The 57671-nt window shown below is 70.3% G+C and carries 45 protein-coding genes and 1 pseudogene (1 of these 46 running past the window's edge); 26 read left to right on the top strand and 20 right to left on the bottom strand.

What is annotated here, in order from left to right:
• Positions 1-2637 carry the 5' portion of a Na+/H+ antiporter subunit A gene (locus tag ACSEEN_RS07570; protein ID WP_440712817.1) on the bottom strand. It extends 255 nt beyond the left edge of the window, so 2637 of the gene's 2892 nt are visible here — the first part of the coding sequence; it begins with the start codon at positions 2635-2637; its stop codon lies beyond the left edge, outside the window.
• Between the two features lie 76 nt (positions 2638-2713).
• Here ACSEEN_RS07570 and ACSEEN_RS07565 point away from each other — a divergent pair, with 76 nt between their 5' ends.
• Together ACSEEN_RS07565 and ACSEEN_RS07560 are read left to right on the top strand one after the other, a co-directional pair.
• Positions 2714-3130, top strand: a complete 417-nt coding sequence (locus ACSEEN_RS07565) for a hypothetical protein (protein WP_247865323.1) — start codon at positions 2714-2716, stop codon at positions 3128-3130.
• A gap of 293 nt (positions 3131-3423) precedes the next feature.
• A complete protein-coding gene (locus tag ACSEEN_RS07560; protein WP_440712816.1) occupies positions 3424-3975 on the top strand; it encodes a hypothetical protein in 552 nt (183 codons plus the stop codon).
• Positions 3976-4128: 153 nt separating this feature from the next.
• Here the strand turns inward: ACSEEN_RS07560 and ACSEEN_RS07555 are convergent, their stop codons facing one another.
• The 5 genes from ACSEEN_RS07555 to ACSEEN_RS07535 form a co-directional block, all read right to left on the bottom strand.
• On the bottom strand, positions 4129-5118 hold the full coding sequence (locus tag ACSEEN_RS07555) for a CDP-alcohol phosphatidyltransferase family protein (RefSeq protein WP_440712815.1): 990 nt from the start codon (positions 5116-5118) through the stop codon (positions 4129-4131).
• Positions 5115-5825 (bottom strand): phosphatidylserine decarboxylase, encoded by a 711-nt coding sequence (locus ACSEEN_RS07550; protein WP_247865320.1) that lies wholly within the window; start codon positions 5823-5825, stop codon positions 5115-5117. The genes ACSEEN_RS07555 and ACSEEN_RS07550 overlap by 4 nt, the downstream gene beginning before the upstream one ends.
• Before the next feature lie 7 nt (positions 5826-5832).
• Entirely contained in the window at positions 5833-6291 is a 459-nt protein-coding gene (locus ACSEEN_RS07545) for an SRPBCC family protein (protein ID WP_247865319.1), read from the bottom strand.
• A 567-nt stretch (positions 6292-6858) separates the two neighbouring features.
• Positions 6859-7977, bottom strand: coding sequence for an acyl-CoA dehydrogenase family protein (locus tag ACSEEN_RS07540; RefSeq protein WP_440712814.1), 1119 nt, complete (start codon positions 7975-7977; stop codon positions 6859-6861).
• A gap of 13 nt (positions 7978-7990) precedes the next feature.
• Entirely contained in the window at positions 7991-9262 is a 1272-nt protein-coding gene (locus ACSEEN_RS07535) for an acyl-CoA dehydrogenase family protein (RefSeq protein WP_298440864.1), read from the bottom strand.
• A 109-nt stretch (positions 9263-9371) separates the two neighbouring features.
• On the opposite strand from ACSEEN_RS07535, the gene ACSEEN_RS07530 reads away from it, so the two are divergent.
• Entirely contained in the window at positions 9372-10781 is a 1410-nt protein-coding gene (locus tag ACSEEN_RS07530; protein ID WP_247865316.1) for an amidase, read from the top strand.
• A gap of 261 nt (positions 10782-11042) precedes the next feature.
• Here the strand turns inward: ACSEEN_RS07530 and ACSEEN_RS07525 are convergent, their stop codons facing one another.
• The 3 genes and pseudogenes from ACSEEN_RS07525 to ACSEEN_RS07515 form a co-directional block, all read right to left on the bottom strand.
• Entirely contained in the window at positions 11043-12671 is a 1629-nt protein-coding gene (locus ACSEEN_RS07525) for a monocarboxylic acid transporter (RefSeq protein ID WP_247868109.1), read from the bottom strand.
• 56 nt (positions 12672-12727) lie between these two features.
• On the bottom strand, positions 12728-13171 hold the full coding sequence (locus ACSEEN_RS07520; RefSeq protein ID WP_440712813.1) for a DUF485 domain-containing protein: 444 nt from the start codon (positions 13169-13171) through the stop codon (positions 12728-12730).
• Between the two features lie 469 nt (positions 13172-13640).
• Positions 13641-14066, bottom strand: a pseudogene (locus ACSEEN_RS07515) (DivIVA domain-containing protein); the annotation flags it as partial.
• A 288-nt stretch (positions 14067-14354) separates the two neighbouring features.
• On the opposite strand from ACSEEN_RS07515, the gene ACSEEN_RS07510 reads away from it, so the two are divergent.
• Positions 14355-15281, top strand: a complete 927-nt coding sequence (locus tag ACSEEN_RS07510) for a hypothetical protein (RefSeq protein ID WP_440712812.1) — start codon at positions 14355-14357, stop codon at positions 15279-15281.
• A 214-nt stretch (positions 15282-15495) separates the two neighbouring features.
• Positions 15496-17043: a hypothetical protein gene (locus ACSEEN_RS07505; RefSeq protein ID WP_440712811.1), complete on the top strand. Its 1548-nt coding sequence runs from the start codon at positions 15496-15498 to the stop codon at positions 17041-17043.
• 10 nt (positions 17044-17053) lie between these two features.
• Here ACSEEN_RS07505 and ACSEEN_RS07500 read toward each other — a convergent pair whose 3' ends face one another.
• The 4 genes from ACSEEN_RS07500 to ACSEEN_RS07485 are packed head-to-tail and all read right to left on the bottom strand — an operon-like array spanning position 17054 to position 21205.
• On the bottom strand, positions 17054-18787 hold the full coding sequence (locus tag ACSEEN_RS07500) for a sodium/solute symporter (protein WP_371307264.1): 1734 nt from the start codon (positions 18785-18787) through the stop codon (positions 17054-17056).
• The gene (locus ACSEEN_RS07495; RefSeq protein ID WP_247865310.1) at positions 18784-19164 is read right to left on the bottom strand and encodes a hypothetical protein; all 381 of its coding nucleotides are present in this window, start codon (positions 19162-19164) and stop codon (positions 18784-18786) included. The genes ACSEEN_RS07500 and ACSEEN_RS07495 overlap by 4 nt, the downstream gene beginning before the upstream one ends.
• Positions 19165-19166: 2 nt before the next feature.
• On the bottom strand, positions 19167-19973 hold the full coding sequence (locus ACSEEN_RS07490) for a LytR/AlgR family response regulator transcription factor (protein ID WP_440712810.1): 807 nt from the start codon (positions 19971-19973) through the stop codon (positions 19167-19169).
• Positions 19970-21205: a sensor histidine kinase gene (locus ACSEEN_RS07485; protein WP_247865308.1), complete on the bottom strand. Its 1236-nt coding sequence runs from the start codon at positions 21203-21205 to the stop codon at positions 19970-19972. Before ACSEEN_RS07485 ends, ACSEEN_RS07490 begins: the two co-directional genes overlap by 4 nt.
• Positions 21206-21467: 262 nt before the next feature.
• On the opposite strand from ACSEEN_RS07485, the gene ACSEEN_RS07480 reads away from it, so the two are divergent.
• From ACSEEN_RS07480 to ACSEEN_RS07440, 9 genes are all read left to right on the top strand, one after another.
• Positions 21468-21743: an excalibur calcium-binding domain-containing protein gene (locus tag ACSEEN_RS07480; RefSeq protein WP_440712809.1), complete on the top strand. Its 276-nt coding sequence runs from the start codon at positions 21468-21470 to the stop codon at positions 21741-21743.
• Between the two features lie 310 nt (positions 21744-22053).
• Positions 22054-23469, top strand: a complete 1416-nt coding sequence (locus ACSEEN_RS07475; RefSeq protein WP_440712808.1) for an LLM class flavin-dependent oxidoreductase — start codon at positions 22054-22056, stop codon at positions 23467-23469.
• Positions 23469-24890 carry an NtaA/DmoA family FMN-dependent monooxygenase gene (locus ACSEEN_RS07470; protein WP_440712807.1) on the top strand — a complete coding sequence of 474 codons (1422 nt, stop codon included), beginning with the start codon at positions 23469-23471 and terminating at the stop codon, positions 24888-24890. The genes ACSEEN_RS07475 and ACSEEN_RS07470 overlap by 1 nt, the downstream gene beginning before the upstream one ends.
• A gap of 66 nt (positions 24891-24956) precedes the next feature.
• Positions 24957-26579, top strand: coding sequence for an ABC transporter substrate-binding protein (locus ACSEEN_RS07465; protein ID WP_440712806.1), 1623 nt, complete (start codon positions 24957-24959; stop codon positions 26577-26579).
• Between the two features lie 21 nt (positions 26580-26600).
• Positions 26601-27593: an ABC transporter permease gene (locus ACSEEN_RS07460; RefSeq protein ID WP_247865304.1), complete on the top strand. Its 993-nt coding sequence runs from the start codon at positions 26601-26603 to the stop codon at positions 27591-27593.
• Positions 27590-28468: an ABC transporter permease gene (locus ACSEEN_RS07455; RefSeq protein ID WP_247865303.1), complete on the top strand. Its 879-nt coding sequence runs from the start codon at positions 27590-27592 to the stop codon at positions 28466-28468. Before ACSEEN_RS07460 ends, ACSEEN_RS07455 begins: the two co-directional genes overlap by 4 nt.
• Entirely contained in the window at positions 28465-30228 is a 1764-nt protein-coding gene (locus tag ACSEEN_RS07450; protein ID WP_440712805.1) for a dipeptide ABC transporter ATP-binding protein, read from the top strand. The genes ACSEEN_RS07455 and ACSEEN_RS07450 overlap by 4 nt, the downstream gene beginning before the upstream one ends.
• On the top strand, positions 30225-31478 hold the full coding sequence (locus ACSEEN_RS07445; RefSeq protein WP_440712804.1) for an acyl-CoA dehydrogenase family protein: 1254 nt from the start codon (positions 30225-30227) through the stop codon (positions 31476-31478). Before ACSEEN_RS07450 ends, ACSEEN_RS07445 begins: the two co-directional genes overlap by 4 nt.
• Complete coding sequence (locus ACSEEN_RS07440) at positions 31475-32860, top strand: NtaA/DmoA family FMN-dependent monooxygenase (RefSeq protein WP_440712803.1); 1386 nt, start codon at positions 31475-31477, stop codon at positions 32858-32860. The genes ACSEEN_RS07445 and ACSEEN_RS07440 overlap by 4 nt, the downstream gene beginning before the upstream one ends.
• A 129-nt stretch (positions 32861-32989) precedes the next feature.
• Here the strand turns inward: ACSEEN_RS07440 and ACSEEN_RS07435 are convergent, their stop codons facing one another.
• Positions 32990-34657, bottom strand: a complete 1668-nt coding sequence (locus ACSEEN_RS07435; protein WP_440712802.1) for a class I adenylate-forming enzyme family protein — start codon at positions 34655-34657, stop codon at positions 32990-32992.
• 44 nt (positions 34658-34701) lie between these two features.
• On the opposite strand from ACSEEN_RS07435, the gene ACSEEN_RS07430 reads away from it, so the two are divergent.
• The 4 genes from ACSEEN_RS07430 (at position 34702) to groL (ending at position 40263) form a co-directional block, all read left to right on the top strand.
• The gene (locus ACSEEN_RS07430) at positions 34702-35550 is read left to right on the top strand and encodes a TetR family transcriptional regulator (RefSeq protein WP_440712801.1); all 849 of its coding nucleotides are present in this window, start codon (positions 34702-34704) and stop codon (positions 35548-35550) included.
• A 162-nt stretch (positions 35551-35712) separates the two neighbouring features.
• Positions 35713-36669 carry a cyclase family protein gene (locus ACSEEN_RS07425; RefSeq protein ID WP_298441245.1) on the top strand — a complete coding sequence of 319 codons (957 nt, stop codon included), beginning with the start codon at positions 35713-35715 and terminating at the stop codon, positions 36667-36669.
• A gap of 41 nt (positions 36670-36710) precedes the next feature.
• Entirely contained in the window at positions 36711-38330 is a 1620-nt protein-coding gene (locus ACSEEN_RS07420) for a class I adenylate-forming enzyme family protein (RefSeq protein WP_440712870.1), read from the top strand.
• A gap of 307 nt (positions 38331-38637) precedes the next feature.
• The gene (groL, locus tag ACSEEN_RS07415; protein WP_371307254.1) at positions 38638-40263 is read left to right on the top strand and encodes a chaperonin GroEL; all 1626 of its coding nucleotides are present in this window, start codon (positions 38638-38640) and stop codon (positions 40261-40263) included.
• A 150-nt stretch (positions 40264-40413) separates the two neighbouring features.
• On the opposite strand, the gene soxR is transcribed toward groL, so the two are convergent.
• Positions 40414-40875 carry a redox-sensitive transcriptional activator SoxR gene (gene soxR / locus ACSEEN_RS07410; RefSeq protein ID WP_247865295.1) on the bottom strand — a complete coding sequence of 154 codons (462 nt, stop codon included), beginning with the start codon at positions 40873-40875 and terminating at the stop codon, positions 40414-40416.
• Positions 40876-40943: 68 nt separating this feature from the next.
• Between soxR and ACSEEN_RS07405 the strand changes: the two genes are divergently transcribed.
• The 6 genes from ACSEEN_RS07405 to ACSEEN_RS07380 all read left to right on the top strand — a co-directional run bounded on the left by ACSEEN_RS07405 (position 40944) and on the right by ACSEEN_RS07380 (position 46915).
• Positions 40944-42821, top strand: coding sequence for an ABC transporter ATP-binding protein (locus ACSEEN_RS07405; RefSeq protein ID WP_440712800.1), 1878 nt, complete (start codon positions 40944-40946; stop codon positions 42819-42821).
• A 64-nt stretch (positions 42822-42885) separates the two neighbouring features.
• A complete protein-coding gene (locus ACSEEN_RS07400; protein WP_440712799.1) occupies positions 42886-43701 on the top strand; it encodes a tyrosine-protein phosphatase in 816 nt (271 codons plus the stop codon).
• Between the two features lie 54 nt (positions 43702-43755).
• Positions 43756-44565 (top strand): tyrosine-protein phosphatase, encoded by an 810-nt coding sequence (locus tag ACSEEN_RS07395; RefSeq protein ID WP_440712798.1) that lies wholly within the window; start codon positions 43756-43758, stop codon positions 44563-44565.
• A gap of 43 nt (positions 44566-44608) precedes the next feature.
• Positions 44609-45052 carry an SRPBCC family protein gene (locus ACSEEN_RS07390; RefSeq protein ID WP_247865291.1) on the top strand — a complete coding sequence of 148 codons (444 nt, stop codon included), beginning with the start codon at positions 44609-44611 and terminating at the stop codon, positions 45050-45052.
• 87 nt (positions 45053-45139) lie between these two features.
• Positions 45140-46093, top strand: coding sequence for a polyphosphate kinase 2 (gene ppk2, locus ACSEEN_RS07385; RefSeq protein ID WP_440712797.1), 954 nt, complete (start codon positions 45140-45142; stop codon positions 46091-46093).
• Between the two features lie 9 nt (positions 46094-46102).
• Positions 46103-46915: a hypothetical protein gene (locus ACSEEN_RS07380; protein ID WP_440712796.1), complete on the top strand. Its 813-nt coding sequence runs from the start codon at positions 46103-46105 to the stop codon at positions 46913-46915.
• Between the two features lie 502 nt (positions 46916-47417).
• Here ACSEEN_RS07380 and ACSEEN_RS07375 read toward each other — a convergent pair.
• The 4 genes from ACSEEN_RS07375 to ACSEEN_RS07360 form a co-directional block, all read right to left on the bottom strand.
• Complete coding sequence (locus tag ACSEEN_RS07375; protein ID WP_440712795.1) at positions 47418-48065, bottom strand: (2Fe-2S)-binding protein; 648 nt, start codon at positions 48063-48065, stop codon at positions 47418-47420.
• Positions 48062-50137 (bottom strand): prolyl oligopeptidase family serine peptidase, encoded by a 2076-nt coding sequence (locus tag ACSEEN_RS07370; protein ID WP_440712794.1) that lies wholly within the window; start codon positions 50135-50137, stop codon positions 48062-48064. The genes ACSEEN_RS07375 and ACSEEN_RS07370 overlap by 4 nt, the downstream gene beginning before the upstream one ends.
• Positions 50138-50288: 151 nt before the next feature.
• Positions 50289-51530 (bottom strand): oxidoreductase, encoded by a 1242-nt coding sequence (locus tag ACSEEN_RS07365; protein ID WP_440712793.1) that lies wholly within the window; start codon positions 51528-51530, stop codon positions 50289-50291.
• Positions 51531-51599: 69 nt separating this feature from the next.
• A complete protein-coding gene (locus tag ACSEEN_RS07360; RefSeq protein ID WP_440712792.1) occupies positions 51600-53000 on the bottom strand; it encodes an MFS transporter in 1401 nt (466 codons plus the stop codon).
• Between the two features lie 323 nt (positions 53001-53323).
• Here ACSEEN_RS07360 and lpdA point away from each other — a divergent pair, with 323 nt between their 5' ends.
• A complete protein-coding gene (gene lpdA / locus ACSEEN_RS07355) occupies positions 53324-54709 on the top strand; it encodes a dihydrolipoyl dehydrogenase (protein WP_247865282.1) in 1386 nt (461 codons plus the stop codon).
• A gap of 105 nt (positions 54710-54814) precedes the next feature.
• On the opposite strand, the gene ACSEEN_RS07350 is transcribed toward lpdA, so the two are convergent.
• Complete coding sequence (locus ACSEEN_RS07350; protein ID WP_440712791.1) at positions 54815-56074, bottom strand: threonine/serine exporter family protein; 1260 nt, start codon at positions 56072-56074, stop codon at positions 54815-54817.
• A gap of 243 nt (positions 56075-56317) precedes the next feature.
• Between ACSEEN_RS07350 and ACSEEN_RS07345 the strand changes: the two genes are divergently transcribed.
• Positions 56318-57550 carry a metal-dependent hydrolase family protein gene (locus ACSEEN_RS07345; RefSeq protein WP_298444971.1) on the top strand — a complete coding sequence of 411 codons (1233 nt, stop codon included), beginning with the start codon at positions 56318-56320 and terminating at the stop codon, positions 57548-57550.
• Positions 57551-57671 lie beyond the last annotated feature (121 nt).

Raw genomic sequence — 57671 nt, 5'->3', positions numbered from 1 at the left:
CGAGACCAGCAGGCCCGCGCCGAGGATGGTGCCGGCTTCGACGGGCAGCGCCTCACCGAGCTCGTAGCGGCCGCCCGCCAGATAGCGGAGCACCAGCGCCAGGCCCATCACCAGGCCGCCGGCGAAACCGCCGCCGGGGGCGTTGTGCCCGGCGAAGAAGAAGTACATCGACAGCACCACGAGGGTCGGGAAGACCAGCCGCGTGGTGGCTTCCAGGACCATCGAGCGGTGCGCGGGATTGCCGAGCTCGCTGCCGCGGAGCCAGGTGGTCCGGTCCGGGATCACATCGTCGTCGTCGAGCCCGGCCTCGCTGCGCAGCACGTCGGTGATGCGCGGCGCGGCCCCGAACCGGCGGCTCCGGAAGACCATCGAGGCCACCCCGGTGGCCGCGACGATCAGCACCGAGACCTCACCGAGCGTGTCCCAGGCGCGGATGTCGACCAGCAGCACGTTCACCGTGTTGCCGCCGTGACCGAACTTGTAGGCGGCCTCGGCGAGGTCGACGGCGAGCGGCGTGGTGGACCGGGCGGCCGCGGCGAAGACGCCGATCAGCACCAGGGCGGCGCCGAAGGCCACCGCGATCAGGGCGCGCAGGGCGCGGAAGCCGGTCTTGTGACGCGGCTGCGGCTCGGACGCCAGCTTGCGCAACACCAGCACGAAGATCACCAGGGTCAGGCTCTCCACCAGGAACTGGGTGAGCGCCAGGTCGGGGGCGCCGTACATCGCGAAGAGCGCGCCGCACGCGTACCCGGTGATGCCGACGGTCAGCGCACCGGCCAGGCGGTTGCGCAGCAGGGTGGCCGCGGCCGCGGCGGTCACGATGACGAAGGCCACCACGATCTGCTCGGGATTGTCGAACCCGGTCAGATGCAGCGACGGCCGCGCACCGAGGAACAGCACCACCACCGGCAGCAGCACCGCGGTCGAGAGGATCACGCCCTGGGTGATCGGCAGGCTGCCGCGCTGGGTGTTCCGGGTGACCCACAGCGACAACCGGTCGGCGGCGCGCAGGATCGCGTCGTAGGCGTGGTCGGCGTTGAGCTTCGGCGGATGGTCGAACAGCTGGTCGCGGATCCGCCGCAGCACCAGGAACAGCACCGGCCCGGCCGCGTAGACCACCAGCGTCAGGATCACCGGCAGCCCGAAACCGTGCCACATCGCGAGATGTTCGATCGGGTGACCGTGGGCGGGCAGCTCGTGCGCGTACGGCTCCAGGTGGTGGCCGATCCACGGCGCGATGAACGCGGCGACCACGCCGAAGCAGGCCAGCAGGATCGGCGGAACCAGGAACATCACGGTCGGCGGGTGCAGCTGGGCGACGGCGCGCGTCGGCAGGCTGCGCACCTTGCGGCCGAAAGCGCCCCACAGGAACCGTGCGGTGTAGGCGAAGGTGATGATCGCGCCCACGACCACCGCGAGGTCGACGACGTGTGCCAGCCACGGCCGGTAGGCGCCGGTGTCCCAGAGCGCGGCGAATGCACCCTCCTTGCCGACGAAACCCAGGGTGAACGGCAGGCCGGCCATGCTGGCGCCGGCCACGGCGGCGGTCACCGCGAGCACCGGGAGGCGATGTCCGAGGCGGGCCAGCCGCCGGATGTCGCGGGTGCCGGTGGAGTGGTCGATCACGCCGACGACCATGAACAGGCTCGCCTTGAACAGCGCGTGCGCGATCACCATCGCGAGCCCGGCCATCGCGACGTTCGCGTCGCCCACGCCCACCAGCACCATCATCAGGCCGAGCTGGGAGACGGTGCCGAAGGCGAGGATCAGTTTCAGGTCGAGTTCGCGGAGGCTGCGCCAACCGCCCAGGATCATGGTCAGCAGACCGAGTCCGACGACGATCACCTGCCAGCTGACCTGCGTGTGGAATGCCGGGGCGAGTCGTGCGACGAGGTAGATGCCGGCCTTCACCATCGCCGCGGCGTGCAGGTAGGCGCTGACCGGGGTGGGCGCGGCCATGGCGCCGGGCAACCAGAAGTGGAACGGGACGATGGCCGATTTGGTCAGTGCGCCGACCAGGATCAGCGCTACCGCGATCGCCGAGTAGGCGCCGCCCGGCGGGTGCGCGAGGACTTCCGACAGCAGGTAGCCGCTGCGCTCGCCGAGCATGATGATGCCGACCAGCATGGCCAGGCCGCCGAAGGTCGTGACCAGCAACGCCTGGGTGGCGGCGCGGCGGGACGTCGCGCGGACGGCGTTGAAGCCGACCAGCATGAACGACAGCACCGTCGTCGCTTCCCAGAAGACGTACAGCACCAGCATGTTGTCGCTGCACACCAGGCCGAACATGGCCGCGGCGAAGGCCACCAGCTCGCCGCCGAAGACCTCGACGCGGCGCCGCATCTTCTCGAAGTAGTTGGCGCAGTACACCAGCACCAGCGCGCCGACGCCGAGGATCAGCGTGGAGAGCACCGCGGCGAGGGTGTCGAACCGCAGCACGATGTTCATGTGCAGGCTGGGCACCCAGTTGATGGTCTGGGTCTCCGGATGACCGCCCTCGGGCCAGTTCAGCAGGACCCAGATCAGGCCGCCGAGCGGCATCAGGGCCAGGACGTAGAAGCCGCGGGCCCCCAGGGCTCGCATGATGGGCGGCGCGGCCAGCGCACCGATGCCCAGCGCGAGCAGGACCTGGATCAAGAGCCACTCCGTCTCATCGGGGTTCGGGCGGGGTGTCAGAGGGCGGTGTTGCGGTGATTACTTTACCGTTCAGGGCATGGCGTCTTTGCGGAGAGTCCTGATGGCGGTCGTGCTGGTCCTGGTGGCACTGGCCGGGATCACCGCGTGCGGGCACGACGACAAGCCCGCTCACCAGGGCGTACCGCTCCCGAAGGACTTCCCGTCGAAGCAGGTTCCGCTGGTCGACGGGGTGGTGCAGAGCGCCACCAAGATCGACGATGTGTGGGAGGTGAAGGTCCAGGCGCCGGCCACCGAGGGCAACGCCTTCGACAAGGCGTCGAGCCTGCTGACCGACGACGGCTACGTCGAGTCGAGTCGTACCCAGACGTCCAGCGAGGTCTCGGTGCTCTACTCGAAGGAGGCCGACGGCAAGACGTACTGGGTGACGGTCGGCATCTCCGCCGCCGCCCAGGGCAAGGCGAGTCTGATCATGTACTCGGTGACCCGGCTCTAGGGGAGCCGGGCCGAATGCAGCCGGCTGAGCCCTTCGACTTCGCTCAGGAACCACCGATCGAGAATGCAGCCGGCTGAGCCGAAATGCAGCTGGCTGAGCCCTTCGGCTCCGCTCAGGAACCACCGATCGAGCCCGCAAGGGCGAGATCGTGTCGAAGTCAAACCCAGAACAAGCGGACGTTCTTGCAGTGAGACGGAACGTCGTTCACAGCGACCTGACAGGAACGCGGGGCACAGTGGGTTCCGACGTGCCGGACGATCGGTGCATACCCGAATACGAGAAGGACCAGCCGAATGACGACTCCCGAGAACCCCGGGCCCACCGACTCCGAGTCGACGGCGGCCCAGTCCGCCGACGCCCAGCCCGCCGAGGCGTTGCCGACCGAGCCCGAGCCCGCGGTGACCGAGTCCGCGGTGACCGAGCCGGTGGCCGCGCCCACCGCGCCTGTCGCCACCACGCCCGTCGCCGCCGCGCCGGCGCCTGCCGCGGCGGAGAAGCCGGACAACACCAAGCGGAACTGGATCATCGGCGGCGCGGTCGCCGCGGGCGTCGCTCTGTTCCTCATCGGGTTCGGCGCGGGCTACATCACCGGCGACCAGGTCGGCGATCACGGCGGCGACAAGCACGGTCGGCACATGATGATCGAGCGCGGTGAGCGCGGGGAATTCGGTGGTCAGGGCCGGTGGCGGAACCCCGGCGACATGCCGCGCGGGCAGTTCCCGGGCGGCCCCTACGGCCGCGGCGGCGGACAGTACCCGGGACAGACGGAGACCCCGGGCCAGACCGAGACCCCCGGCCAGACCCCCGCGCCCGGACAGACCCAGGCCCCGAGCCAGTCCAGCTGACGGCCCGGCGGGACGGCTCCGACGCGGCGCGGCTTGCGGCCGGCGGAGCCTGTCTGGCGCGTCGGCGGCCGCCGGTTCTCGAGATCGATCGTCGTAGCAGCGGCTCGTCGCACTGGCAGCGCTCGCGAGTGCTGCCGATGCGCGCGGCCGCTGCTACGACGTGTGCTCGTCCCGGCGCGGCGCCGCGACCGGGCGACGCAGGCCGAGTCGCGCCGACGACTTGCGGACCGGGATCACCCGGCGGCGGGTTCCCGCGGCGACCTCGGCGCGGCGGTCGTCGCGCCGTTGCAGGCGGCGATCGCGGGCCGCGACATCCCAGTACTCCGGCCGGGACGACACCCAGCGCTGCATCCGCCAGGCGAACGGGATGTGGAGCAGATAGGCGCCGACCAGCACGATCATCAGCACGTACGGGAAGGTGAACAGCAGCGCGGCGGCCGCGGCCACCAGGATCAGCGCCGGGGCCACCACCCGGGCGCGGAGCTTGGCGGACTTGAAGCTGAGCGTCGGCACGCGGCTGACCGCGAGCAGCCCGACGAAGACCAGCCAGCAGCCGACGGCGACCGGGCCACACCACCAACCGTCGCCGAACTGTTCGCGCAGGCCGACCGGCAGCAGCACCATCAGTGCGGCGGCCGGCGCGGGCACGCCGACGAAGAAGTCCTTGGTGTAGGCGGGCGCGTCGTCGTCGTCGAGCAGCGTGTTGAAGCGGGCGAGCCGCAGCACGATCGCCGAGCAGTAGATGAGCACCAGCGCCCACGACACGCTCCGGGCGACGTCGGACGTGTTGTTCAGAAGGATCGCGTAGACCATGATCGCGGGCACGACGCCGAAGTTGATGGCGTCGGCGAGCGAGTCGAGTTCGGCGCCGATCTTGCTGCTCGCGTCCATCATGCGGGCCACGCGGCCGTCGAGTCCGTCGAGCACGGCAGCGCTGACCAGCAGAATCAGGGCCAAATCGACTCGATGGGCGTTGGCGAAACGCATCGCGGTGAGGCCCGCGCAGATCGCCAGGATGGTCATGGCGGACGGCACCAGCAGGGCGCCGGAACGGACCGAGCGCTGCCGCGCCGACGACCGGCGGGTCGCGCCGCGGCCGGCGATCCGCCGCCGGCCGCGTCCGGTGCCGTCTGGGAGGGTCATCGCGGCAACTTCGCGAGGACGGTTTCCGCCCCGATGGTGTGCTGACCTACGGCGACCTTCGCGGCGGTACCCGCCGGGAAGTACACGTCGACCCGGGAACCGAACCGGATCAGGCCGTAGGTCTCGCCGAGCGTCACCGTGTCGCCGGGTGCGGCGTCGCACACGATGCGCCGTGCGATCAGGCCGGCGATCTGCACCACCCCCAGCCGCTCGCCCTCCCCGGTGCGCAGCCGCAGGCAGGTCCGCTCGTTGCGATCGCTGGCCTCCGGGAGGTCCGCGGACAGGAACTCGCCGGGCGTGTGCTGCACGGATTCGACGAGGCCGGAGATCGGGATCCGCTGAACGTGCACGTCGAACACCGACAGGAAGGTGCTGATCCGGGGCAGCGGCTCGTCGCCGAGACCGAGTTCGGCGGGCGGAACGGCGGTGTCGACCAGCGCGACGGTGCCGTCGGCGGGTGCCACCACGGCCCCCGGTGTGGTCGGCGGCACCCGCGACGGGTGGCGGAAGAAGAACGCGCTGGCCCCCGCCAGGGCCAGTGCCGGGCGGGCGATCCACGGGCGTTTGCGGCCCAGCAGGGCGACCGCCGATGCGCCGGCCACGAAGGGCAGACCGCCGGGGTGGATCGGCGGCACCGTCTCACCGATCAGGTCGAGCAGGTGCGCCGGCCCGGTGCGGTCACCGGGCTGTGCGGGGCGTCGTGCCACGTCGGGCTCAGTTCTCGACGGCGCGCTTGACCTTGCCGAGGGTCTCGCGCATGCCCGTCTGCAGTTCGGCCTCGAAGCCGTCGTTCCCGCCGAACGCCTTGTCGACCAGGAAGCCCGACAGCGCGGTGGTCTTGCCGTCGGCCGCCTTGCGCGACTCGGTCAGGGTGACGCCGCCTTCGCGCTCGGTGATCGTGTAGCTCCACACCGTGCGGTTCTCGGTGATCTTCCAGCCGATCGCCTTGTTCGGCTCGAAGATGACGACCTTCGCGGAGGTCGGCCAGAACAGCGGGCCGCGGCGGTTCAGGTTGAACGTCCGGGTCCCGGCCTTCACCGGGCCGCCGAGGACGAGCATCTTCTTGCACTGCGGGCTCCACTCGCCCATGCGGGCCAGGTCGGAGACGACGGCCCAGACCTGCTCGGGGGTGCCGTCGATGTCGATGGACTCTTCGATGAGTTCTGCGGGCATTTCCGGTGCTCCTCGTGTCGGTCCCGCAACCGGCGGCGGGATCTCGTGAGAATGACCCTATTCGACGCCGGTCGTGGCGGGGAACAGGCCCGGGTCCGGGGGGCAACGTTAGCGGGATCGATGTGGCCGGGGGTGCGGGTGAGCACATTGCGTTGCGGTGAGGTCTTCGCCGGGCACACGACTCGGCCGACTGGACCGTCTCCGCCCCGGACCACTCATCGGTCACCTTCGCCGCGGCCGGCCCGGCGACCTTCCCGGGCCCGGGCCGCATGACCTGACGCGGTTCGGCGCGGGGTGCCGCACGACGACGGCACCCTGACGGTCCACGATCCAGATATGCACGCGTGATCCGTCACAGCGCCGTCGTCATGCAGCGCGATCCCGCCGGCTGACCCGCCCGGGCCCTGGGGGCGATGGGCGGTCGAAACCACGCCCGCCGTACCGCCACCCGACCTCGGCCTTGACGGTATTGCGCGCGATTCCGGGGGGTGACTTCGACACGGTCTCGCCCTGGCGGGCTCGACCGGCTCAGCCGGCTGTGTGTGGGCGGCTCAGCCGATGGTGGGGTCAGCCGACCATCACCATCGGCCAGTCGCGCAGCCGCGACGACAGGATCGACAGGTGCGAGTCGGCGTCACCCAGGGTGTGGCCGATCGCGGTGAGGCGGCTGACGTAGTGGGCCACCGGGTATTCGGCGGTCATGCCGATACCGCCGTGCATCTGGATGGCCTCCTGGCCGACCAGCCGGCCCGACCGGCAGATCTGCAGCTTGGTGCGGGAGGCGGTGATCTCGTCGGCGCTGTCCTCGGCGAGTGCCGCGGTCAGGTACGCGCTCATGCTCGACGCCAGTTCCAGCGCCACGTACATGTCGGCGGCGCGGTGCGTGAGCGCCTGGAACGCGGCCAGCGGGACGCCGAACTGCTTGCGCTGCTTCAGGTATTCGGTGGTCAGGTTCAGCGACTTGGTCATCGCCCCGACCGCCTCGGCGCACAGCGCGTTCTGCTGCGCGACCTGCACCCCGGAGATCAGGGCGGAAGCGTCACCGGACGGCAGCGGGGTGGCGGCCGCACCGGTGAAGGTCACCTGCGCGCCGCGGCGGTCGTCGTGCGTCCGGTAGCCGATACGCGCCACGCCCGCCTGATCGGCCTCCACCAGGTACAGGCCGACCCTGCCGTCGGCGTCGCGCGCGGACACCACGAACACGTCCGCGCAGTCCCCGGCGGCGACCAGCGTCTTGGTCCCGTCGATCACTCCGCCTGCAAACGCGGTACCGACCGCGTACGACGGCCAGCGGTCACCCTGCTCGTGATGCGCAAAGGCGGCGAGTCGTTCGCCGCTCGCCAGCGCGCCCAGCACGGCGCTCTTGGTCTCGCCGTCGGCGTCGGAGCGCTCGACCAGCAGCCCGGGCACGACGACGCTGTCCAGGAAGGGCTCCGGCGCCAGCGCGGCTCCGAACTCGCCCATCACCACGGCCAGTTCCTCGGGGCCGGCGCCCATGCCGTCGTACTGCTCGTCGAAGACCAGCCCCAGGATGCCGATCTCGGCGAGTGAGCTCCACACGTCGCGGCTCCAGCCCAGCGGGGTGTCGGTGACGGCGCGCAGCGTCTCGATGTCGTAGGTGCGGGTCAGCAGCTCGCGCACGGTGTCGCGGAGCATGACCTGCTCGTCGGAGAGCGTGAATTCCATGATGTTTCCCTGCCTACAGACCGAGGACGGCCTTGTCGATGATCTGCCGCTGCACCTCGGACGACCCGCCGTAGATGGTGACCTTGCGGTAGTTGAGGTACGTGGGCGCGGTGTGGGCCGCCCAGTCGGGGCTCAGCAGACCCGCCAGCGCCTCCTGCCCGCTGAGCTCGTCCCGCCCGTTGAGCTCGTCCTGCCCGTTGAGCTCGTCCTGCCCGTTGAGCTCCGTCGAAACGTGATCGTCGATCGGCGTGACGGGCAGCGAGTCGGCCCCGGCCAGGTCGTTGAGCAGTTCGAGCGCTTCCTGCTGCAACTGCGAGCCGCGGAGCTTCAGCACCGACGACGCCGGGTTCGGCTTGCCGTCCGACGACGCCGCGACGACGCGCAGCTGCACCATCTCCAGCGCCAGCAGGTCGTTCTCCAGGCCGGCGAGGCGCGCGGCGAACAGCGGATCGTCGAGCATCACGCCGCCGCCGGGCGCGGGGATCTCGGCGGCCAGCCGCTTGGCGCGGGCCAGCTTGGTCTTGGTCCAGCCGACCCGGGCGATTCCGGAGCGCTCGTTCCCGAGCAGGAACTTCGCGATGGTCCAGCCCTGGTTCTCCTCGCCGATCAGGTTCTCGGCGGGCACGCGGACGTCGTTGAAGAAGACCTCGTTGACCTCGTAGCTGCCGTCGATCAGCTTGATCGGGCGCAGTTCGACGCCGGGGGTGTCCATCGGGAAGACGATGAAGCTGATGCCGGCCTGCTTCTTCACATCCGGATCGGTGCGGACCAGGCAGAAGATCCAGTCGGCGAACTGGCCGAGCGTGGTCCAGGTCTTCTGGCCGTTGATCACGTATTCGTCGCCGTCGCGGACCGCGCGGGTCTTGAGCGAGGCCAGGTCGCTGCCGGCCTCGGGCTCGGAGAAGCCCTGGCACCACCAGATGTCGAGGTTCGCGGTCTTCGGCAGGAACTTCTCCTTCTGTTCCTGGTTGCCGAAGTGCGCGATCACCGGGCCGACCATGCCGGCGTTGAACGGCAGCAGGTCGGGCACGAAGTTGAGTGCCATCTCCTCGCGCCAGATGTGGTGCTGCACCGGCGTCCAGTCCTGGCCGCCCCACTCGGCGGGCCAGTGCGGCACGGCGTAGCCGGCCTTGTTCAGCGCCCGGGTGGTGGTGACCACGTCGTCGGGGTAGTTCGGCTCGCCGGCCTCGTTGCGGCGGCGGACGTCCTCGGGGATAGCGGTGGTGAAGTAGTTCCGGAGTTCGGCGCGGAACGCCTCCTCCTCCGGTGTGTAGTGCAGCTGCATGCCTTTCTGTCTACAGCATGGCGCCGGACCGATGTCCGGGATGCCCCTGGCGCGGCACCCGCGGGGGGAAAGCATCCAGAGATCTGGAAACGAGATATTGTCAGATCACATGAAACGTGTTCACGCCTTCACCGACGACGTCCTGGGCGACCTGGACGCGGTCGGCGTCGCCCGCGCCGTCGAGGCCGGCGAGTTCAGCGCGCGCGAGGCGACGGACGCCGCGGTCGACCGGATCGACCGGGTGAACCCGCAGCTGGCGGCGGTCGCCTACGACGATCGGGAACGCGCGCGGGTGCGTGCGGCCGAGAACGGATTCTCCGGTGCGTTCGCCGGGGTGCCGACGTTGATCAAGAACAACACCGACTACGCCGGCCTGCCGACGCGGCAGGGCAGCGCCGCCGTCGCCGACCGTCCGGCGGCGGCCAATGAGCCGTTCACCGAGGAGTTCCTCGGCGCCGGGGTGAACGTCGTGGGCGCGTCGACGATGCCGGCCTTCGGGCTCACCGCCACCACCGAGTTCGCCGACCGCGAGCCCACCCGCAACCCGTGGGACACCGACTACTCGTGCGGCGCGAGTTCGGGCGGTGCGGCCGCGCTGGTCGCGGCCGGCGCGGTACCGATCGCCCACGCCAACGACGGCGGCGGCTCGATCCGCATTCCCGCGGCCGCGTGCGGTCTGGTCGGCCTCAAGCCGACGCGCGGCCGGACCGCGGGCTCGCCGGCTTCGGCGAAGGCCCCCATCGACCTGGTCTGCAACGGCATCGTGTCGCGCTCGGTGCGCGACACCGCGTACTTCCTGGCCGATCTGGAACGACAGCGCCGACTCGACACCCTCGATCCGGTCGGCCTGGTCGAAGGACCGAGCACCGCGCGGCTGCGCGTCGCGCTGATGGCCGAGCCGATCACCGGCGTCCCGCTCGACGCGGACACCCGCCGGGCGGTCGACGACGTCGTCGCCCTGCTCACCGGCCTCGGCCACCACGTCGAGGAGGCGCCGCTGCCGGTGGACCCGTCGTTCGTCGGGCAGTTCACCGACTACTGGGGGACGCTGGCGCTCTCCTTCGACCGCTTCGGCGGCCAGGTGGTCGGACCCGGATTCGACAGGAACCGGCTCGATCCGTTCACCAAGGGGCTCGCCCGGATGGCGCTGCGACGCTTCTACCGGATCCCGGCGTCGATCGTCGGTCTGCGGCGGGCCGTCGCGAAGTTCCGGAACGCGTTCGGGTCGTACGACGTGATCCTGACCCCGACCCTCGGACACACCACCCCGGAGATCGGCTACCTGGATCCGGCCGGCCGGTTCGACGAGGTCTTCGAGCGGCTCATCCAGTACGTGGCCTTCACCCCCGCCGACAACGCGTGCGGCACCCCGGCGATCTCGCTGCCGCTCGGGCAGGCGTCGAACGGTCTGCCGATCGGTATCCACTTCTCCGCCGATCGCGGCGCCGAGCGGACGCTGCTGTCGCTGGCCTTCGAGTTGGAGGCCGCCGCGCCGTTCGCGCGGATCCAGGACGCCTGACTCGGGCGCGTTTCGACACGGACAGGCCCGGGGGCCTGCCCGGCTCAACGGGCTGTGGGAGCGGCCAGGCTCAACGGGCGGTGGGTTCGTCCGGCTCAACAGGGGATGGCCGGTGGCGCTTGACGCCGCGTGCCGCGGGTCCTCCTCCGTGTCGCAGGTCGTGCCGGACGTGCGACATGAGAATGAGCCCGCGACACGGACATCGGCCCGGTGGATCCGAAGGGATCCACCGGGCCGTCGTCGTTCCGCCGTCGGGCCGGGTCAGTGCGCGTGCGCCTTCTCGGCGCCGACACCGGTGAGCGAGCGGACCTCCATCTCCGCGCGCCGGGCCACGTCGGGCTTCTCCCGCGAGGTCAGCGTGCCGATGATGCCGAGCAGGAACGCCGCCGGGATCGACACCAGTCCGGGGTTGGCCAGCGGGAACCAGGCGAAGTCCATGTCGGGGAGCATCGACGTCGGCTTGCCGGAGACGGCCGGGCTGAACACGATCAGCACCAGCGTGATCGCCAGGCCGCCGTACATGCTGAACAGCGCGCCGCGGGTGTTGAAGCGGCGCCAGAACAGCGAGTAGAGGATGGTCGGCAGGTTGGCCGAGGCGGCGACCGCGAAGGCCAGCGCCACCAGGAACGCGATGTTCTGGTCCTTGGCGAGGATGCCCAGCACGATGCCGATCACGCCGAGCACGACGACGGTGATCCGCGAGACCCGGACCTGCTCCTCCTCGGAGGCGCCGTTCTTCTTGATCACGCTGGCATAGATGTCGTGCGCGAACGACGCCGACGCGGTGATCGCCAGGCCCGCCACCACGGCCAGGATGGTCGCGAACGCCACGCCCGCGATCAGGCCGAGCAGGATCTCGCCGCCCAGTTCCAGGGCCAGCAGCGGAGCCGCCGAGTTCACGCCGCCGGGTGCGGCGAGGATCTTCTCCGGGCCGACCAGCGCCGCGGCGCCGTAGCCGAGGACCAGGGTGAACAGGTAGAAGGCGCCGATCAGGCCGATCGCCCAGACCACCGACTTGCGGGCCTCCTTGGCGGTGGGGACCGTGTAGAAGCGCATCAGCACGTGCGGCAGGCCGGCGGTGCCGAGCACCAGCGCCATACCGAGCGAGATCATGTTGACCTTCGAGGTCAGCGTGCCGCCGTACTGGGCGCCCGGAGCCAGCACGTTGTGCGGCTCGCCGTTGGCCGAGGTCAGCATGGACTGGCCCTTCGCGGTCAGCCCGCCGCCGTGGACCGCGTTGTTCACCGCGTCCTGCGCCATGCCCAGCAGATGGGAGAAGTTGAACATGACGTCCTTCTGCAGCAGCACCCACAGCGTCATCACGATCACGCCGGTGATCAGCAGGACGGCCTTGATGATCTGCACCCAGGTGGTGCCCTTCATGCCGCCGATCAGCACGTAGGTGATCATCAGGATGCCGACCACGGTGATCACCACGGCCTGGCCGAGGTCGCTCTTGACGTTGAGCAGCAGCGCGACCAGGGCGCCGGCGCCGGCCATCTGGGCCAGCAGGTAGAAGATCGACACGGTCAGCGTGTTGATCGATGCCGCCAGCCGGACCGGACGCTGCTTGAGCCGGAAGCTGAGGACGTCGGCCATGGTGAACTTGCCGGTGTTGCGCAGCAGCTCGGCGACCAGCAGCAGCGCCACCAGCCAGGCCACCAGGAAGCCGATCGAGTACAGGAAGCCGTCGTACCCGTAGATCGCGATGGCCCCGGCGATGCCGAGGAAGCTCGCGGCCGAGAGATAGTCGCCGGCGATGGCGATGCCGTTCTGGGTACCGGAGAAGCCGCCGTTGCCGGTGAAGAACTCCGAGGCGCTGGACGTGCCGGCGTTGCTGACCTTGATCACCACGAGCAGCGTGATCACCACGAAGCCCACGAAGATCATGATGTTGAGGGTCGAGTTGCCGGTGTCGACGTCGGCGGCGCTGGTGAGGATGGTGTTCACGACTGCGCCCCCTGTACCGCGGTGTCCTTGGTGCCGGCCTCGATCGCCGCGGCCTCCCGGGCGTAGGTGCCGTCGGCGAAGCCGTCACGCACCACCTGCGCCTGGGGGTCGAGGCGGTGATTGGCGAAGTAGATGTACGCGCCGGTGATCCCGAAGGTGGTGACGAACTGCAGCAGGCCGAAGATCAGGCCGACGTTGATGTTGCCCCACACCCGGGTGCCCATGAAGCCCGTCGCGAACACGCCCATCACCAGATACAGCGCGTACCAGGACAGGAAGAACGCGGTCATCGGGAAGACGAAGCGCCGCAGGGTGCGGCGCAACCGCTGGAACTCCGGACTCTGCTGGGCGGCGATGAACTCCTCCGCCGGTGGTGCCGACGACTGCGGCGGGTGCTCTTGCGCGGTAGACACTGCGACCTCCTTGCTGAAATGCCGCATCTGCGGCCTTGACGGCAAGACTCGTCGAGAGCTGGCTCACGTCCAAGGTGAATTGTGACCGGAGCGACGAGCACGGTGGACCCTGCGATGAGCGGTCACCGGGCTCCGGTGAACGGTGACGCCGGTCACCGGAGCGAAACGGCACCGGGCGGGGTCCGCGCGTGCCCCGAGGCCGGCGGCTGACCCGCGATCCGTCCGGCCACCCGCGGTCCGTCGGGCCACCTGGAGCCCGTTCGTCCACCGGGAATAGAGCGTGTGGCCCGGCGGAGATCGAGTGGTGGAACCCCGGATCAGGCCCGGCGCAGGAGCAGTTCGAGATCGGTGGCGCAACGGGCGAGAAAGGCGTCGATCTCCTCGCTCCGGTAGCCGGTCCGGCCGAACGACGACGGGGCGAACCGGGCTCGGTGACCGCCGCGGGGGTCAGCCAGGCCACCGCCGGATCGGCGGGATCGCGGAATCTGGCGGCGACCGCGTCCAGAAAGGTGTCGACCTGGGCCTGGTCATACCCGCGGCCACCGAATCGCGTTGTGGAGAAGGTGGCGCCGACGATCTCCTCCGCGGTGAGCCGGGAGCCCGGCCGTGCGACGGGCGGCCCCGCGGTGACCGCACCGCCCGTGAGCCGGGCGAGCTGAACGGCGCACAGCTCGAGGAACGCGTCCACCTCACCCTCGTGATAGCCGCGCATGCCGATCGGCGGACGGGCGAAGGTGCGCGCTCGGACCGCCGCGGGCGTCAGCCAGCCCAGCGCGGGGTCCGCCGGATTCGCGAATTTCGCTTCGAGCGCGTCCAGGAACTCGTCGACGTCATCCTCCCCGTAGCCGCGGCGTCCCATCGGCGGCTTCGAGAAGGCGGCGGAGCGGATGTCGTCGGCGGTGAACTGGGCGTCGTGGGGCACGGGTCGATTGTGGCCGATCGGGAGCGGCCGTTCACGCGGCCCGGCCGATCGTCAGGTCGTGTTGCGAAGATCCCTTTGCGGGCCTCGCAGACGGCTTTCGCAACACGACCTACGCGTTTCCGCAGGTCGGCATCGAAGAAGATTCTGGACCAGAATCTTCTTCGAGTCTCTGAACTGCGGTGATGCGAATTCTGCGGGCAGACGGTGCCGGTTCCGCTCATACCGTGATCGGCGGGCGCCGGGAAGGGCCCGAACACGATTCACCGGATACGGGAGTAGGGACGAGAAGTGCGGGAACTGACCGAAACGAGACGAGTGGTGCCGGTCGTCGCGGTGCTGGGGACGATCCTGGCCGTCGTGCTCCTCGCGATCGTGGTGACCTCCCCGGCCGGGGCGGAGACGCCGGCCGAACGCTGCAAGCGTGAAACGGCGGCTTACGACAACGCCTGGAAGAACGCCTGGTCACAGGCCAACCCGGGCAAGAGTCCCAGCGACGCACCCCCGCCGCCGGTGCTCTACACATGCCACGGCGACGACGGGCCGCCGCCCACCCTGGACACCACCCCGCCGGAGACCTCGCCGCCGGTCACGACGAGTGCCACCCCGGAACCGTCGGCGCCGAGCACCGCCGAAAGTCCCGCGACGACCACGCCGGCGCCGACCTCGAGCCGTCTGCTCGAGCACCCCGGACCCGGCCAGCCGACCATCGACGCGGGCGGGAAGAAGACGGCCGCGCTGCGCGACGGGTTCAAGGTCGACGCGGCGGACGACGGCAACGACGGCAACGGCGGGATCACCTCGGACTCGAGTTCGTACCCCGACAAGCTGTCCGGGATCACGATCTACGCGAACGCGTGGGCGTGTGCCCTGTACTGGAAGCATTGCAGCTTCGCCACGTCCGCCAAGACCTACCGCGACGGCCAGCGCTTCGCGGTGAACATGATCAGGAACATCGCCACCGCGAAGACCCACGGGATCAGCGCATCGGTGGAGATCAGCGGGGGCAAGGGCAACGGCGGCACCGTCGGGCTCACGGCGCAGGGGTCTGACAAGAACGTCAAGACGCTGACCTGGGAGAACATCAGGAGCTACATCTCGGACGTGGCGGGAACCGCCGACTGTGGCATGTTCTCCACCTACTTCAGCGTCACCTCCGAGGGCTGGTTCGAACACGATGGCGCGAAAGGCTATGTGAGTGCCGGTGTCCGGAACTAGGCCGTGTCTCTCAAATCTTCTCCGTAGGCATCGGTGGATCCGCTGGGCGGCTGGCAAGGCGGAGGAGGGAGGCATAGCGGCGCTATGCCGACCGACGACAACGCCGCCAGGCGCTGCGCGGGCCGCCGAGGACCGGAAAGAGATTTGGGAGACATGGCCTAGAACGCGCAGACCGCTCGCGGCGCTGGCAGCCGTCGTCGTCGCCGGTGCCCTCGTGCTCTCCGCCTGCGGGGACTCCGGCTCCGCGCGGCGCGCCGACCCGTGGGACGGGCTCGCCGCCGCGTACCCGAGTCTGGCCGGGGGAGACGGCCTCGTCGTCCCGTCGATGGAACCCGACACGTCGCCCGAGGCGACGCTGTATCAGACCGCGTACGGACGGGCCGCGCTCCGGAACGCGGGGCGCGACCTGGCGCCGGTCGCCCCGGCGAAGCTGATGTGGACCCTTGGCCGGGAGGCGGCGACGGACCCGATCTGGTCGGGCTTCCAGGTCTGCCTGGCGTCGCCGGACACCGGCACCGCGGCGCTGCTCAGCGAGGCCGGGAAGAAGCTGCACGTCGACCTGGCGGCGCTGGCCGCCGCCTCGGTCGGCGCGCGCGACTCGGACGCGGGATACAGCGCCCAGGTGCTGGCGTGCCTGGGGCCGGACGTGCTCGCACCGCACCGCGCGGCGGTGGAGAGGATCGCCGCCGATCCCGCCGTCACGAGCTACCAGCGGTACCTCGCCGTCCAGGCGCTCGCCGGAACGGGGACCGCGGTGCCGGTCGACGGCCGGTCGCTGCCGGAACTGCCCGCCCGGGTCGACTGCGGTGATCCGGCGTCGGCCTCGAATTGGATGGCGGTGCACCAGCTGCATCGCCTCGCCGACCCCGGCTTCTCGCACCCCGGCCCGCTCGTCGACTGCGCCGCCGGGCTCGCCGGCCGCCTCAACGCGCAGTCGGCGCTCGCGGCCGCGGTGGTCGCCGATCGCCGGCCGGCCGAGCTCCAGAAACTCTCCACCCCGGTGATCGACCCGCTCGCCCAGCAGATGACCGCCGACGGCCTGCTGGTGGCGCCGCCGCCGGGCGGCTTGCGGTGGACCTTCTCGTACGCCGCGGCCCTGAAGCGGGGCGGCGCCCGGATCCCGGCCGCGCTGACAGCGGTGGTGGCGGACCAGATATCCGCCGCGAACACGGCGCACCCGGACGGGACCCGGAACGCGCTGCTCGTCGGTCTGTGCGCGGTGGACGACGGCCTGACGTGTCCCGCGTCCGTCGTCGACTCGGGCCGCGCCTGGGTCGCCGACATCGACTTCGCGGACCTCGACGTCAACGTGTACACGTGGATCGAGACGCTCGACCTCGCACGAGTGCTGGGCATCACCCCGAAGTCACGGCCGTCGGCGGAGGCCGCCGGCGCCTTCGCCGGGCGGTATTCGACGGAGCTGAAGCAGGCGCCGGGGCTGATCGAGGCGCTCATCACCGCCGCCGCCGGAGCGGGCATGACCGACGTCGTCCGGAGTCTGGCACCGCTGACCGATCCCCGGCGAACCTTCACCGACGGACTGGCCGGCCGGTCGCTGACCGCGGCCGGCAGCGCCTACACCGCGGCGAAAGCGCTCGGGATCGATACCGCGGGCTGGCTCGACGGCCTGCCCGCCGCGCTGAAGGGGTTCGCCGTCAACGACGTCACCGGCTATCCCTACAGCGACACGTCCGGGTCGCCGGTGGCGAACTCGAGCGCGAGCATCGCGGCGGCCACGCTGAGCGCCGCGGCGAACGGCTGAGGCAGGGCGGTCAGTCGCCGACGGGCGTGCGTTCCAGGCCCAGGCCGAAGCGCTCCGGGACGTGCATGCGGGCGAAGACCGTCGCGACATCGCCGCGCAGGGTGCGGCGGGTGGCGAGGGAGACGACGATCATCGTGCCGAACGAGAGGGGCACGGTGACGGCGGCGGGGAAGGTGACCACGGCCGCCGCCCAGCCGTCGCCGGACACCCGGAAGGCGCCGGCCAGCACTGCGGCGACCGAGGTCGCCGAGCCGACGGCGAGGCCGGTGACGGCCCCGGCCGCGGTGAGGCCGCGCCACCAGATGCCGAGCACCAGCAGCGGGCACAGGGTGGCGGCCGAGACGGCGAACACCAGGCCCACCGAGCGGGACAGCTCGAGGGTGCCCGCGGCGAGCGCCAGCCCGATCGGCACCAGGCCGCCGAGCAGCGCGCAGATCCGGAAGCTGCGGACCCCGGGCCGCAGCAGATCGGTCGACACCACGCCCGCGATGCTGATCAGCAGGCCCGACGACGTCGCGAGGAACGCGGCGATCGCGCCCGCGGCGACCAGGGCGACCAGCAGTTGCCCCGCCAGACCTCCGACGATCGCCGACGGCACCAGCAGGACCACGGCGTCGGCGGTGCCGGTGGCGAGCACCTGCGGGACGTAGACGCGGGCCAGCACGCCGAGCACCGTCGGGAACAGGTAGAACCCGGCCAGCAGGGCGATCACGGTCAGCGCCGTCCGGCGCGCGGCGGTGCCCGACCGGTTGGTGTAGAAGCGGACCAGCACATGCGGAAGGCCCAGGGCGCCGAGGAAGGTCGCCAGCATCAGCGACAGCACCTGGTACAGCGGGTGGCCGCCGCCGAGGCCGCCGCCGGACCGCCGCCACTGCGCGCCGGTCTGCGGCGCGTCGGACACCACCGGGGTCGCCGCGCCGGCCGCCAGCCGCAGGGTGGAGTCGTGGCCGACGACGACGGTTCCGGCGGGCAGCGGAGCGTCGCGGACGCGGCGGCCGTCGACGGTCCCGGTCGCGGTGACCCCGGCCGGATCGGTGACGGTCACCGAGACCTGCGTCGGGATCCGCACGGTGGTCTCGGCGACGACCCGGGCCGGCAGCGGGTCGCCGAGATCGGCCGGCTCCTGCGCGAAGTGGATGATCGCGACCAGGGCGGGGACGGCGATCGCGGTCAGCTTGAGCCAGTACTGCAGACCCTGCGCGAAAGTCACCGAGCGCATACCGCCGCTCACCACGTTGGCCACCAGGGCCGCCCCGACCAGGACCACGCCCACCCAGCCGGGCAGGCCCAGCAGGATGTTCAGGGTGAGCCCGGCGCCCTGCAGCTGCGGGATCAGGTAGAGGACGCAGACCGCGGCCACCACCAGCATCGAGGCGCGTCGTGCGCGGCGCGAGCCGAGCCGGAACTCGGCGAAGTCGGGCACCGTGTACGCGCCGGAACGACGCAGCGGCGCGGCCACGAACAGCAGCAGCGCCAGGTAGCCGGCGGTGAAGCCGATCGGATACCAGAGCGCGTCGGCGCCGTACTTGGCGACCAGTCCGGCCACGCCCAGAAACGACGCGGCCGACAGGTACTCGCCGGCGATCGCGGCGGCGTTCCAGCGTGCGCCGATACTGCGCGAGGCCACCAGGAAGTCCGATGTGGAGCGGGCGCCGCGGCCGCCGTACGCGCCGAGCGCCACCGTGCCGAAGGCCGCCAGGGCGACCGCCGCGATGATCAGGAGCGAGCCGGTACCGACGGTCACGGGCCGCGTTCCTCGTCGTCCATGAGTGCGATGAAGTCCCGTTCGGCCTGTTCGGCCAGCCGGATGTAGAGGCGGCCCGCGAGATACAGGATCGGGTACGGCGCCAGCGCGAGGACGATCCAGTTGACGCCGATGCCGAAGACGGTGGCCGAGGCGAAGTCGTCGACGGTGAAGCCGATCAGCGGGATCGCCAGGAACAGGGCCGCGACACCCAGCCCGATCCGCAGTGCCAGCCCGAGTTGCGCGCGGACCAGTCCGCGCACCAGATGTTCGCCCACCTCGGTCTGTTCGGCGACCTCGGCGCGGGTGCGCACCGGCCGGGCGCCACGCCGTTGCGAGAGCACCACGCGTTCGCGCCGCGGCGCATCGGGAGTCACGACTACGACCGGCCGGAACGGAAGGACCGCAACGGATCTCGCACCAGGCGGTCCTTGAGTTCCCGGACCTGCCTGCGGCTCACCGGCAGTTCCACCTCCGGCGCCGCGCCGTGTGCGCGGACCATCACCCGGGTGCCCGAACCCGCCGAGCGCAGGCCGCTCACCCGCGGCAGCGCCACCAGATACGACCGATGGACCCGTGCGAAACCGGCGCCGGCCCACTGCGTCTCGAGAGTGGAGAGGGTGACGCGCACCAGGTATTCGCCGGTGTCGGTGTGCAGCCGGGCGTAGTCGCCGACCGCCTCCACCCAGGAGACCGAATCCCGGGAGATCAGGGAGGTGACGCCGCCGCGTTCCACCGGGATCACCTCACCGGCCATCGGTGCGGGTTCCTCGGTGGGGGCGGCCTCCGCGCCGGATTCGGGAGCCTCGACCGGCGCCGGGCGGACCGCGAGCACCCGCTCGATCGCCTGCGAGAGGCGTTCGGCGCGAAGGGGTTTCAGCAGATAGTCGACGGCCCCGATGTCGAAGGCCTGCACCGCGCGGTCGTCGTGCGCGGTGACGAACACCAGGGCGGGCGGGGAGGCGTACCGGGCCAGCACCGCCGCCAGCTCCATGCCGCTCAGTCCAGGCATCGAGATGTCGAGGAACGCGGCGTCGACCGGCCGCTCGGCGAGCAGGCGCAGCGCCTGGGTGGCATCGGAGGCGGTCACCACCTCGGCGACGGCATCGTGCGACTCCAGGAGAAAGGTGAGCTCGTCGAGGGCCGGGGCCTCGTCGTCGACGGCCAGGACCGAGAGACCGGTCATCGTGGGCGTCCTTCCCCGGGAGTGTCGGCACGGATACCGGCCGCGAACTTCGGCACTCGCATGCTGACCTTGGTGCCCGCGCCGATGCCGGTATCGACGATCAAACCGTAGTCGTTGCCGAAGGCCGAGCGCAGTCGTTGATCCACATTCGTCAGCCCCACGTGCGCGCCGTCACTCTCGTCGCCGATCCGGTCCGACGGCGCCAGCGCGTCGATCGCGCCGCTGCGCAGCAGCTCCGGATCCATGCCGACGCCGTCGTCCTCGACACTGATCTCGCAGTCGGTGCCCAGCCCGCGCGCGGCGAGGGTGATGGTGCCGTCGCGGCGCCCGGCCAGCCCGTGCCGGACGGCGTTCTCCACCAGCGGTTGCAGCGCCAGGAACGGCACCACCACCGACAGCACCTCGGGATCGACGTGCAGGCGCACGTTGAGGCCGTCGCCGAAGCGGGCGCGTTCGAGGGTGAGGTAGCGGTCGATGTTGCGCAGCTCGTCGGCGAGCGTCGTGTACTGGCCGGCGGCCCGGAACGAGTAGCGGGTGAAATCGGCGAAGTCGAGGATCAGCTCGCGGGCCCGGACCGGATCGGTGCGCACGAACGACGCGATGGTGCCCAGGGCGTTGTAGATGAAGTGCGGGTCGATCTGCGCGCGCAGGGCCAGGACCTCCGCGCGATCCAGTCGTGCCCGGGAGGCATCGAGCTCGGCGAGTTGCAGCTGGGTGGCCGCGTAGTTGGCGACCTCGGTGAGCGCGCCGATCTGTCCCGGCCCCGGCGGATGCGTCGTCGCGACCACCAGGACCCCGGCGCTGATGTCGTCGGTGAGCAGCGGCGCGGCGATCAGCTGGCGCACCGGTCCGCCCGGTCCGCCCGGGTCGTCGGACAGCGCGCGACGCCGATCGGCCAGTGCCTGCGCGGCCAGCGCGGTAGCGGCCTGCACCACCCGCGGCGGCCAGATGTCGGGTTCGCCGTCGCGGCCGAGGAGGACGCCGTCGTCGCCGAAGAGTGCGACGCCCGCGGCACCGGTGAGCGCGCGGAGCGGCCCCGCCGCGCGGGTCGCCGATTCGGCGGTGAGCCCGTCCCGCAGCGGGTGGGCGGCGAGCGCCGCGGCGGCCAGCGTGTCGTGCACGGCGCGCTCGTGCGGGGTGGCCACCACGCGGCGGGTGCGCAGCGCGTAGACGAACAGCACCGCGGCCAGCGCGCCGCCGAGCACCACGATCGCGATCAGTTCTCCGGACATGTCGTCTGCCGAATCTACTGGTTCACCGGGGCGTGCGGGCGTGTTCACCGCCGGGTTCGCCGCCCGTCAGCCGTCACTGGTGCCATGGACGCATGGACTACTTGCTGACTCTGGGCGTCATGGTGGTGCCGGTGATCTTCTCGCTGTTCGACGGCGACGGCCAGAGTGTCGCGGATGCGTGAATAGCGACCGCTTCCGCGAAGGTCTGCCGATCCGTCGTTTGTTCGTACGACATGACCGGCCGGCCTCTATCATGCCGCGCATGACCAGAACTCTCTCCATGCTCGCCGGCACCGCCGTTCTCGGCGGGCTCCTGTCGCTCGCTCCGGTGTCGCCGGCCGCCGCCGCGCCGGTCGCGTACAAGAACTGCACCGCCCTCCACAAGAGCTTCCCGCACGGCGTCGCCCGGCCGGGCGCGCGGGACAAGGTGAGCGGCCGATCGAAGCCGGTGACCACCTTCCGCGTGAACAAGGCCGTGTACGACCGCAATGCCCGGCTCGACCGTGACAAGGACGGGATCGCCTGCGAGAAGAAGTGAACGACGACCGATGACGAAGGGGACCGCCAGGCCGGCGGTCCCCTTTCTTCGTCTGACCGCACGGTGGTGGCCCCGCCTTCGCGGGTCCGGAGCGCGCGTTGGCTGAACTCGCGGCGGCACGCCGTCGAGGGGCGACCGGAAGAGGGCGGGTCAGACCCGCCGTGGGCCGAATTGCCGATTCCGGAATAAGGTTTTGACCTGCGGTGATAGGGCGATTTGCGCGGTCTGGGCGCAACTGTGGGACGGATGTCCGCGTCTCCCTATCGTTCTGTGGACATCCCGTCGCAGAGCCTTGAGGAACCCCGGAGACATGAACGCACCGCGCCCCGACAAGCCGTTGCATTTCGCAGCTTTCGTCATGAACACGACCAGCCACATCGTGCAGGGGACCTGGCGCCGGCCCTCGGCACGACAGGCCGATTTCAACAGCCTCGATCACTGGGTGAATCTCGCCAGGACCCTGGAGCGGGGCAAGTTCGACGCGATCTTCTTCGCCGACGTCGTGGGCCTGTACGCGCCCTACCGCGGCGACGAGCGCAAGTACTTCGAGGCCGGGCTGCAGGTTCCCAGCAACGACCCGAGCGTGCTGGCCAGCGCTCTCGCGTACGCCACCGAGCACCTGGGCATCGCGTTCACCGCCAGCATCCTGCAGGAGCACCCGTTCAACTTCGCGCGGCGGATCTCCACGCTCGATCACGCGACGCAGGGACGGATCGCCTGGAACATCGTGACCAACTATCTGCCCAACGCGAGCCGCAATTTCGGGCTGGACGGCCTCACCGCGCATGACGAGCGCTACGCGTGGGCCGACGAGTACGTCGACGTCACGTACAAGCTCTGGGAGGGCAGCTGGGACGAGGACGCCCTGGTCCAGGACCGGGAGCGGGGGATCCACGCCGACTACGACAAGGTGCACCGCATCGATCACGTCGGCCCGCGGTACCGCGTCGAAGGACCGCACCTGGTGAGCCCGAGTCCGCAGCGCACCCCGCTGCTCTTCCAGGCCGGGGCCTCCGAGGCGGGCCGCACGTTCGCCGCGAAGAACGCCGAGGCGGTCTTCGTGCAGTCGCCGAATCCGGCCGCCGCACTGCGGGACACCACCGACATCCGGGAGCGGGCCGTGGCGGTGGGCCGTCGCGCCCACGACCTGAAGTTCTTCCAGGGCCTGTACGTGGTGCCGGCGTCGACCGAGGCCGAGGCCGAGCGCAAGGCCGCCGAACTCGACGAATGGATCGACTACGACGCTCAGCTGTCGCATCTGTCCGGGGCGCTCGGCATCGACTTCGGGCACGAGGACCTCGACACCCCGGTCGGCGAGATCCAGACCGAAGGCGTGCAGTCGATCGTCGGGTGGATCCGGGACGTGGTCACCGATCGTCCCGCCACGTTGCGCGACGTCGCCCACTACACGGCGACCAGCCTGCGGATCGTCGGCACACCGGAGCAGATCGCGGACGGCCTGGCGAACTGGCGGGCACACGGCGTCGACGGCATCAACCTGGTGAACTACGAGATCCCGACGTCGTACGAGGAGTTCGTCGACCACGTGATCCCGGTCTTGCAGGACCGCGGCCTGGCGCAGCGCGAATACCGCGAGGGGTCGTTGCGGCAGAAGCTGTTCGGCGCGGGTGACCGCCTTCCCGAGCGTCATCAGGCGGCCCGGTACCGTGGCGCGTTCGGCGCGGCACCGGAGACGGCCGCCGAGCTCGCCGAGGCGGGCGTCTGATGGGTGCGCCCGAGACTCCGGGACCGCCCAAGCGGCTCATCCTCAACCTGTTCGAGATGAATTGCGTCAGCCACATCACGCACGGTCTGTGGCGGCTGCCCGGGAACCGGCGCGAGAACGTCAACGACATCGAGTACTGGACGGGGCTGGCCCGACTGCTCGAAGACGGCGGTTTCGACGCGGTGTTCCTGGCCGACGTGCTGGGCACCTACGACGTGTTCCGCGGTTCGGCGGAGACCGCGATCGTGCGGGGCCTGCAGATCCCGAACAACGACCCGGCGTCGGTGGTGCCCGCGATGGCCGCGGTGACGCGGCACCTCGGCTTCGGCATCACCTTCTCCACCACCTACGAGCCCCCGTTCTCGTGGGCGCGGCGCGCGTCGACCCTCGACCACCTCACCAAGGGCCGCGTCGGCTGGAACATCGTGACGTCGTACCTGCCGAACGCGGCCCGCAACCTCGGCCGCGACGACGAGATCGACCACGACACCCGGTTCGAGATCGCCGACGAATACCTCGACGTCCTCTACAAGCTGTGGGAGGGCAGCTGGGACGACGACGCGATCGTCGCCGACCGCGAGAACAACGTGTTCGCCGATCCCGCGAAGATCCGGCCGATCGACCATGTCGGCCGGTACTTCCGGGTCGAGGGGCCGCAGCTGCCCAGCCCGAGCCGCCAGCGCACACCGGTCCTGTTCACCGCGACCGCCTCGCCCGCCGGCACCGGGTTCGCCGGGAAGCACGCCGAGGTGGTGTTCACCGGCGGGTCGTCCCCGGCGCAGCTCAAGGCCCTGATCGCCGCGCTGAAGGACGCCGCCGAGGCGGCCGGCCGCGACCGCGACGACCTGAAGGTCATCACCACCGCGGGCATCGTGGTGGCACCGACGCAGGCGCAGGCCCGCGCCAAACTCGCCGAATACCAGCGCTGGTCCGACCCGGAAGGCTACCTGGCGCACGCCGGGCTGACCTGGGATCCGACCGCGCTGCCGCCGGAACAGCGGCTCGACACCCTGCCGCTCGGCCGCCATCGCGGGCGCACCGAAGCGGGACCGGATACCACGGTCGGCGAGTTCCTCGCCGGTTTCGGCGACCTCGCCCGCCACCCGCTGTTCGCGGTGGGCGACCCCGAACAGGTCGCCGATGCCATCGAAGGCTGGCTCGACGATCTCGATCTGGACGGCATCAACCTGCTGCAGTACCACTCCTACGACACGGCGCGCGACTTCATCGAGCTGGTGGTGCCGGTGCTCCGGCGGCGCGGTCGTCTCCGCGAGTCGTACGACCCGTCCGAGACACTGCGCGACCGGATCTTCGGCCGCGGCCCCAGGCTGCCCGACAACCACCCGGCCGCCCGCTACCGCGGCGGCAAGCATCTGCCGCGCCGGGCGGGGATCGCCGATCCCCAGCCCGCCGCCTCCTGACCGCACCCGCGGTCGCCCTCAACCCACCCCGCTCGGCGTATCGAGCTCACCGACGAAAGCACGGTAATGAAGAAGTACCTCCGACCGACCCTCGCCCTCACCGCCGCCGGTGCCCTCCTGGCCGGAGTCACCGCCTGCGGTTCCGGCGAGTCCGGCAGCGGTGAGCGCATCCAGGGCGGCACCATCGAGTACGCGCACGTCCAGGAGCCGCCATGCATCTTCGGCGGCTGGATCCAGCAGGCGTACATCTCCCGGCAGGTACTCGACGGCCTGGTCACCCTCGCCGACGACGGCACCGTCAAGCCCTGGCTCGCGCAGTCGTGGGAGGTGTCGCCGGACGGGCGCACCTACACCTTCGCGCTCAAGCCGGGCGTCAAGTTCACCGACGGCACCCCGCTCGACGCCGCCGCCGTCGCCTACAACTTCGACCAGTTCGCTCACGGTGACCTCAACAGCACCGCCAAGGTCTCCATCTCGCCGTACTTCACGTCCGCGGAGGCCGTCGATCCGCAGCACGTCGCGATCCACCTGAGCGACCCGTACCCGGAGTTCCTGCGGCTGATCACCCAGGGCTACTTCGGCATCCAGTCGCCGACCGCCCTGAAGACGCGCAGTGCCGAGGAGAACTGCGAGAAGCCCATCGGGTCGGGTGCCTTCACCGTCGCGGAATGGAAGAAGGGGCAGCAGGTCACCTTCAAGCGGAACCCGGACTACACGTCCTGGCCGGCCACCGCCAAGCACCAGGGGCCGGCGCTCGTCGACGCGATCAACTGGAAGTTCGTCCCCGACGCCACCTCCCGGTACGCCTCGCTGACCACGGGCCAGTCGGACGCGATCTACGAGGTGCCGACCGTGCGCTGGAAGGATGCGCAGCAGCGGTTCAAGAACACGATCCGGTACATCACCCCGGGCAAGCCGGTCTCCTTCTCGGTCAACACGCAGCAGGGGCCGTTCACCGACAAGCGCGTCCGGCAGGCCTTCGGGTACGCGGCCGACCGGAAGTCCGCCGTGCAGGCCGGCTTCCACGGCGTCATCCCGTATGAGCCGAACGCGGCGGTCTCGCAGTCCACGCCCGCCTACCTCGGCGGCGACCCGTACCCGTACAACCCGGCCAAGGCGGCCGACCTGCTCCGGCAGGCCGGCTGGACCAAGGGTGACGGCGGCATCTACCGCAAGGACGGCAAGTCGCTGACCATCCGGGTGGTCTACGGTGCGGGCTCGTTCATCACCCCCGAGGGCGCGACGATCCTGCAGGCGCTCCAGGAGCAGTGGAAGCAGAACGGTTTCGACGTCGAACTGATCCCGGCGACGATGGCCGAACTCTGGGGCGGCAAATACAGCGATCCGGCCACGTACGACGCGCTGCCGTCGTACTGGACCAGCCCGAGCCCGGCGATCCTGTGGATCGTCTGGCGCGCCGGCACGCCCACCGATCCGAACGGCAACAACCGGTCGTTCTTCAACGACCCGCAGCTCACGTCGCTGATCAACGCCGCCAACACCAACCCCGACACCACGGCCGGCTTCGCCCAGTACCGGCAGGCCCAGCAGACCATCGCCGACGACGCCGCGGGCATCGGCCTGTACACGCAGAGTTCGCTGATCGCGTCGTCGAACCGGCTGCACGACTTCTGGGTCGAGAAGAGCCAGGGCGAGCCGGTGTTCTCCGACGCCTACCTCACGAAGTGACCGCACGGGAGACGCATCGAGATGACCACCTTCCTTCCCACCGGGGCCGCCGGGCGCCCGGTCTGGGTCACCGCACGGGCCGCACGACGGCTCATCGTCAAGATCGTGTCGGGCATCGCGGTCCTGATCGCCGCAGCGACGGTCGCCTGGGCCGCGCAGCTCGCGGTGCCCGGTGACCGGGCCACCGCGATCCTCAACATCCGCAGCGGCCGCGACGAGTCGTACACGGCAGGCCAGCTCGCGCCGGTCAACCGGCAGTTCGGCTTCGACCAGTCGCTGGTGCAGCAGTGGCTCCACTACATCGGCGGCTTCTTCACCGGCGACCTGGGGACGTCGTATTCGCAGTACAAGCCGGTCACCGAGATCATCGGCGCCCAGCTCGGCCCGAGCCTGGTGCTCACCCTGCTGGCGCTGGTGGTCGCGTGGCTCATCGCGGTGACGGGCAGTCTGCTCACCGTGAAGCGCGGCCGGTTCCTCGGCGGCCTGGGCTCGTCGATCGAGGCCTTCACGGCGAGCCTGCCGCAGTACTGGGTCGGCATGATCCTGCTGGTGCTGTTCGCCGTGCAGATTCCGCTGTTCCCGGTGATCGGCGGCAACGGGATCGCCGGCACGGTGCTGCCGGTCCTCACCCTGGCGATACCGCTGAGCGGCTTCCTCGGCCAGGTGATCCGCGACGAGTTCGACAAGGTGCTCGACCAGCCCTTCATCACCACCGCCCGCACCCGCGGACTCGGTGACACCGCGGTCCGGCTCGGGCACGGGCTCCGGCACGCGGTGATCCCGGCCATCAGCCTCTCCGGCTGGGCGCTCGGCGCGCTGATCTCCGGCGCGGTGATCGTGGAGAACATCTACGGCCGGCCGGGAATCGGGCAGGTGCTGGTCACCGCCGTCAACACCCGCGACGTCCCCACGGTGGCCGGTGTCGTCGTGGTGGTCGCCGCCATCTACATCGTCGCGAATCTGCTCGTCGATCTCGCGTACTCGCTCATCGACCCCAGGCTGCGTGCATCATGACCTCCCTCGCCCCGTCCGCCGGATCATCGCCGGTCCGCGATGCCCTCGACGCCTTCGCCGCCCGCCTGTCCGGACTCCGCCCGGGCCTGATCCTCGCCGGCCTGTTCGTCGCCCTCATCGCGGTGGCGGCCGTCTTCCCGGGCCTCCTCGCGCCGCACTCGGCGACGGCGATCGACCTGAACAACCCCCTCGCGTCGCCGTCGTGGCAGCACCTGTTCGGCACCGACGAGGCGGGTCGTGACGTGTTCTCCCGGGCGGTCTACGGCACCCGGCTGTCGCTCGGCATCGGGCTCGGTGCCACCGGCATCGCCATGGGCCTGGCGATCGTGTTCGGCTTCACCGCGGCCCTGGCCGGCGGTGTGGTCGACGCGATCATCACCCGGATCCTCGAGGTGTTCTTCGCCTTCCCGGCGCTACTGGCCGCGCTGCTGGTGGTCTCGATCTACGGGCCGTCGGCCACCACGTCGATCGTGGCCGTGGGCGTGAGCTCGATGCCCGGCTACGCGCGGATGGTGCGCGGGCAGGTCCTCAGCGTGCGCGGTGCGGGCTACATCGAGGCGGCGACCGCGCTCGGGCACTCGCGGGCGACCGTGATCCGGAGACACCTGTTCCCCAACGCGATGCGGCCGATGGTCGCCGTCGTCACCCTCGGCATCGGGCAGTCGATCGTCTGGGCGTCGTCGCTGGCCTTCCTCGGGCTCGGGGTGCGTCCGCCCAGCCCCGAATGGGGAGCGCTGCTCGACGCCGGCCGCAACTACATCACCACCAACTGGTGGCTGGAGATCCTGCCGGGCCTGGTCATCGTCCTCTTCGCGATCTCGGTCACCACCCTCGGCCGGGCCGCGCAACAACGACTGGAAGGAGCGGGCCGATGACCGCCATCGCCCTCGATTCACCCCGCACCACCGCGGCCCCCGCCCCCGGCGGGAACCCGCGACCACTGCTGACCGTCGAGAATCTGCGGATCGGCTTCGGCGCCACCGAGGTGGTGAAGGGCATCTCGTTCCAGGTGGCGCCCGGCCGGTGCCTCGCGATCGTCGGCGAATCCGGCTCCGGCAAGTCGGTGACGGCCCGCACTCTGGTCGGCCTGACCGGTGCGGGCGCGCGGGTCCGGGCCGATCGGCTCGAACTCGACGCCGGGGCCGCCGCCACCGTCGGGAGCGGTCCGATCGATCTCACCGCGCTGGCGGAGCGGTCGTGGCGGCGCATCCGGGGACGCGACATCGGCTTCGTCCTGCAGGACGCGCTGGTCTCACTCGACCAGTTGCGGCGCGTCGGCGACGAGGTGGCCGAGCCGCTCAAGGTGCACCGCTGGGGAAACCGCGCCGCGCGTCGTGCCAAGGCCGTCGAACTGCTCGCCTCGGTCGGGGTGCCCGAGCCCGAGGTCAAGGCGCGGCAACGGCCCTACGAGCTGTCCGGCGGTCTGCGGCAGCGGGCGCTCATCGCCTCCGCGATCGCCCTCGACCCGCCGCTGCTGATCGCCGACGAGCCGACCACCGCGCTCGACGTCACCGTGCAGGCCCAGATCCTCGACCTGCTCGCCGAATCCAAACGTGGTGGACAGGCGATCATCCTGATCAGCCACGACCTGTCTGTGGTCGACCGCATCGCCGACGACGTGGCGGTGATGAAGGACGGCGAGATCGTCGAGCAGGGGACCGTCGCCGACGTGCTGTACGCGCCGGCGCATCCCTACACGCGGGCGCTGCTCGACGCGGTGCCGTCGACGCATACCCGCGGCACCCGGCTGGTCAAACCGGCCGCGGGCGAACCGGCGGGAGCACTGCGCACCCGCGCGCCGATCGACCCCGATGACGTGGTGCTGGAGGCCAGGCACCTGTCCAAGGTCTATCGCGGACCGGACCGGGTGGACCGCACCGTCGTCGACGACGTGTCGTTCGCGCTGCGGCGCGGGGAGACGCTCGGCATCGTCGGCGAATCCGGGTCCGGCAAGACGACCACCGCGCGGATGGCCCTGGCGCTGGAGCGCGCCACCGCCGGCGAGGTGCTGCTCGACGGCGAGGCGTGGACCGGCCTGTCGGTGGGGGCGCGGCGTCCCCGGCGGCACCGGATCGGGGTCGTCTATCAGGACCCGCTCAGTTCGTTCGACCCGCGCTGGCCGGTCGGCCGCATCCTTCTCGACGCGCTCGCGACCGGCCCCCGGCCGCCGTCGGCCAAGGCGGAGGCGCGGCAGCGGGCGGTCCGGCTGCTCGAACAGGTGGGCCTGCGCGCCGAACACCTCGAGGCGGCGCCGCTGCGGCTGTCCGGCGGTCAGCGGCAGCGCGTCGCGATCGCCCGGGCGCTCGCCCCCGAACCCGAGGTGATCGTGTGCGACGAACCGGTGTCCGCGCTCGACGTCTCGATTCAGGCGCAGGTGCTCGATCTGCTCACCGACCTGCAGGACGAGCTCGGCGTCAGCTACCTCTTCATCTCCCACGATCTGGGCGTCATCCACCACATGAGCGATCGGATCCTGGTGATGAAGGGCGGTCGGGTCGTCGAATCCGGGACGGCCGACGACGTCTTCGAGCACCCGCGGCATCCCTACACGCGGTCGTTGCTGACCGCGCTCCCGCGGCTGGAAGGCCGCGGCGCCCTCCCTTCCACACCATCCCGAGAGGACCGGGTCCGATGACCACCGATGCACGACTGACCGAGCGCTTCGCTCCCGTCTTCGCCGAGATCGCCGCGGGCGCGCTCGACCGAGAAGCCGATCGGGTACTCCCCGCCGAAGCCGTGGAACTCCTGCGCGAATCGGGATTCACCCGGATCCGCGTCCCTGAACAGTACGGCGGGCTGGGCGCGACCGTGCCGCAGTTCGTCCGGCAGCTCATCGCACTCGCCGAGGCCGACTCCAATCTGCCGCAACTGCTGCGCGGTCACTTCGCGTTCGTCGAATCCCGCCTCTCGCATCCGGAGGCGGCGGTCCGTGAACGATGGCTGCGGGCCGTCGCGGCCGGCGAGATCATCGGCAACGCCCAGTCCGAGAACGGGAGTTCGTCGTTCTGGACCAACACCACCGCGGTGACCCCGGACGGCGACGGCTGGTCGCTCTCCGGCCGCAAGTTCTACTCCACCGGCAGCCTGTTCGCGGACTGGATCCACACCAGCGCCGCCGTGGATGCGGACCGTACCGCGAACGTCCTGGTCCCCTCCGGCGCGCCGGGCGTGGAACGGATCGACGACTGGGACGGCTTCGGGCAGCGCCTCACCGGCAGCGGCACCACGGTGTTCGACGGCGTTCCGGTGCCCGATGAGGACGTGGAGATCCACCCCAACGGGGAGTTCTCCGGCACGTATCTGCTGGCGGTGCTCCAGCTCAATCACCTCGCCACCCTCGCCGGAATCGGGCAGGCGGCGGTCCGCGATGCGGTGGCCTTCGTCCGGCAGCGGAGCCGCAACCTGATCAATCCGCGCTACCCGCGGCCCGCCGCAGATCCGCAGATCCAGCAGGTCGTCGGCCGGATCGCGAGTGCGTCGTTCGCGGCGACCGCCACCACCCTGGCCGCGGCGGACGCGGTCGGCGAGATCGCCGATGCCGTCGTCGCCGGGACCGCCACGGCGGAACTCTTCGACGCGGCCGATGTCGCGGTGTTCTCGGCACAGACGGCGGTCGCCGAACTCGTGCTCGGGGCGGCCACCGAGCTCTTCGAGGTGGGTGGCGCGTCCGCGGTCACCGACCGGTTCGGGCTCGACCGGCACTGGCGCAACGCGCGCACCCTGGCCTCGCACAACCCGGCGATCTACCGGCAGACGCTCGTCGGCGACTACCTGCTCAACGGGCGGCCGCCGAGTTCCTGGGCGGCCGATTCGTGGGCGGCGGTGCGGCAGAGCGAGGCCGTCGGCGCCGGTGTGCCGGCCACCGCGAAGGAGGGCGACCGATGACGCGGCGTCTGCTCTTCAACGCCTTCGTCATGAACACCACCAGCCATATTCATCACGGGCAGTGGCGTCGGCCGGATGCGCACCAGCACGACTTCAACGATGTCCGGCTGTGGATCGATCTGGCGAAGACCCTGGAGGATGCGAAGTTCGATTCGCTGTTCTTCGCCGATGTGTCGGGGCTGTACGGCGACTCCGATGCGGACTATTCGGTGTACGTGCGGGAGGGGCTGCAGATCCCCAGCAACGACCCCACGGTGCTGGTCGCGGCGCTGGCCACGCACACCTCCGACATCGGGCTGGCGGTGACGTCCAACGTCTTTCAGCAGCACCCGGCCAACTTCGCCCGGCAGATCGCCACGCTCGATCACATCTCCGGCGGTCGCATCGCCTGGAACATCGTGACCGGCACGCAGGACAACGGCTATCGGAACTTCGGGTTCCGTGCGCTGGAGGACCACGACGAGCGCTATCGCTGGGCCGATGAATACGTCGACGTCACCTACAAGCTGTGGGAGGGGTCGTGGGACGACGGGGCGCTCCGCCGCGACAAGGACGCCGGAATCCATGCCGATCCGGACAAGATTCACAAGATCTTCCATCGCGGCGAGCGCTACGAGGTCGAAGGTCCGTTTCTGCCGTCGCCGTCACCGCAGCGGACGCCGCTGCTGTTCCAGGCCGGCTCGTCCGGCCCGGGGCGCGCGTTCGCCGCGCGCAACGCCGAGGCCGTGTTCCTGATCGCGCCGTCCCCGGAGATCGCGAAGCAGCAGATCGACGAGACCCGGGCGCTGGCGGTGGCGGCGGGACGCCGCGCCGACGACATCACCTTCCATCAGGGGCTGAGCTTCGTCATCGGCGACACCGAGCAGGAGGCGCGGGAGAAATTCGAGGAGTATCAGCGGTTCGCCAGCAGCGACGGCTACGCCGCGCACATGGCGGTGGTCGGCCCGGACGGACGGGTCTACCCGGCGGACACCCCGATCGCCGAGACCGCGACGAACACCGCGCACGGATTCCTGGACCACCTGCGGGCGCACATCACCGATCGGGAACCGACCGTGGGCGACCTCTCGCTGCAACGCCTCCGCGACATGGTGGTCGTCGGTACCCCCGAGCAGATCGCCGACCGGCTGGAGCAGTGGCAGCGGGCGGGGGTCGACGGTATCAACGTCATCAACTGGGTGATCCCCGGCTCGTTCGAGGAGTTCGCGGCGAAGGTGATCCCGGTGCTGCGGGAACGTGGACTGGCCCAGACCGAATACGCGCCGGGCACGCTCCGGCGAAAGCTGTTCGGCGACGACCGGCTCAGCGACCGGCATCCGGCGTCGGCGTACCGCGGGGCGTTCGGAGCGCGAGACGCCGGCGAGTTGCCGGTGGCGAACTGACCTGAGCGGTGCGGGGGCCCGGTGTGGACCCCCGGCCGCTCGTGGACGGCGCCGCCCAGACCGTCGCGGATGCGTGAATAGTGACCGCTTCCGCGACGGTCTGCGCGACCGGGACCCGGGCTGCGGCGGTCAGCGCAGCGCGCGGCGCAGGATCTTGCCGGTCGCGGTGCGCGGCAGGGACGCGACCAGTTCCACCTCGCGCGGATACTTGTAGGCGGCGAGTCGTTCCCGGCAGTAGCCGATCACCTCGCCGGCGGTGAGTTCGGCGCCGGCGCGCGGCACCACGAAGGCCTTCACCGTCTCGCCGCGGTATTCGTCCGGGATACCGGTGACCGCGGCTTCGGCGATGTCCGGGTGCCCGGCCAGCACCCGTTCCACCTCCGACGGCCACACCTTGTAGCCGGCCGCGTTGATCTGGTCCTTCTTGCGATCGACCACGTAGAACCAGCCGGCCGAATCCATGAAGCCGACGTCGCCGGTGTGCAGGGCGCCGCCGGAGAAGGCGTCCGCGGTGGCGGCCGGGTCGTGCCAGTAGCCGGGGATCACCTGCGGACCCATCGTGACCAACTCACCGATCTCCCCGACGGGGAGATCGCGGCCGTCGTCGTCGACCACCCGGACCACGGTGTCGAACACCGGGACGCCCACCGACAGGACGCCCGACTCGGGGTCGACCGGTGCGGCGATCCCGGGCGGCACGGCGTGCGACGGCGAGGTGGTCTCGGTCTGGCCGTACACGTTGTGGATGTAGCCGCCGAGCCGCTGCGCGAGCCGATCGGCCAGCTCGGGGTCGACCGGCGCGCCGCCGGAGTACCGCAGACGGAGGGAAGCCAGATCGTCCGGGTCCACTCCCGGATCGTCGGCCAGCGCGATGTACGCGGTGATCACCGCCGCGCAGAACGCGGGCCGGTGGCGGCGACAGGCCTCGGCGATCACGCGCGGATGGAAACGATGCGTCAGCACCAGCGGTGCGGCGTTGATCATGGCCAGCGTCACGGCGCCGACGAGTCCGGTGACGTGGAAGACCGGCGCCAGTGCGAGGATCGGTTCACCCTCGATCAGGCCGGTCCAGTCCCGGTAGACCTGGGCGTTGAACGCCAGATTCGCGTGGGTCACCTGCGCGCCCTTGGGCGGCCCGGTGGTCCCCGAGGTGGTGGTGAGCACCGCGATGTCCGACGGCCCGACGCGCCGCTCCGCGAGAGCCTGCCGCGCGCGGGCGTCGGGCTCGTGCTCGGCGATCAGGCGCACCAGGTCGACGGTGTCGGCGGGCCGCTGCTCGGTGACGCCGTCGAACAGCCGCGGGTCGTGCTCGGTCTGGAAGTCGAGGGCGGAGGCGGTCACCACCACGCGCACGCCGGTGGTGCCGGGGGCCAGCACCGGACGGACCAGGTCCCGGTAGAGGTCGTCGAGGACGACGAGCGCGGACGGGCTGAACGCGGACAGGCTCCGGCGCAGTTCGTCGGGGGTGGACATCGGGCTGAGCGGTGCGGCGATGCCGCCGGCCTTCCACGCGGCGACCAGGCCGATCAGGAACGCGGGGTCGTTCTGCAGGCAGAGCGCGAGCCGATCGCCGGGCTCGAAACCTCGAGCCATGAGCAGTGCGGCGAGCGCCTCGGCGGCGTGATCGACCTGCGCCCAGGTGAGGCCGCCGTCGAAGTAGTGGAGCGCCGGCTCCCCGGGCTTGCGGGCGACGGTGTCGTCGAAGATCTCGAGCGCGGTCGCGAACGCCCGCCGGAGATGCGGCGGGCGGCCCGGGGGATAAACCTCGAGCCAGGGGCGTTCGTCGTACCCGCTCACGCGGCCAGTCTAAGCATCCGCATCCGTCCCGTAGGCTGTTCAGTGTGACTGAACAGGCCGACGTCGGTGTCGGGGCGACCGTCCGTGGGCTCCGCCGGGAGCGGGGCGTCACCCTGCGCGCGCTGGCGGCCCGGGTGGGGATCAGTCCGGGCACCCTGAGCGCGATCGAGAACGGCAAGGTCGCCGTCACGCTGGACCGGCTCGGGCAGCTCGCGGACGCGCTCGACGTGGTCCCGGCCGCCCTGATCGAGCCGCCGGCCGTCGCCGCACCCGTACCGTCCGAACCCCTCGACGGCGACTGGACGGAGTTCGCCGCGCTCGACCTGGACCCGGTCCTGGCGGCGGCCGTCGAGGTCTTCGCCGAGACCGGCTATCACGGCGCCACCATGCGGGTCGTGGCGGCGGCCGCCGATCTCAGCGTGGCCGGAATCTACCGGCATTACCGCGGTAAACAGCATCTTCTGGTCGCACTCGCCGATGCTCAGCTCGCCGACCTGGGCTGGCGCATCGAGGCCGCGGAGGCTTCCGCCGAGGCGCCCGCGGCGGCGTTCGCGGCGATGGTCCGTGCGCTCGTGCTGTGTCAGGTGCGGCGGCGAGATCTGGCCTTCATCGTCGAGACCGAACTGCGCAGCCTGCAGGAGCCGGACCGTTCGAGGATCGACGCCGCCCGCCGGGCCGTCGATCGGCGCTTCGCCGAGGCGGCACGTGCGGCGGTGCGGACCGGGCGGTTCGCGGTGGCCGATCCGGGGTCCGGAGCGCAGGCCGTGGTCTCCCTCTGCCGGGCGATTCCGTTCCGGTTCGCCGGGGGGCCGCTGCCCGACGGCCGCGCCCTCGCAGTGGAGTACGCCGGGCTCGCACTGTCCATGATGTCCGGGTCAGTTCAGCCTGACTGAACATCGCGTGATCGCCTGACTCGGCGCAAAAGCACTGTTCACAGCAATTTCCGTGAAGCCTTGACCCATGCGCCGATGTGTGTGATTCTCATCTCAGTCACCGAGTGAACGATCGTTCGCGTCGGCGACGTGAAACCCGAATCCGCACCGGAAGGCCCCGTGATGACCGAATCTCCTGCTCTCTCCGACCTGCTCGCCGACTCCCCGTCCAACTGGGGCAAGTGGGGTCCGGACGACGAGGTCGGCAGCCTCAACTACCTGACGCCCGAGCAGGTGCTGCGCGGCGTGTCGCTGATCAAGCGCGGCGCTCTGTTCACCCTGCAGCGCCTCATCGGCGACCCGAACGGTGACCCGGTGTGGCCCGGGCGTGAGCCGGCCACCCGCGAGATGGTCTGGGACGAGTCGGACTGGGACGAGGGTGGCGAGGGCCCGCAGTTCCCCGGTGGCCTGCACTACGCCGACGACAAGCTGGAGGCCTTCCTGCAGGGCTCCACGCAGTACGACGCGCTCGGTCACGTCTGGTACGACGGGCAGATCTGGAACGGCTACGACGCCCGCACCACCATCGGCGGTCTGGACAAGGCCAGCGTGGAGCCGATCGCCCAGCGCGGTGTCGCCGGGCGCGCCGTCCTGCTCGACCTCGCCCGCTGGCGCGGGGTGGACGCGATCGGCGCGCGTGAGCCCTTCAGCCACGAGGACCTGCTCGCCTGTGCCGCCGCGCAGGGCGTCGAGCTGCGTCCCCGGGACATCCTGATCATCCGCACCAACCACCTGGCGCTGTTCTTCAAGGACGCGGACGCGTTCTACGCCGATTTCTGCGAGCCAGGCCTGGTGTACTCGCCGGAACTGGTGCGGTGGTTCGCCGACATGGAGATCCCGAACCTGGTCACCGACACCATCGCCAACGAGGTCACCACCGATCCGGACAACGGCGTCGCGCTGGTGCTGCACAACGCCCTGATGCGCAACCTCGGCATCGCCTTCACCGAGATCTGCGACCTGGAGAAGCTGGCCGCCGACTGCGCCGAGGACGGCGTGTACGACTTCTTCTACGTCGCCGCTCCGCTGAAGATCCACAACGCCAGCGGCTCGCCGGTGAACCCGGTGGTGATCAAGTGACCTACGCGGATCGGCCCTGGCTGGCCCGCTATCGGCCGGGCATGCCCGCCGACATCGAGACCGAGTACCCGTCGGCGCTGGCGGTGTTCGACGCCGCCGTCGCCCAGTCTCCCGACGACGACTTCCTGCAGTACTTCGGGACGTCGCAGACCTTCGCCGACGTGGACCGGGCGTCGCGGGCGCTGGCCGCCGCGCTCGCCGGGCGGGGATTCGGCCGTGGCGACCGGCTCGCCCTCTTCGTGCAGAACAATCCCGCGTTCGTCATCGGCATGATCGCCGCATGGCGGCTGGGCGGTACTGCGGTCGCCATCAACCCGATGAACAAGGAACGCGAGCTCACCTACCTGCTGACGGACTCGGGCGCGACCGCCCTGCTCGCCCTGGACGACCTGTACGCCACGGTCGGTAAGCCGGTGATCGAGGGCTGCGGCACCGCCGTGACCACGGTGATCACCTGCTCGCCGCTCGACATGCAGGACCGCGACGACGAGCGGCTGTTCGGTGACTACCGGCGCGTGCGCACCGAGGGCGCCCTCGATCTCGCCGAGATCATCGCCGCCGGTGGCGGTGACGATCTGCCCGATCCGGACCTGGGGAGCGATGACGTGGCCGTGCTGGCCTACACCTCCGGCACCACCGGCGACCCGAAGGGGGCGATGAACACCCACGGGAACTTCGCCTTCAACGCGCAGACCTACCGCGACTGGACGGGTCTGGAGCCCGGCGAGGGGATCCTCGGGATCGCGCCGCTGTTCCACATCACCGGGCTGGTCGGGCACATCATGGCGGCCATGCTGATCCGTGCGCCGCTCGTGCTGGCGCACCGCTTCGATCCGGCCGTCATGCTCGACGCGATCCGCGAATACCGGCCGGTGTTCACCATCGGTGCGATCACCGCGTTCGGTGCCCTCGCCGCGGCGCCCGGGGCCGGCCCGGACGACTTCGCCAGTCTCCGGGTCCTCTATTCCGGTGGTGCGCCGATCGCGCCGGCGGTGGGCGACCGGCTGGAGCAGGTCTTCGGCACCTACATCCACAACATCTACGGCCTCACCGAGACCAATTCGCCGTCGCACGCCGTTCCCCTCGGGGTGCGGGCACCGGTGGACCCGGTGTCGGGTGCGCTCTCGGTCGGCGTGCCGGTGTTCAACACGGTGGTGCGGGTGGTCGGTGCGGACGGCACGGACGTCCCGGCCGGCGAGATCGGCGAGTTCGTCACCTCCGGGCCGCAGGTGGTGCCGGGGTACTGGAACAAGCCCGAGGCCACCGCGTCGTCGATTCCCGGCGGTGCGCTGCACACCGGCGACGTCGGGTTCATGGACTCCGACGGCTGGTACTACGTGGTCGACCGCAAGAAGGACATGATCAACGCGTCCGGCTACAAGGTGTGGCCCCGGGAGGTGGAGGACGTCCTCTACACGCATCCGGCGGTGCGCGAGGCCGCGGTGGTCGGCGTTCCCGACGAGTACCGCGGCGAGACGGTGAAGGCCTTCGTGTCACTGCAACCGGGCGCCACGGTGGATCCGGCGGAGATCATCGAGTTCTGCAAGGCGCAGATGGCGGCGTACAAGTACCCGCGGTCGGTCGAGATCGTCGAGGAACTGCCGAAGACGGTGACCGGCAAGATCCTGCGCAGGCAGCTGCGCGACGAGGCGGCCGGCTGACGCTCGGGCGTCGCTGATGAAACGGCGGACTTGTGGGTCGTGGCGACCCACAAGTCCGCCGTTCGCCGATGCGGTGGCGGGTGGGTGGCGCGCCGGTGTTCGCCGTCGACGAACCGGGGACGGGGAGGGCCGGGCCGACCTTGCACTCTCCCGGGGCGAGTGCTAAAAACGAGGTTGGCACTCACGGCATGTGACTGCCAGGTCGGGACGGTGAGGCCGGTCCAACAGACACCCCGGTCGTCCGTCGCGGGCACCGAGTCCGGCCCAGAGAACCTAGTGTCACCCCCTACCGGAGGATCACTTACCAATGGCAAAGCAGATTGCTTTCGACGAAGAGGCCCGTCGCGGACTCGAGCGGGGCCTGAACGTCCTCGCCGACACCGTCAAGGTCACCCTCGGCCCCAAGGGCCGCAATGTCGTCCTGGAGAAGAAGTGGGGCGCCCCCACCATCACCAACGACGGCGTCTCGATCGCCAAGGAGATCGAGCTCGAGGATCCCTACGAGAAGATCGGCGCCGAGCTCGTCAAGGAGGTCGCCAAGAAGACCGACGACGTCGCGGGCGACGGCACCACCACCGCCACCGTGCTGGCCCAGGCGCTGGTCCGCGAGGGCCTGCGCAACGTGGCCGCCGGCTCCAACCCGATGGGTCTGAAGCGCGGCATCGAGAAGGCCGTCGAGGCCGTCTCCACCTCGCTGCTCGACTCCGCCACGGAGATCGAGACCAAGGAGCAGATCGCCGCCACCGCCGGTATCTCGGCCGGTGACCAGTCGATCGGCGACCTGATCGCCGAGGCCATGGACAAGGTCGGCAACGAGGGTGTCATCACCGTCGAGGAGTCGAACACCTTCGGCCTGCAGCTGGAGCTCACCGAGGGCATGCGCTTCGACAAGGGCTACATCTCGGGCTACTTCGTCACCGACGTCGACCGCCAGGAGACCGTCCTGGAGGATCCGTACATCCTCACCTACTCGGGCAAGATCTCGACCGTGAAGGACCTGCTCCCGCTGCTGGAGAAGGTCATCCAGGCCGGCAAGTCGCTGCTCATCATCGCCGAGGACGTCGAGGGCGAGGCCCTGTCGACCCTGGTCGTGAACAAGCTGCGCGGCACCTTCAAGTCCGTCGCCGTCAAGGCCCCGGGCTTCGGTGACCGCCGCAAGGCCATGCTCGCCGACATCGCCATCCTCACCGGTGGCGAGGTGATCAGCGAAGAGGTCGGCCTCTCGCTGGAGACCGCCGAGCTGACCTCGCTGGGCACCGCCCGCAAGGTCGTCGTCACCAAGGACGAGACCACCATCGTCGACGGTGCCGGTGACGCCGAGCAGATCGCCGGCCGCGTGGCCCAGATCCGCAACGAGATCGAGAACAGCGACAGCGACTACGACCGCGAGAAGCTGCAGGAGCGCCTGGCCAAGCTGGCCGGCGGTGTCGCGGTGATCAAGGCCGGTGCCGCCACCGAGGTGGAGCTCAAGGAGCGCAAGCACCGCATCGAGGATGCCGTGCGCAACGCCAAGGCCGCCGTCGAAGAGGGCATCGTCGCCGGTGGCGGCGCGGCCCTGCTGCAGTCCGAGTCGGCCATCGACGGCCTGTCGCTCTCCGGCGACGAGGCCACCGGCGCGCAGATCGTCAAGGTCGCGCTCTCGGCTCCGGCCAAGCAGATCGCCGTCAACGCGGGCCTGGAGCCCGGCGTGGTCGCCGACAAGATCCGCAACTCGCCGAAGGGCACCGGCCTCAACGCCGCCACCGACGAGTACGAGGACCTGCTGGCCGCCGGCATCAACGACCCGGTGAAGGTCACCCGCTCGGCGCTGCAGAACGCGGCCTCGATCGCGGCTCTGTTCCTCACCACCGAGGCCGTCGTCGCCGACAAGCCGGAGAAGAACCCCGCCCCGGCCATGCCGGGCGGCGACGAGATGGGCGGCATGGGCTTCTGATCTGATCAGAACCCGCGCTCGCCGGTCGAGCGTAGTCGAGACCCACCGCACCGAAGGCCGGTCACCCGCACGGGTGACCGGCCTTCGCGTTGCCGTCGGTCGAGAGTGGGCCACCACGAAGCGGCTGGCATCGCACCTCGGATCGCCGAATCAGTCCAGACGAGGGAGGCGGCGGGGGCCGGGGCCGTCATGCCCGAGGACGTCGCCCGGATTGGTGTACGGGCACGCCGTCAACGACAGGCAGCCGCAACCGATGCAGCCGGCCAGGTTGTCGCGCAGGGCCACCAGTGCGTCGATCCGCCGGTCCAGGTCGGCGCGCCAGGTGCCGGCCAGGTGCGCCCAGTCGCGGCGGGTCGGCGGCCGGTCGTGCGGCAGGTCGTCGAGCGCCGCTTTGATCCGGGCCAGCGGGATGCCGAGCGTCTGCGAGGCGCGGATGAACGCGACGAGCCGCAGTGTGTCGCGCCGGTACTCCCGGCGGTTGCCCGCGGTCCGGCGGCTGGTGATCAGGCCGAACTGCTCGTAGTAGTGCAGGGTCGAGACGGCGACGCCCGCGCGGGCGGCCACCTGGCCGGGTTTCAGCCAGAGTTCACCGGCCGGGATCTCGCCGCTCACGGCCCTCCTTGACATCAAGTGCACTTGATGAAGTCCACTGTAGGCATGAACGGAAAGCGGGTGGCGCGATGAGCATGGAATCGGTGGCGTGGGACGTCATGTACAAGTCGATGACGTCGACGCAGGCGCCGTCTCGGGCCGATCGCCGGGCGACGGTACGCCGGATCCTGACCTTCGCGCGGCCGCACCGGCGCCGCATCGCGGTGTTCCTGGCGCTGTCGGTGGTGACCGCGGTGCTCACCGTGGTGACCCCGCTGCTGGCCGGGCGCGTGGTGAATCTGATCGCCGCCGCCGACCCGGCGGCCACGGCGACGATCGTCTGGCTGGCGGTGGCGATCGCGGTGATCGCCGTCGCCGAGGCCGGGGCCGGCATCGGCACCCGCTGGCTGTCAGCGAACCTCGGGGAAGGGCTCATCCTGGATCTGCGCCGGGCGGTGTTCGACCACGTCCAGCGCATGCCGGTCGCGTTCTTCACCCGGACCCGGACGGGTGCGCTGGTCAGTCGGCTGAACAACGACGTGATCGGCGCCCAGCGCGCTTTCAGCGACACCCTCTCCGGGGTGGTCTCGAACTTCGTCTCGCTGATCCTGACTCTCGGGGTGATGTTCGCGATCAGCTGGCAGATCACCCTGCTGGCGCTGGTGCTGCTCCCGGTCTTCGTGGTGCCGGCCCGCCGGATGGGCAAGCGGATGGCGGGGCTGGCCCGGGAGGCCGCCGAGTACGACGCGCGGATGTCGACGCAGATGACCGAGCGGTTCTCCGCCCCGGGTGCCACCCTGGTGAAGCTCTTCGGCCGCCCCGAAGCGGAGTCCGCGGAGTTCGCCGGCCGGGCCGACGCGGTCCGCGACATCGGCGTCCGCCAGGCGATGCTGCAGGCCTACTTCTACACCGCGCTGATGCTGGTCTCGGCGCTGGCGCTCGCCCTGATCTACGGGCTCGGCGGCGCCCTCGCGGTGCACCAGCATCTCTCGGCCGGTGCCGTCGTCTCGCTGGCGCTGCTGCTCACCCGGATGTACGCCCCGCTGACCGCCCTGGCGAACGCCCGGGTGGAGGTGATGAGCGCGCTCGTCAGTTTCGAGCGGGTCTTCGAGGTGCTCGACCTGACGCCGCTGATCGCGGACCGTCCCGGGGCCGTCGACGTGCCGGACCCCGAGCACGGCGTCAGCGTCCGCTTCGACGGCGTGTCGTTCGGCTACCCCGCGGCCGACAAGGTCTCCCTCGCGTCGCTGGAGGAGGTCGCGCAGCTCGACAGCCGCGGCGGCGAGCAGATCCTGCACGACATCGACCTCGACGTCCCGGCCGGGACCATGGTCGCACTGGTCGGCAGCTCCGGCGCGGGCAAGTCGACCATCGCCTCGCTCGCCACCCGCCTGTACGACGTCGACGCCGGCCGCGTGACCCTCAACGGTGTCGACGTGCGCGACCTGACCTCCGCCTCGGTGCACGCCGCGGTCGGACTGGTGACCCAGGACGGGCACCTCTTCCACGACACCGTGCGGGCGAACCTGGCGCTCGCCGCACCCGGCAGCACCGACGACGAACTCTGGTCCGCCCTCGCGCGGGCCCGGCTCGACGACCTGGTCCGGTCGTTGCCGAACGGGCTCGACACCGTCGTCGGCGAGCGCGGCTACCGGCTGTCCGGCGGCGAGCGGCAGCGCCTCACCATCGCGCGGCTGCTGCTGGCGCGGCCGTCGGTGGTGATCCTCGACGAGGCCACCGCGCACCTCGACTCGACGTCGGAGGCCGCGGTCTCGGCGGCCCTCGGCGAGGCGCTGGCCGGGCGGACCTCGCTGGTGATCGCGCATCGCCTGTCGACGGTGCGGGCCGCGGACGAGATCGTCGTGCTGGAAGCGGGCCGGATCGTCGAACGCGGCGACCACGCGACGCTGCTGGCCCTCGGCGGCCGGTACGCCGAGCTGTACCGGACCCAGTTCGCGACCACCTGATGCCGCCGGTGGTTTCGGTGACACGGACTGCGGTGCGGGCAGACGGCGAGATAGCCTGAACGGCGTGACCGCGACTCCTGGTGCCCCCAGTCCCTTTCCGAGCCTCCCGAACTTCCGCGATCTGGGCCACTGGCCGGCCGCCGACGGGAAGACCGTCAAGCCCGGCCTGGTATTCCGCAGTACCGAGTTCCTGAACACCAGTGACACCGACCGGGCGGGGGTCGAAGCGCTCGGGCTGCAGACGATCGTCGACCTGCGCACCGATCCGGAGAGCGCGCAGTGCCCGGACCCGTCGCTCCCGGGCGTGCGCGGACTGCACCTGAACATCCTGGAGGACGCCACCGGTTCGGCCCTCGGCGCGAACCTGGGCAAGGTGATGGACGACCCGGCGTCGTTGCACGCCGTCGTGAGCGAGTTCACCGTCGACAAGGCGAAGGCCGCGATGATCGAGACCTACGACGAGCTGATCAACTCCGCGAGCGCGCAGAAGTACTACCGCGAGTTCTATTCGACGATGCTCGCCGGTGAACTCACCCCGACGCTCTTCCACTGCACCACGGGGAAGGATCGCACCGGGTGGGCCGCGGCGTCGTTCCTGACGCTGATGGGCGTCCCCATCGAGGACGTCTACACCGACTATCTGCTCACCAACGACCGGCTGCTGCCCGCGCTGTCCCCGATCATCGCCAAATTCGAGGGAATGGGCGGGCAGGCCGACGCGATCAATGCGGTTCTCGGTGTCGAGAAGGACTACCTGGACGTCGCGTTCTCGCTGGTCGAGAAGGGCTGGGGCTCGTTCGACGGGTACGCCGAGAAGGTGCTCGGCCTCGACGCGTCCGCGATCGGCACGCTGCGCGAACGGTACCTGGCCGGTGCCTGACACGAGCCCGGCTCGCGGGGTGCGCCGGCCCGCCTCGTGCTCGGCGCGGCCCGCATGACGACGGCCGGCCTGCCCGCGCTCAGCCCCATCTCGGTTCTTCCGAATCTGCGCGACCTCGGCGGCTGGACCGGGGCCGGTGGGCGGCCCGTCCGCACGGGAAAGCTGTTCCGCTCCACCGATTTCCGGTCGGTGCCGGCCGGTGCTCGCGATGTCCTGGCGCCGCTGCGCCTGCGTACCGTCTACGACCTCCGGTCGGCGGCGGAGCGGCGCGCACTGCCCGACCCGGCGATCGACGGTGTGACCGGTGTTCCGCTCGACGTGCTTGCCGACCGCGCACAGGCGGTGCCCGGTGACCTCGGCCGGATCCTCGACGATCCGGAGGTGGTCCACCGGCTCACCGCGCAGATGGACGGTGCGGTCGCCGAGTTGATGGCCGACACCTACCGCGGCTTCGTCACCATGGGGAGCGCGAAGGCGTCGTACCGGCGCCTCTATCTCGGGCTGCTGGGTGAGGACCACGGTCCGGCGCTGTTCCACTGCACGACGGGCAAGGATCGCACCGGATGGGCCGCGGCGAGCTTCCTCTCCGTGATGGGCGTCGATCGCGACGCCGTGTACGCGGACTATCTGGAGACCAACAACCGGCTGCTGCCCGCGCTGGCGCCGCTGTTCGACAGGTTCGCGTCCCTCGGCGGTGACCCGGAACTCCTGAAGCCGCTGCTCGGCGTCGACCGCAGCTACCTCGACGCCGCGTTCGGCGAACTGGAGAAGACCTTCGGCGACGTGGCCACCTATTTCGCCGACGGACTGGGTATCGACGCCGACGCGCAAGCGCGTTTGCGTGACACCTTCCTCTCAGACTGAGACACCCGCCGAAAACCAGGTCCGGGAAAGGTAGGTTTACTCCATGGCTGTCTCGATATCCAACGAATTCGACATCAACGCCCCCGCGTCCGTGGTGATGGAGGTCCTGCAGGACATTCCGGCGCTCCCGGACTGGTCCAGTGCGCACAGCGCGGCGGAGGTCCTCACCACGCACGACGACGGCACGCCCGACAAGGTGAAGATCACCGTCGGCATGGTCGGCATCAACGACACCCAGGAGCTGGCCTACACCTGGACCGAGAACGTCTGCTCGTGGACGCTGCTGGAGAGTTCCCAGCTGTCCGAGCAGCAGGGCTCGTACACGCTGACGTCCACCGGGGAGAACTCGACGCACGTCGTCTTCGCGCTGGAGATCGACCTGAAGATCAAGCTGCCCGGCTTCCTGGTCAAGAAGGGCCAGAAGGCGGCCGCCGAGACCGCCCAGAAGGGTCTGACCGCCGAGTCGGAGCGCCGCGCCGCCGAGTAGCCCGTTCCGGCGTCACTCATCGAGTGATCTGCGACGCCGTCCCGCCCTCACCCGTCGCGCGGGCGCATCTGCCGATAGGGTGGGGGTGTGGACGACTACATCTCCCTCGACAACATCGAGATCGGCGCGGACCTGAGCAAGGTGTCCGGCCGCAAAGCCCTGCAGAACGTCGTTGACCTGACCGACACCAGTGGCTTCGTCGTCGTCGATGACGACGATGACGACCCGATCCTGCTCACCCTTCCCCAGCGCAATGTGGTCGACACCTGGCGCGAGGACTACCCGTACGACGAGCGGATGGACCGCGGCGAGTACGAGACCCAGAAGCGTCTGCTGCAGGTCGAGCTCCTCAAGCTGCAGAAGTGGACCAAGCAGAACGGCATCCGCCACCTGCTGGTCTTCGAGGGGCGCGACGCCGCGGGCAAGGGTGGCACCATCAAGCGCTTCAACGAGCACCTCAATCCCCGCGGTGCGCGCATCGTCGCGCTGGAGAAGCCGTCCGAGCGCGAGTCCACCGAGTGGTACTTCCAGCGCTACGTGCAGCATCTGCCGGCGGCCGGCGAGATGGTCTTCTTCGACCGCTCCTGGTACAACCGCGCGGGCGTGGAGCGAGTGATGAGCTTCTGCACCCCCGAGCAGTACCGGCAGTTCCTCGAGCAGGCCCCGGCCTTCGAGAAGATGCTGGTCGACGACGGCATCAGCCTGGTCAAGTTCTGGTTCTCGGTGAGCCCGCTGGAGCAGCGCACCCGGTTCGCGATCCGGCAGATCGACCCGGTGCGCCAGTGGAAGCTGTCGCCGATGGACCTGGCCTCCCTGGACCGCTGGAACTCGTACTCCGATGCCAAGGAGAACATGTTCGCCGAGACGGACACCGACTGGGCGCCGTGGACCGTGGTGAAGAGCAACGACAAGAAGCGCGCTCGCCTCAACGCGATGCGGTACGTGCTGAGCCTGCACGAGTACGACGGCAAGGATCACGAGCTGGTCGGCGAGCCCGATCCGCTGATCGTGGCCCGTGCGCGCGACACCATCGGTGAGTGATCGGCTGACGTGCGTTCCTTCCTGACCGGAATCCTCGTCGCCGTCGCCGGCATCGCCATGATCATCGCGGTGCCCACCATGTGGAGCACCGTGACGGTGGTGTCGGCGAGCGGGTTCACCGATGCCGCCGCGCAGGCCGCTGAGAAGCCGCAGGTACAGGAGTACTTCGCCGGCAAGATCGCCGACGAGGTCTCGGCGGCCACCGACATCCCGCTCACCGCGAGCGTGGTGAAACCGCTGGCGACGCAGTACACGCAGAGCCCGCAGTTCGTCACGGACTTCACCGAGATCGCCCGGCAGCAGCACGCCTGGCTGTTCACCGCGCCGGGACCGCGCACCAGCCTGCACGAGATGGACCTGGACATCACTCCGATGGTGAACTCGGCGCTGCTCGACGCACCGATCCAGCTGCACCTCGACCGGCAGATCATCGTCCCGGTGGATCAGAACCGGCTCACCGCGGGCTCGATGGAGCAGACGGGCAAGCAGCTGACCGTGGCCGCCTGGGCGTCGGTGATCGTCGCGGCGATCGCCGGGATCCTGGCGCTGGTGCTCGGCCGCAACCGCGCGGCGGTGATCGCCTGGCTCGGTATCGATGCGTTCGCGGCCGGAGTGATCGGCGCGCTGATCGCCACCTACCTGCAACGACGCGCGGCCGACAGCGTCTCGGCGAGCGACCTGAGCACCCAGCAGACCGTCAAGGTGGTGGCCGGTGACATCCTGCACCAGCTGACCGTGACCTCGCTGATCACCGGCGGTGTGGGTCTCCTGGTGGCGCTTCTCGGTGTCATCGCGACGGTCGCTCTCCGCCGCCGGGCGTAGCTATCAGCTCGCCCCGCCGGACGGGCCCCTCAGGGCCCGGCCGTGTCGAGACGTCTCTCTTGGCTGGTGGTTCGTTTCGACTCGTCCCGGGTCCTGAGCTGGCGCGGCGGAGCGTGCGACGACGCGGCGTCGAAGGGCGCCCTTGCGGGCTCGGGTCGGCTCAACGGGCTGGTGGGGGCTGGGGTCGGGTCAACGGGCTGGTGCGCTCGGGTCGGCTCAACCGGCTGGTTGGGGCTCGGGTCGGCTCGGCGGGCGGTCGTTGTCAGCTCGTTGAGCCGGACGGGCCCGCTGGGGCCCGGCCGTGTCGAAACGCCTCTCTCGACTGGTGGTTCGTTTCGACTCGTCCCGGGTCCTGAGCTGGCGCGGCGGAGCGTGCGACGACGCGGCGTCGAAGGGCGCCCTTGCGGGCTCGGGTCGGCTCAACGGGCTGGTGGGGGCTGGGGTCGGGTCAGCGGGCTGGTGCGCTCGGGTCGGCTCAGCGGGCTGGTGGGGTCGGGGCGGATCAGCCACCGGCGGGCGGAGTGAGCGCGCAATCCCCGCAGTAGCCGCCCGTCGACGACCGGTAGTAGAGGCAGCAGCTCCGGCGGCGCCGGGTCACCGGATCGAGCGCGTCCGCGAGCCGGGGATCGGACAGCGTCTCGGCCACCAGCCCGGCGCTGGCCGGGCCGAGCAGCGCACCCGTGCTGACCACGCACGACGCGGCGTTCCCCCAGAGCAGTCCCGCCGAGACGTCTGCGCTCCACGCCGCGACCAGCGGCTCCAGCTGCCGGTCGAGCACTTCCCCGGCCGGGGTGCCGCCCGGCCGGGCCAGGCCGGTGTGGAGAGTCGTCGTCGTGCCGTCCCGGCGGAACCGCAGGGTATCGGGGTCCAGATCGGCGCTGCGCCCGGTCAGCAGGGCCGTGCCGAGGGCGACCGACCACAGATGCGCGGCGTAGTCGAGGAACAGCATCGAGACGGCGACGCGCCTCTCGCTGGTGCCGAGCGCGGCGGCGAGACCGTCGAACAGCGGGCCCGCGACATCCGGATCGCGGAGTCGTCGCGTCGGAAGACCCACCTGCTCCTCGCCGGGGCCGTGGTGCAGCTCGAAGTAGGGGGTGACCGCCCGGATCCGGGTCAGCGCGTCGGCCAGGCCGGGGTCCCCGGAGGTCATCCGGTCACCGCCGCGCCCGGATCACCGCCGATCGTGCGCCACAGGAACTCGTAGGCGAGCGCCGACTTGAACGCGGCCTGCGCGTTGTCGGCGGCCCCGCCGTGCCCGCCCTCGATGTTCTCGAAGTACGCCGGGCGGTAGCCCATCTCCTCCATCCGCGCCACGAACTTGCGGGCGTGCCCGGGGTGGACCCGGTCGTCGCGGGTGGAAGTGGTCATCAGCAGCGGCGGGTACTCGGCGTCGGCGGTCAGCCGCTGGTACGGCGAGTACTCGCCGAGGAAGGCCCACTCGTCGGGGTCGTCGGGGTCGCCGTACTCGGCCATCCACGACGCGCCGGCCAGCAGCAGGTGGTAGCGCTTCATGTCCAGCAGCGGCACCTGGCAGACCAGTGCGCCGAACAACTCGGGATAGCGGGTCAGCATGACGCCCATCAGGAGACCGCCGTTCGACCCGCCCTGGGCGCCGAGCTGCGCCGGCGTCGTGAAGCCCCGGGCGACCAGGTCGCGCGCGACCGCCGCGAAATCCTCGTACACCAGGTGACGCCCGGCCTTCTGCGCCTGCGTGTGCCAGGCCGGGCCGTACTCGCCGCCGCCGCGGATGTTGGCGACCACGTAGCTGCCGCCGCGGGCGATCCAGCTGCGGCCGGCGATCGCCGAATAGCCGGGTGTCAGCGAGTTCTCGAAACCGCCGTAGCCGTACAGCAGGGTGGGGCGCGGCCCGTCGCCGTCGTCGCGCTGGACCACGAAGTAGGGGATGGCGGTGCCGTCATCGGACGTGGCGAAGAACTGCCGGGCCGTCACGCCGATGGCATCGAAGAACTCCGGCGCGGACTTGAGCACGTCGACCCCGGTGGTCGCGTCGCCGTACAGCAGGCTCGGTGCCTGCGTGAACGAGCTCGCGCTGAGCCAGATCTCGTCGCTGTGGTCGGGATCGGTGTCGATGACCGACACCGTCGCGAACTCGGGGAGGCCGGTGATCGGTGCCGGTTCCCAGTCGTCGAGCGTCAGCACCTGGATGCGGGTGGCGACGTCGTGCAGCGTGGTCAGCACCAGCCGGGTACGGGTGAAGGCGTACGACTCCAGGCTGGTGTGCGCGTCCGGGACGAAGAGCGCGCGGTGTGTGCGGTCGCCGGCCAGGAACGCCGGGTAGTCGAAGACCAGGAGCGATCCGGTCGGGCGCACCACGCTCCCTGAGCCCGTCGAGGGGTCGCCGATGGTCCAGTCCTGCCGGGGCATCACCAGGAGGTGATCGTGGTGCACCGCGAAGTGCGCGTCGGTCGGCACGTCGATGAGTACCGGCTCTCCCGAGGTCAGGTCGTACGAGAGGGAGTTGAAGAAGTCGGTCGACCGGGACGCGAAGTGGCGCTCGAAGCCGGGCGTGTGGTCGTAGGAGACACCGGCCGCGACGTCGCTCACCTCGCCCGCGTAGACCGTCGGGGCGTCGTCGAGGGCGGTGCCGCGGACCCAGCGTCGCGCGGTGCGCGGGTAGCCGGACGTGGTCATCGCGGGCAGCCCGTCGGGCGTCGACGCGAAGTCGGTGCCGACGTACACGGTGTCCCGGTCGATCCAGGAAACCGAACTCTTGGCCTCGGGCAGGGCGAATCCGCCGTCTTCCGGGGCGACCCAGGCACGCTGCGCCACATCGAATTCCCGCACGACGGTGGCGTCCGCGCCGCCGCGCGAGAGTGCGACCAGTGCGCGGTCGTAGTCGGGGAAGCAGAGGCTGACGCGCGCCCACACCCAGTTCTCGCCTTCGGCGTCGGCGAGTGCGTCGACGTCGATCAGGACGTCCCAATGTGTGCTGTCGGTGCGATACGAGTCGAGCGTGGTGCGCCGCCACAGTCCCTTCGGGTTCTTCGCGTCGCGCCAGAAGTTGTACAGGTACTCCCCGCGGCGGCGGACGTACGGGATCTTGTCGTCGGTGTCGAGCACTTCCAGCGCCCCGGCTTCCAGTTCGGCGAAGCGCGGCGAGCCGGTCAGCTCGGCGACCGTCGGTTCGTTGTGCGCCCGCACCCAGTCCAGGGCCCGCTCGCCGGTGACGTCTTCCAGCCAGAGATAGGGATCGTTGTCCACCCGGCCAGGCTAGCGCTCGGACCCTCCGCGATCCGTCGCGGATCTTGTCGGCGATCGCCGGACGTCGCTGATCTTGCCGGATCCAGGGTCATCCCCGCGACGGATTTCGGGCACGACAGAATCCGCGACAGATTCCTCCGGATGCCGCTCGTCAGGCGACGGGGTCGGGGAGTTCGCCCGTGCGGATGGGGCAGCGGGTGTGGGAGTAGATGGTCGGCATGCACTCGTTGCAGTGCACGCACTTCGACGCCGTCGCCGGGTCGGCGGCGATGCGGCGCGGCAGGTCCGGCTCGCGCAGGAGGGCGCGGCCCATCGCCACGAAGTCGAAGCCCTCGGCCAGGGCCAGGTCCATGCTCGCCCGGTCGGTCACCCCGCCCAGCAGGATGACCGGCAGTGCGGTGGCCGCGCGCAGTTCGCGGGCCAGCGGCAGCAGGTAGGCGTCGCGGTACGGGTAGGCCTTCAGGAAGAAGGGGCCGCCGATCTTCAGGCCGGCCCGCATCGGCCCGTGGAAGGCCCGCGCGAACGACGCGCGCGGCGCGGCGCCGTGAAACAAGTACATCGGGTTCAGCAGCGAACTGCCCGCGGTCGGTTCGATCGCGTCGAGATGACCGTCGGCCTCGAAGAGCCGGGCCACCTCGCAGGCCTCGTCGACGTTGAAGCCGCGCCACGGCTTCGGACCGCGGCCGGGACCGGGGCGGCCCACGCCGTCGTACATGTTGAGCTTGGCCCAGACCGCGACGCCGGATCCGACCGCCTCCCGGACGGATTCGAGGACCTCGCGGGCGAGTCGTGCGCGGTTCACCAACGACCCGCCGTACGCGTCACGACGGTGATTGAGCAGCGGTGAGAGGAACGAGCTGAGCAGATAGTTGTGGCCGCAGTGCACCTCGATCGCGTCGAACCCGGAGTCGACGGCGAGGCGGGCCGCATCGGCGAACCGCGTCCGCAGCGCTGGGATCTCGTCGAGGCCGATCTTGTGCGTCAGCGACATGCCCATCGGCGCGGGGATGGCGCCCGGGCCCAGCGCCTTGGCGCCGTTCGAGGTCGAGTTCGCCACCGCGCCGGCGTGCCCGAGCTGCGCCGCGGCCAGCGCACCCTCGTCGTGGATCGCGCCGGTCAGGCGGCGCAGGCCCGGCACCGCCGCCTCGCGCAGCCAGATCTGATGGCGGTCGGTGCGGCCCTCCGGCGAGATCGCGCAGTACGCCACGGTGCTGATCGCGACGCCGCCCGCCGCGTGCTCCCGGTGGAACTCGATCAGGTCGTCGGTGACCAGCGCCTCGGGGGTCATCCCCTCGAAGGTCGCGCACTTGATCAGCCGGTTGCGCAACCGCAGCGGGCCGAGCCGGGCGGGTGCGAACGGGTCGACGGGCGGCGTGCCGGAAACGGGAGGCATACCAATATGAGAACACGTTCTATTTCTGGTCATCAATCCGCGGGCTGCCGAACGGCTCCGGGGGAGTGCTCACCGAGTGGCGGCGCCGGCCAGTTCGGGGGCCTCGTCGTCGGCGCGCTCCGGCGTCTCGCCCGGAATCGACGTGCCGCGGATCGAGCAGCCCGCGGTCTCGCGCAGGAACAGCAGCGCCACCATGCCGATGACGCACGCGCCCATCAGATAGACGGCGGGGAAGAGGTTCCAGCCTGTGGAACTCACGACCGCCTCGTTGACCAGCGGCGCGGTACCGCCGAACAGCGCCGTCGACAGGTTGTACGAGACGGCGAAGCCCGCATAGCGTACGTGCGTGGGGAACATCGCCGGGAAAGTGGCCGAGATGGTCGCCAGCTGCGGGATGTAGAGGATGCCCAGCACCACGAAACCGGCGATCGCCCAGCCGAAGCCCTGACCCATCAGCCAGTACATCGGTAGCGACAGCACGAACAGGCCGGCCAGCGACGCCCACCACATCGGTTTGCGGCCGGTCCGGTCCGACCAGCGGCCGAAGAACGGGATCAGGCACATCATCGCGACCTGGCCGATCAGCACCACCGCCGAGCCGGCGTCCTCGGACAGGCCGATGGTGCTCTTCAGGTACTCCGGCTGGAAGGCGAGCAGGGTGTAATTGGCGACGTTGAGCGCCACCACCATGCCGAACATGATCGCGATCGGCCGCCAGTAGTCGACGACGGTCTGCTTCAGCTTGGCCCAGGTGGAGACCTCCACCTCCTCGGTCACGTGCTCCTCGATCTCGGTGAAGACCGGGGAGTCCTCCAGCTGCGATCGCAGGTAGAGGCCGACCAGACCCAGTGGGAGCGCGAGCAGGAACGGCAGGCGCCAGCCCCACGTGTACATCTGGTCGTCGGTGAGCGCGAGGTTCAGCAGCAGCACCAGCGCGGTGCCCGAGGCGAATCCGGCGAGCGTGCCGAATTCGAGGAAGCTGCCGTAGCGGCCGCGCTTGCGGTCCGGTGAGTATTCGGCCATGAAGGTCGCCGCACCGCCGTACTCGCCGCCGGTGGAGAAGCCCTGGATCACCCGCAGCCCGATCAGCAGAATCGGCGCCCAGACCCCGGCGACCGCGTGTGTCGGCAGGACGCCGATCAGCGCGGTGGACAGGGAGATCAGCAGAATGGTGATCGCCAGGACGTGTTTGCGGCCGAGGCGGTCGCCGATCGGGCCCCAGATGAAGCCGCCCAGCGGCCGCAGGACGAACGAGATGGCGAAGCCCAGCATGGTGCCGATGGCGCCGAGCGATCCCGGGAAGAAGGCGTGGGTGAGGTAGGTGGCCGTCGCCGCGTAGACGCCGTAGTCGTACCACTCGGTGGCGTTGCCGATGGCGGATGCGGAGATCGCCTTCCGGATCACCGAAGGATCGGGGTCGGGCGCCTTCTCCGGGAGGGCGGGCAGATCTCGGGTATTTGCGGGGCTCATGTTCGGGTCCGGTTCTGGTGTCGATGTGTGTGCGTTGTGTATGTCGCGACCTCTGCTGCATCGACCTCTACTCGGGTCCGTCGGCGATGTCGCCCGCCCCGCGCCCACGACCGCCACGACCGCACCGGACTTCTCCCGGGTGACCTGCGCGGGAGCGGAAAGTCGGCAAATCCCCCAACAGTTCATCGAACATATGTTCGACACGCGGGTTCGGCCGGGTCCGTGAGCGACGCATCGCACCCGGTTCACAGCGGGGGTGGAGAGTGGCACGCGGCACGTCCAGGGGCCTGCGCGCACGCGCGCCGAGGTCTAGTCTGGACGCCGTGACTGAACACTTTGACACAGTTGTCCTTGGGGCTGGTCCGGGTGGGTATGTGGCCGCGATCCGGTCCGCTCAGCTCGGCATGAAAACCGCGGTGATCGAGGAGAAGTGGTGGGGAGGTGTCTGTCTGAACGTCGGCTGTATCCCGTCGAAGGCGCTGCTGCGCAACGCGGAGCTGGCGCACGTGTTCAACCACGAGGCGAAGGTCTTCGGCATGTCCGGCGACGTCTCGTTCGACTTCGGCGCCGCCTTCGACCGCAGCCGCAAGGTGTCCGACGGCATCGTCAAGGGCGTTCACTTCCTGATGAAGAAGAACGGCATCACCGAGATCGACGGCTACGGCATCTTCGAGGGGCCCAAGACGCTCCGGGTCGGTGACCGCGTCATCACCTTCGACAACGTCATCATCGACACCGGTTCGACGGTCCGCCTGCTCCCGGGCGTGGAGCTGTCCGAGAACGTCGTCACCTACGAACAGCAGATCCTCACCCGCGACCTGCCCGGCTCCATCGCCATCGTCGGCGCCGGCGCGATCGGCATGGAGTTCGGCTACGTCCTCGCCAACTACGGCGTCGACGTCACCATCATCGAGTTCCTGCCGCGCGTCCTGCCGAACGAGGACGAGGAGATCTCCAAGGAGATCGCCAAGCAGTACAAGAAGCTCGGCGTCAAGATCCTCACCGGCACCGCCGTGCAGACCGTCGACGACCAGGGCTCACAGGTCGTCGTGACCTACAAGGACCCGAAGGGCGCCGAGGCCGGTATCACCGTCGACAAGGTCCTGATGTCGGTCGGCTTCGCCCCGCGCACCGAAGGCTTCGGCCTGGAGAGCACCGGGGTGGAGCTCACCGATCGCGGCGCCATCGCGATCGACGACCACATGCGCACCAACGTGCCCGGCATCTACGCCATCGGCGACGTCACCGCGAAGCTGATGCTCGCGCACGTGGCCGAGGCACAGGGCGTGGTCGCCGCCGAGACGATGGCCGGCGCCGAGACCATGCCGCTCGGTGACTACCGGATGATGCCGCGCGCCACGTTCTGCCAGCCGCAGGTCGCCTCCTTCGGGCTCACCGAGGCGCAGGCGAAGGACGAGGGCTACAACGTGAAGGTCACCAAGTTCCCGTTCTCCGCCAACGGCAAGGCGCAGGGCCTGAACGCGACCGCCGGTTTCGTCAAGCTGGTCACCAACGCCGACACCGACGAACTGCTCGGCGGCCACCTGGTCGGCGACAACGTCTCCGAGATGCTGCCCGAGCTGACCCTCGCGCAGAAGTGGGACCTCACCGCACGTGAACTGGCCCGCAACGTGCACACCCACCCGACCATGAGCGAGGCGCTGCAGGAGACCTTCCACGGCGCCATCGGCCACATGATCAACCTGTAGGTTCACCCGGCGCGGTTCCACCTGCCGGATCCCGTTGCTCCACCCGGAACAGACCGGGTGGAGCAACGGGATTCAGGTGCGCGAACGGAGAGCGGTGGTCGAGGATCACCGCGCGTCGGCGGGCTTCTTCCGGTAGAGCGAGCGGGTGACGGCCGGGGCGAGCACCGATGCGATCATCATGCAGATCGCCATGCTCAGCAGGGAGAGGGCGGCGTTGCCGCCGAGGCCGCTCAGCTCGCGGTCCTGGGTGATGTCGCCGCTGAGAGCCACGAAGCCCATCGACCCGGGCACCATGAGCCAGAAGGTCGGCAGAAAGACCACCAGGACCCCCGGGTTGTTCCGGATGTGGGCGTTCAGCGCCCAGCACACCAGCAGTGCGGCGCCCAGGGCGAGGCCGCCGGCGAACGCCGGGTTGATGGCCTGTTGCAACAGCTGGGTGAGCCAGAAGGTGCCGAAGCCGACCAGCACGGTCGCGGCCCACGCCGCCCTCGGGGTGCAGAAGTACAGAATGGCGCCCACGGCGAAGATCGGCGCGGCCACCCAGAGCACCCACGACGGCGCCTGCGTGATCGTCAGATCCCGGAGCTCCTGCTGGGTGACGCCGACGATGTCGATGGCCAGGGCCAGACCGAAGGCCATCGACAGCAGCACCACGAGCGCCGAGATCAGCCGGGTGGAGCCGGCGATCATGTCGCCCGTGGTGAGTTCGATGAGGGCGGTGGTCAGCGCGGCGCCCGGGATCAGCGTCAGCACCGGGATCACCGCGAGCCGCACCGGATCGGCATCGGTGACGTGGATGGCCCACAGCGTGATCACCAGCGCGGACAGGAAGGTCAGCAGCACCGGCATCAGAGCGGCCAGGGTGCCCTTGATGCTGCTCCACAGGGAGATCGCGGCGATCGGAACGGAGACGATGACGGCGATGAGGGTGGCGTTGAAACTCATCCGGAAGCAGAGCGAGAAACCGAGCGCCATCAGCGCGTAGCCGAGGATCCGGATGATCGGGTTGACCGGGGGCCGGGACGTGGAGATCGCGTGCAGCCGGGCGCGCGCTTCGTCGATCGGCAGCGCGGCCTCTTTGAGTTGATGCACCAGATGCTCGGTGGCGGCGATCTGGTCGAACCGGAACGACCCCCGGGTGTTCGAGACCGCGACCTTTCCGGTGCTCCGGTTCAGCGAGATGATGTAGCTCGCGAAGACCTCGCTGGTGATGTCGGCGCCGTACGCCCTGCAGATCTGGTCGAGCACCATGCTGGTCTCCGGGACCGGATACGACGACCTGGTGAGCGCGTCGCCGATGTCGGCGACGAGGATCGCCATTTCGTCGTCGCTGGTGCCGCCCTGCTGCGGCGTGCCGTCTGCCATGTGCCCTGACCTCGGTCTCTGCGGTGGTCGTGGAGAGTGTATCGGTCCGCCGCCCGCGCCGAACGACCTCGTCGGAGTCCGCGCCCGACGGCTGACACGGAATGCGCGCGACGGGTCTGCCGAGCCTGGTCGACCGGTCGATTCGGGCGGAATCCATGCAATCTGTGCCATCTTTCGCAACTCGCCGCCGTACCGCCGGGAGAAGCCGAGTGGGGAGTGAGATCGCGGTGTAAGTAGTTAGGTATGACGACGACTGTTCTGCACAACGCCCGCTTGATCGACGGCAACGGCGGCGATCCGATCGACGACGCCGTGCTGGTGATCGACGGGGACAAGATCGCCTATGCCGGACCGGCGTCGGGTGCGCCGGCCGCCGACGATTCGGCCACCAAGGTCGATCTGGGGGGCAACACCATCTGCCCCGGATTCTTCGACGTCCACGTCCACCTGTCGCTGCCCGGCACCAAGGGGTCGCCGATCATGGCGGCGATGGTGCCGCCGTCGTACCGCTACTTCCAGCTGATCGCGCGGCTGAAGACCACGCTGGAGGCCGGCGTGACCACGGTCCGCGACCTGATGGGCGTCGACGTGGGCGTGCGCGACGCCGTCGCACACGGCCTGATCGAGGGCCCGCGCGTGCTGGTCGCCGACAAGATGCTGAGCCAGACCGGCGGCCATGCCGACTTCCACATCCCGTCGGGGCTGTCCGGCACCGAGCTGGTCGGCGGTGTGCTGGTCGACACCGTCGACGAGGCGCGGGTCGAGGCGCGCAAGCTGTGCCGCGAGGGCGTCGACGTCATCAAGGTGGCTTCCTCCGGCGGCGTCACCTCGCCGAACGACCAGCCCGACTACCTCGGCGCCCGCGAGGAACTCGTCGCCGCGGTGGTCGAGGAGGGGCACAACTACGGTGAGCGCCCGGTCGCCGCGCACGCGATCGGCCTGCCCGGCATCGAGGCCGCGGTCAACGCGGGCGTCCGCAGCATCGAGCACGGCTACGCGCTGACCGACGAACTGCGCAAGAAGATGGTGGAGAACGGCCAGTTCCTGGTGCCGACACTGCTGGAGACGCTCAAGCCCGACACCGCGACCCCGCAGGCCGTGGCCAAGAGCGAGAAGTGGCACAAGATCGCGCAGGACTCGGTGCGTGCCTCGGTGGAGGCCGGCATCAAGATCTGCACCGGCACCGACGCCGGCCTGGTCCCCGATCACGGTGAGAACCTCGGCGAGGTCGGCCTGCTGGTGAAGTTCGGCGGCATGACCCCGTTGCAGGCGATCACCGCGGCCACCAAGAACTCTGCCGAACTGTGCGGTCTGCTCGACACCCTGGGCACCCTGGAGGACGGCAAGATCGCCGACGTCGTGGTGGTCAAGGGCGACCCGAGCCAGGACGCCGACCTGGTCGGTGACAACGCCAACATCCTGCTCGTGGTCAAGGAGGGCAAGGTCAAGAGCAACCGCGGGTCGTTCGCGGTCTGACACGTCGTTCCCGGCAGCGGGGGGGGGGGGGGGGGGGGGGGGGGGGGGGGGGGGGGGGGGGGGGGGGGGGGGGGGGGGGGGGGGGGGGGGGGGGGGGGGGGGGGGGGGGGGGGGGGGGGGG

Origin of the sequence: Gordonia marina, assembly GCF_052036135.1 — a bacterium.
Classification (GTDB): domain Bacteria; phylum Actinomycetota; class Actinomycetes; order Mycobacteriales; family Mycobacteriaceae; genus Gordonia.
Note: the sequence above shows the minus strand (reverse complement) of the source record. Positions and strands in the feature narration are given on the sequence as shown.

Bases quoted from the DNA above. Each gene is read 5' to 3' on its own strand.
- ACSEEN_RS07395 (WP_440712798.1), top strand. From the start codon at position 43,756: ATGACGACGGCCGGCCTGCCCGCGCTCAGCCCCATCTCGGTTCTTCCG.
- ACSEEN_RS07365 (WP_440712793.1), bottom strand. From the start codon at position 51,530: ATGCCTCCCGTTTCCGGCACGCCGCCCGTCGACCCGTTCGCACCCGCC.
- ACSEEN_RS07480 (WP_440712809.1), top strand. From the start codon at position 21,468: ATGACCAGAACTCTCTCCATGCTCGCCGGCACCGCCGTTCTCGGCGGG.
- ACSEEN_RS07475 (WP_440712808.1), top strand. From the start codon at position 22,054: ATGAACGCACCGCGCCCCGACAAGCCGTTGCATTTCGCAGCTTTCGTC.
- ACSEEN_RS07440 (WP_440712803.1), top strand. From the start codon at position 31,475: ATGACGCGGCGTCTGCTCTTCAACGCCTTCGTCATGAACACCACCAGC.
- ACSEEN_RS07445 (WP_440712804.1), top strand. From the start codon at position 30,225: ATGACCACCGATGCACGACTGACCGAGCGCTTCGCTCCCGTCTTCGCC.
- ACSEEN_RS07345 (WP_298444971.1), top strand. From the start codon at position 56,318: ATGACGACGACTGTTCTGCACAACGCCCGCTTGATCGACGGCAACGGC.
- ACSEEN_RS07405 (WP_440712800.1), top strand. From the start codon at position 40,944: ATGAGCATGGAATCGGTGGCGTGGGACGTCATGTACAAGTCGATGACG.
- ACSEEN_RS07530 (WP_247865316.1), top strand. From the start codon at position 9,372: ATGAAACGTGTTCACGCCTTCACCGACGACGTCCTGGGCGACCTGGAC.
- ACSEEN_RS07465 (WP_440712806.1), top strand. From the start codon at position 24,957: ATGAAGAAGTACCTCCGACCGACCCTCGCCCTCACCGCCGCCGGTGCC.
- ACSEEN_RS07460 (WP_247865304.1), top strand. From the start codon at position 26,601: ATGACCACCTTCCTTCCCACCGGGGCCGCCGGGCGCCCGGTCTGGGTC.
- ACSEEN_RS07520 (WP_440712813.1), bottom strand. From the start codon at position 13,171: ATGCGGCATTTCAGCAAGGAGGTCGCAGTGTCTACCGCGCAAGAGCAC.
- ACSEEN_RS07535 (WP_298440864.1), bottom strand. From the start codon at position 9,262: ATGCAGCTGCACTACACACCGGAGGAGGAGGCGTTCCGCGCCGAACTC.
- ACSEEN_RS07425 (WP_298441245.1), top strand. From the start codon at position 35,713: ATGACCGAATCTCCTGCTCTCTCCGACCTGCTCGCCGACTCCCCGTCC.
- ACSEEN_RS07565 (WP_247865323.1), top strand. From the start codon at position 2,714: ATGGCGTCTTTGCGGAGAGTCCTGATGGCGGTCGTGCTGGTCCTGGTG.
- ACSEEN_RS07420 (WP_440712870.1), top strand. From the start codon at position 36,711: ATGCCCGCCGACATCGAGACCGAGTACCCGTCGGCGCTGGCGGTGTTC.
- ACSEEN_RS07455 (WP_247865303.1), top strand. From the start codon at position 27,590: ATGACCTCCCTCGCCCCGTCCGCCGGATCATCGCCGGTCCGCGATGCC.
- ACSEEN_RS07375 (WP_440712795.1), bottom strand. From the start codon at position 48,065: ATGACCTCCGGGGACCCCGGCCTGGCCGACGCGCTGACCCGGATCCGG.
- ACSEEN_RS07350 (WP_440712791.1), bottom strand. From the start codon at position 56,074: ATGGCAGACGGCACGCCGCAGCAGGGCGGCACCAGCGACGACGAAATG.
- groL (WP_371307254.1), top strand. From the start codon at position 38,638: ATGGCAAAGCAGATTGCTTTCGACGAAGAGGCCCGTCGCGGACTCGAG.
- ACSEEN_RS07560 (WP_440712816.1), top strand. From the start codon at position 3,424: ATGACGACTCCCGAGAACCCCGGGCCCACCGACTCCGAGTCGACGGCG.
- ACSEEN_RS07545 (WP_247865319.1), bottom strand. From the start codon at position 6,291: ATGCCCGCAGAACTCATCGAAGAGTCCATCGACATCGACGGCACCCCC.
- ACSEEN_RS07450 (WP_440712805.1), top strand. From the start codon at position 28,465: ATGACCGCCATCGCCCTCGATTCACCCCGCACCACCGCGGCCCCCGCC.
- ACSEEN_RS07525 (WP_247868109.1), bottom strand. From the start codon at position 12,671: ATGATCTTCGTGGGCTTCGTGGTGATCACGCTGCTCGTGGTGATCAAG.
- ACSEEN_RS07470 (WP_440712807.1), top strand. From the start codon at position 23,469: ATGGGTGCGCCCGAGACTCCGGGACCGCCCAAGCGGCTCATCCTCAAC.
- ACSEEN_RS07360 (WP_440712792.1), bottom strand. From the start codon at position 53,000: ATGAGCCCCGCAAATACCCGAGATCTGCCCGCCCTCCCGGAGAAGGCG.
- ACSEEN_RS07540 (WP_440712814.1), bottom strand. From the start codon at position 7,977: ATGGAATTCACGCTCTCCGACGAGCAGGTCATGCTCCGCGACACCGTG.
- ACSEEN_RS07555 (WP_440712815.1), bottom strand. From the start codon at position 5,118: ATGACCCTCCCAGACGGCACCGGACGCGGCCGGCGGCGGATCGCCGGC.
- ACSEEN_RS07390 (WP_247865291.1), top strand. From the start codon at position 44,609: ATGGCTGTCTCGATATCCAACGAATTCGACATCAACGCCCCCGCGTCC.
- ACSEEN_RS07490 (WP_440712810.1), bottom strand. From the start codon at position 19,973: ATGACCGGTCTCTCGGTCCTGGCCGTCGACGACGAGGCCCCGGCCCTC.
- ACSEEN_RS07485 (WP_247865308.1), bottom strand. From the start codon at position 21,205: ATGTCCGGAGAACTGATCGCGATCGTGGTGCTCGGCGGCGCGCTGGCC.